The sequence below is a fragment of the Hymenobacter metallicola genome (genome assembly GCF_004745645.1).
GTDB classification, from domain to species: Bacteria; Bacteroidota; Bacteroidia; order Cytophagales; family Hymenobacteraceae; genus Hymenobacter; species Hymenobacter metallicola.
The window spans coordinates 862351-920021 of the sequence record NZ_SRMB01000001.1 but is presented as its reverse complement, the minus strand read 5'-3'; the positions used below and the strand labels follow the sequence as shown (position 1 = coordinate 920021).

Here is a 57671-nt window from a genome sequence, read left to right as displayed (position 1 = left end):
CCAACCCCACGCGGGCCGAACGGGCGCAGTATATCGGCCCGGCCCGGCAGGCGGGCTTTGCCGTCACGGGGTATTATTTCCACTCGACGGCCGCCGAAGCCTTTGCCCGCAATGTGCAGCGGCCCGCTGAGCGGCAGGTGCCGGAGGTCGGCATCCGGGCCACGCGCAACCGGCTGGAAATTCCGCGCTTCGCCGAAGGCTTTGATGCGCTGTATTCGGTGCGGCCGACGGCCAACCACACATTTGATATTAGCCCCTGGCAGGATGAAATTTGACGACCTCGACGCCCGCATGCGCGTGTTTGAAACGGCCCACGACCACTGCGCCCTGCCGGGGCTTTACCTGGTAGCCCGTTTGGACGGCCGCGGCTTTACGCGCCTGACCAAGGAACTGCACCCGTTCGAAGCGCCCTTTGATGAGCGGATGCGGGAGCTGATGACCCAGACAACCCGGCAGCTGCTAACCAGCGGCTTTCGGATCGTGTATGGCTATACCCAGAGCGACGAAATTTCTCTGCTGCTCCACCGGGAGGAAAACTCCTTTGGGCGCAAGCTGCGCAAATACACCTCCCTGCTGGCCGGGGAAGCTTCGGCCACGTTTTCGCTGCTGCTGGGAAGCCCCGGAATTTTTGACTGCCGGATTTCGCAGCTCCCGCGCGAAACCGACGTGCTCGACTATTTTCGGTGGCGGCAGGAAGATGCCGGCCGCAATTCCCTGAATGCCCACTGCTATTGGCTACTGCGCAAACAAGGCCGCTCGGTGGCCGAGGCTACGGCCCAAGTCAAAGGCCTTGGCGTGGCGGCCAAGCACGAGTTGCTCTTTGCCGCCGGTATCAACTTTAATGACTTGCCGAGCTGGCAAAAGCGCGGCATCGGCTTGTACTGGCAACAGTATAAAAAGACCGGCTTTAATCCCCGGCAGCAACAGGCCGTCGAAACGACCCGCCAGCAGCTGGTGGTCGATACGGAGTTGCCGTTGGGCGAGGAGTATACCGCTCTGCTGCAGTCCTTCCTCGAGCCAGCCCCATAGCCAGCGTACTCTAACACTCATTTTCTTTTTCACTTGCCATTTTGCGAGGCTTTGGCTTCCGATTCTTATACCATGAAAAAAGTACTCTTCATTGACCGCGACGGCACCATCCTGATTGAGCCCCCCACCGACTTTCAGGTGGATGCCCTGACGCGGGAGAAGTTTCAGTTTGTACCCGGGGCTATTACCGGGCTGGCCCGCATTGCCCGCGAATTGGATTACGAGCTGGTGCTGGTCAGCAATCAGGACGGGCTGGGCACGGCCAGCTTCCCGGAGGAGACGTTCTGGCCCGCCCACACGATGATGCTCGACGTGCTGCGCTCGGAAGGCGTGGAATTCGTGCGCGAGCATATCGACCGCAGCTTTCCCCACGACAACCTGCCCACCCGCAAGCCCGGCATCGGCATGCTGCAGCAGTATTTGGTGGAGGGGGCCTACGATCTTGAGCACTCCTTTGTCATCGGCGACCGGCTCACCGACGTGGAGCTGGCCCAGAACCTGGGCTGCCAGTCCATCCTGATTCGGGAAGAGGCCGACGCCCGCGCGGCCCTGACGACGACGAGCTGGGAAGCCATCTACCAGTTTTTGCGGCTGCCCGCGCGCACGGCCGTGGTGCAGCGCGACACGAACGAAACCAAGATTCGCATCGAGCTGAACCTGGACGGCGCCGGCCGGCCCGAGATGCACACCGGCCTGGGCTTTTTCGACCACATGCTCGACCAGCTCAGCAAGCACTCCGGCGTCGACCTGAAAATCCAGGTGCAGGGCGACTTGCACATCGACGAGCACCACACCATTGAAGACACCGCCATTGCCTTGGGGGAAGCCTTCAGCCAAGCCCTGGGAGACAAGCGCGGCCTCGCCCGGTACGGTTTCCTGCTGCCCATGGACGACGTGCTGGCCCAGGCCGCCATTGACTTTTCGGGCCGCCCCTGGATTGTGTGGGACGCCGAGTTCAAACGGGAGCGGGTAGGGGATATGCCCTGCGAAATGTTCTACCATTTCTTCAAGAGCTTCTCGGATGCGGCCCGGTGCAACCTCAACATTAAGTGCGAGGGGCAGAACGAACACCATAAGATAGAGGCCATCTTCAAAGCTGTAGCCAAGGCTATTAAAATGGCTTTGGTTCGGGATGCCGGCAAAATGGAAATTCCGAGCACCAAAGGAATTTTGTAGGCTTTATCCATTTGTTTTAACAAATGGATAAAGCCGGCTGAGTTTCTGTAGTTGGCTTTTCAAGGGTTGTAAATCAGCTACAAGCGGTCAAAAAGCAGAAAGCAAAGCCCTCTACAGAATGTATACAAATGAGTAAACAACACATATACTCAAATGGAAATTGCGGTAATTGATTACAAGGGCGGCAATGTGCAGTCAGTGCTGTATGCGCTGGAGCGCCTCGGGGTGCAGGCTACGCTCACGGCCGATGCGGAGGAAATCCGTCGGGCCGATAAGATTCTGTTTCCGGGTGAGGGAGAAGCCGCTTCGGCCATGCACGAGCTTCGCGCCCAGGGCCTGGATGAATTGTTGCCCACGCTGAAGCAGCCATTCCTGGGTATTTGTCTGGGCATGCAGCTGCTGGGCACGCACAGCGAAGAGAACGACGCGACCATGCTCGGCATTTTACCATTTGCCGTTAAGCGCTTCCCGGCCGCGGCCGACTACAAAGTCCCGCACATGGGCTGGAACAACCTGCAGCGGCTTCGCTCCCCGCTGTTTGCCGGCTTGCAGGAACAGGACTTCGTGTACTTTGTACACAGCTACTACGCGCCCGTAGGCGAGTACACTATTGCCGAGGCCGAATACCCAGCGCCCTTTAGCGCGGCCGTGCAGCACCAGAACTTCTACGCCGTGCAGTTTCATACCGAGAAGAGCGGCCCGGTGGGTACGCGCATTCTGGAAAACTTCCTCAAGCTTTAACTTTCCCATGGAGATAATCCCAGCTATTGACCTTATCAACGGCCAGTGCGTGCGCCTGACCGAGGGCGACTTCGCCCAGCAAACCACCTACGATGCGGACCCCCTGGCCGTGGCCCAGCGCTTTGAAGCGGCCGGGGTGCGCCGCCTGCACCTGGTGGATCTGGACGGAGCCCGGGCCCGCCAACCCGTGAACCTGCCCGTGCTGGAGCGCCTGGCCCGGCATACCACGCTGGTCATTGACTTTGGGGGCGGCCTGCAGAGCGAGGCCGCCGTACGCGCCGCCTTCGATGCCGGGGCCACCCAGATTACGGCCGGTAGCATAGCCGTGCGCGAGCCCGCTACGGTGCAGCAGTGGTTGCAAACCTTCGGGGCCGAGCGGATTCTGCTGGGGGCTGACTTTCGCGATAACCACATTTCTATTAACGCCTGGGCCGAGCAGTCGGAGCGAACCGTCGCCGAGTTTATTCAGGACTACCTGAGGCAGGGTGCCACCACCTTTGTGTGCACGGATGTAAGCAAGGATGGCAAGCTGCAAGGTCCCTCGCTGGCGACGTACCAAGAGTTGCGCCAGCAGCTACCCGCCGCCCAGCTTGTGGCCAGCGGAGGAGTCACCACCCTGGCCGATGTGGAGGCCTTGGCCGCTGTGGGGATGCACGGCGCTATCATCGGGAAGGCCATTTACGAAGGCACCATTACCCTGCAGGATCTGCGGGCCTTTCTTTAGTTCTCTCTCCCGTAAATAGTAGGAAGCAACGATGCTCACCAAACGAATTATTCCCTGCCTCGACGTCAAAGACGGGCGTACTGTAAAGGGGGTCCGCTTCGAGGGCCTGCGCGACGCCGGTGACCCGGTGGCCCTGGCGGCCCGCTACGCCCAGGAAGGAGCCGACGAACTGGTCTTTCTGGATATAACGGCCACCAACCAAAAGCGAACTACCCTGATTCACCTGGTCCGCGACGTGGCCCGGGAACTCGATATCCCCTTTACGGTGGGGGGAGGCATCGGCACGGTGGCCGATGTGGAAGTGCTGCTGCTCAATGGGGCCGATAAAGTCAGCATCAATTCGGCGGCCCTGCACCGGCCCGAGCTGATTGACGAGCTGGCCCGCCGCTTCGGTAGCCAGTGCATCGTCGTCGCAGCCGATGCGCGCTACACTGCGGAAAGCGGCTGGCAGATTTATACCCGCGCTGGCACCCATAACACCGAGCGCGACGCGGTGGCCTGGTGCCGGGAGGCGGCCGAGCGGGGCGCCGGCGAGTTGCTGCTCACCTCCATGAGCAACGACGGGACCAAGGATGGGTTTGCCCTGGACATTACCGGGGCCGTGGCCCGGGCCGTGTCGGTGCCGGTCGTCGCTTCCGGAGGCGCCGGGAAGATGGAGCATTTCACCCAGGTCTTTCAGCAGGCCCAGGCCCACGCGGGCTTAGCGGCCAGCATCTTTCACTTCGGGGAAATCGGCATTCGGGAGCTGAAAGAGCACCTGCAGGCCCAGGGCATTCCCATGCGGCTGTAAACGGCCCGGCAACGGGTGCGGCTCACCCTGCACTGCTGTCCGTAGGGAAACATTGATTCAGAATTCACGACTTCTTATGCAACTGGACTTTCAAAAAATGCCCGATGGGCTTATTCCCGCCGTGGTGCAGGACGCGGCCACCGGGCAAGTGCTCATGCTGGGCTACCTCAACGAAGAAGCTTGGGACCAGACCCAGGCCCAGGGGCGGGTTACGTTCTTTTCCCGTTCCAAAGGCCGGCTCTGGACCAAAGGCGAAACCTCCGGCAACTTTCTGCAAGTCGTTAGCCTGCACCCCGACTGCGACCACGACGCCGTCCTGATCCGGGCCCTGCCCGATGGTCCTACCTGCCACCGGGGTACCACGAGTTGCTTTGAGCAGCCGGAGCAGTCGGCTCTGCCGGCGGCGCCAGTGGGCTTTTTGGCTGAATTGGAGCGTCTGGTACAGCGGCGCTTTCAGCACCCCGAGGAAGATCCTAATTCGTATACTGCCTCGTTGTTTCGCAAAGGGTTGCCTAAAATAGCCCAGAAAGTAGGAGAGGAGGCCGTGGAGACAGTCATTGATGCCGTGTCGGGTAATCGTGCCGGTTTGCCCGGCGAAGCGGCCGACCTGCTGTATCATCTGCTGGTACTGCTTACCGCCTCCGGACTCAGCCTGGACGATGTTGTCAGCGTATTACGCCAGCGACACGCGACTATTTCCGCCGGTACTCGCCGGGAATAAGACCGGTCTGGCAGCATCCTCGTACTATCAAGTGGATACAGCCGGTCCAGCCGCTGCGGATGGATTCCGCGGCGGTTTTTTTATTGCTTAGCCGACCTTTTCTTTTGCATTCGTCTATGCCTTTTTTCATTCTGATAGCTGCTCAGGCCCTTGTAGTGGCGCAGGCCGCAGCTAGGGCGCAGAAAACCACGTTGCCTGTCCAGCGGTCGGCGTCTACGGATCTGCCTTGGGATGGGGTGGGGGAAGTGCGCCGGGCGCCGGGGTATAGCTTGCGGCAGGCGCAATGAGTGGACAAACCTTCGCCCTGCTTATTGGCCTGGTCTCGCAGCTGCTCTTTTCCAGCCGTATTGTGCTGCAATGGATACAGAGTGAACGGGCCCGCCGGGTTCTGGTGCCGGCGCTGTTCTGGAAGATCAGCCTGGTATCCTCTTTTTTGATGATTCTCTACGGCATGCTACGCCACGACCCCATTATTCTGGGGGCCCAGTTGCTGAGCTATGCTATCTACATCCGTAACCTGCAGCTGTTGGGGCAGTGGCAGACTCTTGGGCGCTGGTTCCGGGCGGCTGCCTACAGCTTTCCTTTGCTGATGATAGCCTGGTTTATCGTTGGTACTGCCCACTTTAGTTTAAGGGCCCTGCTGCACTCTGCCATTCCCGGGGGCTGGCTGGTGCTGGGGGCGGTAGGGCAGACGGTGTTTTTGCTCCGTTTTGTCTACCAGTGGGTTCATTCTGAGCGCCGGGGAGAGTCGGTCTTACCCTTAGGGTTTTGGGTGGTGAGCCTGCTGGGCTCCGGCCTGATTCTAATCTACGCCATGTTACGTCTCGATGCCGTGCTCATCATCGGCAATGTATTTGGCACGGTGGTGTACGGCCGTAATATTCTGCTCTTACGCCGGGAGCAAGAGCAGGGAGCAACTCTATAATACTTAAAAGAGATGCTTCCTGCTTAAATGCGTCGAAATACCTCGACTGGACACCCCGGCGGTGCCCAGTCTTTTACTTAACATAAAAATTATATAAGTAGTAAGTGTGTTGGTACTTGGAGATAGGAGCAGAGGCCGCCAACGTGTCAGCGACTCAACTGTTTTCTCACTTTTTCCAGCATAATGCTTACAATCTGCAAATCATCCACGTCCTGGATATTGAGCTGCGTATCGATTCCGGGCCCCTGGATGTGAATAAAGTAACCTTCTGATCCACCCGCGGCGCTTGTTGGTTGGCTGTTCTCTACAGGTATAGCCGTTCCCGTCGCTGCTGTCTGGGAAGTGGTCTGGCGGCTGGCTTTCTCATGCTGTGGTGCAACTGCCTCGTCTACATACGGAAGGAACACGTCTTGGGGGCCTCCAGAGACGGGTGTGGGCGTTTCTGGGAAAGGCGTGTCGTCCTCTTGCTCGAGCCCTTCGGTATCTAACCCAAACAGGCTTGATATAGCATCCCGGGTTTTGGCCGGTGCCGGGGCTGGTACAAACCCGGGGTCAATGCTATTACTACCCGGTAAGAGGCTACTGCTTGGTACAACGCCAGAGGCTGTAGTTGGTGCCCGGAATAAGTTCTGAGGGAGTTCAGTACTGGCCAACTCCCGCCGGGGGCCTTGCTGGGCTGCTAGTTGATCTATATCGGCAACTATGTTCCGTTCGTCCATCACCCCAACCATTCGTGCACCCTCTACAAAGGCTTTGGCAACCACTTGGGCATTGATTTCTTCTACACCAAACTCGCGGATTAGCATTACATCAAACATATGCACTGGTAATTCACGGTTGCGAAACTTCCGGCAGATCTGCGTGAAGAGAGGAGGATGCAGAAAAGCTTCCCGATGAAAAACTTTCTCTTCCTGTTTATCATAGGCATGCTTAATGCGGCGGAACAGATTGGTCGTCGTAAGGAGCTCACGCTTGCTTGTAACCAGTCCGAACTTTACTGCAGAGCCAATGATAGCCTTGAAAGAGCCACTGACTTTGCGGTTAAGCTTCCGGGCACATGTCTCAATTGCACACTTGCCTCCAGTATCATCAACTACTTCAGCTATTTCCCAAGCACTCATATAACTGGTGCGAGGATAATCAATGGTTTTAGGCATAAGAGCAGGACATAGGTGAGTAATAAGCAAGTATAAGAATAATAAGTATGTAAAAGTAGTATAAAGTACAAAAAAGCATAAATAAGTATTACTTTTATAGACTTTTTTGTACTTTATACTACTATTTAATGCTGATTAGTTTTAAATACAGCTTTACATAATCACCTTTAGAACAATAGTATAAAAATACCAATCATAAGAAGGGCGGGGGCAGACGGGTAGGGGGCGACAACTCCTTCTGAGCCTTCCATATATGCCCTACAACAACCGTTTAGCTTTCTGCCCCAAGCCCTAAACAACGACAAGCAAGTAGGGAGCAAATGACTTTAAAAGCATCATGATGACATTGCTCACAACTCGTCTCGTTTTACAAAAGGCTCAAAGCTAGAAACACAGAATTCAGCAGGAGAGGAGCTTACCCGTGTAGCTGTCGTAGTCAGCAATGACAAGAGCAGATGACAAGTATGCTGTCCTGCATAGACCTTGGCGGCCCGGCGGCTCTGGACTCACCGGCCGCAAGTTGGCATATTCATGCCGAGCTTTAAATGACACATTGCTCCAGCAGATCACGCATTAGTTGCTTACGAATTCTATCCCAGGGCCGGGCTTTCTGCTGATTGCCGACATCTACGCGGCCCAAGGCGAAACCTTCCAGGCCAAAGCCACGCTGAACTTCATCATCGAGAACAAATTCCCGGTGCCCGAAATCATTGAGGGAGCCAAGCAGCGCCTGGCAGCTTTGTCGGCGGCCGATGCGGGCCTTGATAATCCGCACAAGCCCTGGCTACAACTCCGGAAAAAGCTCGCCGATGGAGTAGAAATTGACTCTGCGGTAAGAGTAGTACTGGTAGCCGAGAGCTACTATATACATCAGCAAAGTTTAGGGCGAGCCAGTACGTCATTCGAAGTTGTCGCTGACGAAGGATTAGAAAAGAATAGAATAGAATCTCGTAGGCGGACGGGCTTATCTACAACCGTTTCTGCTGCTAACGAACAAATGCAGTTCCTTCAATAATAGGCTACCAAAACCTACGAGCAATACGGGAATACCTTACTGATTTTACCCATGCTGCTTTGTCTTATAATTTATATTATGTTAAGTAATGTTTTTAAAAATGCGCCCGGATGTGTTCCGGGCGCATTTCACTATCCCCTGCCATATACTGGCAGGGCCAAAACTATTTCTGCGCCTGCAGCTTCGCGTTCATCTTCTCCGCATCGGCTGTACGCCCCAAGCGAACATACACCTTCTGCAAGGACGAAATCACAGCCTTGTCATTCGGCTGCAACTGCAGGGCCTTCTCAAAGTAAGGCAGTGATTCCTGGAAGTACTTCTTGCCATCAGCTTCGAACTTCTTACCCGACTTCTGATACGTGGCCAAATCCATCTTGCTGGCTTTGGTAAACAGATCAGCCGCCTTGTTGTAGTTGTACACGCCTAGGTTGAACTGCGCGTCGAAATTGTTCGGATCAGCTTCCACGGCTTTCTTGTAAGCAGCCAAGGCTTTATCCGACTGCTTGCTCTGATCATACAACGACCCGAGTACGGCATACAAGTTGGCATTCGTTGGATCGGCCGCAATGGCTTTTTCCAGCTTGCCGATGGCTTCCTGGCCCCGGCCCGAGCTGAGGTACATGTTCAGCTCTTCCAGCATGAAGGCTTTATTATTAGGATATGCGGCCAGGGCCTGCTGCACGACTTTCATCGCCTCAGCCTCATTTTTTTCCTGGCGCGCAATCTGCAGCATCCGGCCGTACAAAGCTGGCGACTTGTAGTTCATTGCCAACAGCTTGTTATACGTGTCCTTGGCCGCCGGGAAATCCTGCTTGGCTTCGGCCGCGTAAGCAGCATACAGAAACGCCGTCGTGTCCTGGGGCCGGATTTGCTGAGCCATCCGATACGATTCCAGGGCCGCGTCGTAGTTCTTGCCGTTGTAGCTTTCTACCCCGGCATTCAGAGCCATACCGTACAAGTTATCAAGCTTGGCCACGGCTAACTTACCGAATTCGCCCGTTTTACCGTCGAGCTCAACGGCCTTGTTGTAAGATTCAAAGGCTACTTTGGTGCCTTCGCCAGCCTTGAGGTTCTTGCCATAAATGGGGCTAGCCGTCATCTGCTCGTAAATCTCGCCCCGGGTATACCAAGTTTTGGCCTTGCCGGAGGTTTTCTCGTTGACAATGGCTTTGTCAATATCAGCCTGCGCTTTGTCGAGCAAGCCACTGCGCTGGTTTAGAATGGCATTGGTGACGGCCGAGTTTTGGGCCGAGGCTGTGTGCAGCGCCGCCGCGGCTACAAGCGTCAGAAAAATCTTCTTCATGGGTTTGTGCTGAAGAATAAGGATGGATGAGTGGAAGGAATTGGAAAAGAAACCACCGGAGCAAACACTTGGTTCAGCTTGCCAATGGGAAAGAAAAAAGGCTTGCGTACTTTCCGGCTAGGCATCCAAAAACGAATACCGTGCCCGAAAGTACGCAAGCCTTTTGGAAACTTAGTTTGCGCTCAACGCATCCGGATCCGTCAGCGCGGCTACATCATCAGAGGCCAGCGAGGTTTCCAAAGACGCATCCCCTGCCGTATCCGGGCTGCCGTTGTCACCAGCGTCGCCGTCCAGTACCTCCGACTCCTTATCGTCGGAAGCCACCTTCGCTACCGACGAAATTTCGTCGCCAGCACTGATTTTCAGTAGACGCACGCCCTGCGTAGCCCGGCCAATGGTGCGCAAGTCGCTCATTCGCAGACGGATGGTGATGCCGGACTTGTTGATAATCATCAGATCATCCGAGTCCTGCACGTCCTTGATGGCCACCAGCGCCCCGGTTTTGTCGGTAATCTTCATGGCCCGGACGCCCTTCCCGCCCCGGTTGGTGACGCGGTACTCGTCCAGGGAGCTGCGCTTGCCGTAGCCGTTCTCCGACACGACGAGCAGTTCCTGCGACGTGGGGTCCGAAATGCAGACCATGCCCACTACCCGGTCGTTTTCATCGGCCAGGCTGATGCCCCGTACCCCAGCGGCGTTACGGCCCATGGAGCGAACCTTCTCCTCGGGGAAGCGCACCGCCCGCCCCGAACGCAGGGCCACGACAATCTCGCTGCTGCCCGTAGTGAGCTGCACGTCGAGCAGCCGGTCGCCCTCGTTGATGGTAATGGCGTTGATACCGGCCGTGCGGGGCCGTGAGTAAGCTTCCAGCGGAGTCTTTTTCACGGTACCCTGCTCGGTGCAGAACATCAGGAAAGTGTTTTCCAGGTAGTCCGGGTCGCGCAGACCACGCACGTTCAGCACGGAGCGTACCGAGTCTTCGCGGGGAATCTCGATGAGGTTCTGAATCGGCCGGCCTTTGGCGTTCTTCCCTCCTTCCGGCACTTCGTACACTTTCAGCCAGAACACGCGGCCCAGCTCGGTGAAGAAGAGCAGGTACTCGTGGGTGGTGGCCACAAACAGGTGCTCGGTAAAGTCGTCCTGCTTGGAAGCCGCGCCGCGGGCCCCTACGCCACCGCGCCCTTGGGTACGGTACTCGTCGAGGGCGGTGCGCTTGATATAGCCTTCGCGGGAGATGGTAATCACCATGCTCTCGTCGGCAATCATATCTTCCATCGAGAAGTCGCCGCCGGCGTACTCGATGGCCGTGCGGCGCTTATCGCCGTACCGCTCCCGGATGTCGATCAGCTCGTCCTTGATGATCTGGCGCTGCAGCACCTCGGAAGCCAGCACGGCTTTGAGGTGGTCAATCAGACGCATCAGCTCCTCGTATTCGGCCACGATCTTGTCGCGCTCCAAGCCGGTGAGGCGCTGCAGACGCATGTCCAGAATGGCGCGGGCCTGAATCTCGCTCAGGGCAAACCGCTCGATAAGCTGGGCCCGGGCCACGTCGCCGTCGCGGGAGGCGCGGATCAGGGCAATTACCTCATCGAGGTGGTCGAGGGCAATGAGCAGGCCTTCCAGGATGTGGGCGCGCTTCTGGGCTTCGGCCAGTTCGTAGCGGGTGCGGCGCACCACGACGTCGGCGCGGTGCTCGACGAAGTAGTGAATCAGCTCCTTGAGGTTGAGCGTCATCGGGCGGCCTTTGACCAAGCACACGTTGTTGACGCCGAACGAAGACTGCAGCTGGGTGTAGCGGTAGAGCTGGTTGAGCACCACGTTGGGCATGGCGTCGCGCTTCAGGTCGTAGACGATGCGCAGACCGTCGCGGTCGGACTCGTCGCGCAGGTCCGAGATGCCTTCGATCTTCTTCTCGTTGATCAACGCGGCCGTTTTCTCGATCATCGAAGCCTTGTTCACCATGTAGGGAATTTCGGTGATGATGATCTGCTCCTTGCCGCTGGGCAGGGTTTCGAAGTGGGCTTTGGCCCGCATCACGATGCGGCCCCGGCCGGTTTCGAAGGCCTGCTTTACCCCTTCGTAGCCGTAGATGGTACCACCGGTCGGGAAGTCGGGAGCCACAACGTGCTCCATCAGCTCGGCGATGGTAATCTCGGGGTTATCGAGGTAGGCAATGATGCCGCTGACGGTTTCGGTCAGGTTGTGAGGCGGCATGTTGGTGGCCATGCCCACGGCAATACCCGTCGTACCGTTGACCAGCAGATTGGGGAACTTCGAGGGCATCACGCTGGGCTCTTCCAGCGAGTCATCGAAGTTGGGCTGGAAATCAACGGTGTCCTTGTCCAGGTCGCCCAACATTTCGTCGGAGAGGCGCTTGAGGCGGGCTTCCGTGTAACGCATGGCCGCCGGCGAGTCGCCGTCGATAGAGCCGAAGTTCCCCTGCCCGTCGACGAGCGGGTAGCGCAGGCTCCAGTCCTGGGCCATACGCACCATCGTATCGTAGACCGAGGAGTCGCCGTGGGGGTGGTACTTACCGAGTACCTCTCCCACGATACGGGCACTTTTCTTATAGGCTTTGTTGTAGGATACGCCCAGCTCCGACATACCGTAGAGCACGCGGCGGTGCACGGGCTTCAGGCCGTCGCGCACGTCGGGCAGGGCCCGGGAGATGATGACCGACATCGAGTAATCGATGTAGGCGCCACGCATCTCGTCTTCAATGTTAATCGGAATGATCTTTTCGCCTTCCGCCATAGGGAAATCTAAGTCGGCCTAGGCCCCTGGAAAGCGGGGCTGTCGGCACCAGTGAATGAGTACTGCGAGAAGCCCGCAAGATACGAAAAAAGGCCCGTTTTGCCTAATCCAGCCTACTCTTTTGGCTTGCTCTTGTCGGCTTTGTGCTGACCAGCTTTGGGATTGTAGGTCTTGATTTTTTCCCCCACGGCGGGGTTCTGTTTTTTCCACAGCGGCTGGCCCCGGTAGCGGTTGCCGTTGTGGAAATGCACCTTGCGGGTGTGGCAGGATGCCATAGGACAGGTGCGGCAGGAAGCGGCCGTCAGAAACAGTAAAAGCGGCACCAAGAACCGCAGGGCAAACAGGCGAAATTTCATGGCGTAAAGGTAGACGTTACGCCGGGGTGTTCAAGGCCACTAGGTCCTCTCCTTCCCATTCGCGCAGAAACTGGGCCAGGAAGGTTTCCAGAAACTGGTGGCGCTCCTGGGCAATGCGCTGCGCGGCGGGCGTGTGCAGCCGCTCGCGCAGGTGCAGCAGCTTCTCGTAGAAGTGATTTAGCGTGGGCGCCGTGTTCTTTTTATAGCTCTCGAACGAGTCGTGCACGATGGGCGCCACGCTGGGGTCGTGCAGGGGCCGGCCCTTATGACCACCGTAGGCAAAAGCCCGGGCTACCCCGATGGCCCCAATGGCATCGAGGCGGTCGGCATCCTGCACCACCTCTCCTTCCGGCGTACTCATGGGCGTGGGCACGCCCAGGCCCTTAAAGGAAATCTCGCGAATAATGGTCTCCACCCGCTCAATAACAGCTTCCCCGACGTGCAGGCCCGTGAGCCAGGCCCGGGCGGCGCGCGGGCCGGCTTCCTCGTCGCCGGCGTGGAATTTCCAGTCGGCCACGTCGTGCAGCAGGGCGGCCAGTTCCGTGACCAGCTGGTCGGCAGCGGGCACGGTAGTCGCCAACGCCCGGCTGGTGTGCCACACCCGGCGGATATGCTCCCAATCGTGGCCCGAGCCCTCGCCCAGGAATTTGTCGCGGACGAAGTCGGCGGTTTGGGTAATGATCTGTTCGGCGCTAAGCGGAGGTACGGACATGGATTCGTTAGACAAGGATTCGGTCGCCGTGGCTGGGCGGCTGGGACGTAACGGTGAAAAGAAGTTCGTGCGCCGACTCGTTGCGCAACTGGTGCGGGGAAAGCGGCGGCACTTCCAGGCCCTGGTGGGCCTGCAAACGGTGAATAACCCCGTGTACTTCCAGCGTCGCCTCGCCCGAGAGCACGAAAAAGAACTGGTGGGCGCGCTGGTGGTAGTGCATTACCTCGGCCGCCCCGACGGGCATGCGCTCCTGAATAATGCTCAGGGCCGGCGTACGGACCAGGTGCCAGCCGTCGCAGCCGTCGCCCCAGGGGTAGTGCTCAGCATTCGAGGAGCTGACCGGAAAAAGCCCGGGCTGGGTCATGGCAAGGGAAGCTGGCGCAGTGAAAAATGAGGCGGCAAATTAGTGAGTTCAATCCAGCTGGCCCGGCGGGCTAGGTGGTCGCCGCGGAATTTTTAGCCTTGGTAGGTAGTTCTTGCGTATATTGCCTTCAAATGACGATTAAAAAACAAGCAAATGACAATGATGCGTAAAACTCCCGTGGCCACCATGGTTGATCTGATGGGCGGTGGCGCGGTCATTCCGCAGCTGGTCCACAACGAGCTGGATTTGCTGGCCGTGGCCCTGAAAGGGTTGTCGGTACAGGCCTTGCGGGCCCTGCAGCAGCGCCTGGGCTTCTCCAACAAGGAAATCAGCGTGGTGCTGGGCGTATCGGAAAGCACCCTGGCCCGGCGCGAGCAGGCCAAACGGGCCCTGACTCTGGACGAGGCCGAGAAAACCATTCAGCTCTCGGCCGTGCTGGCTAAAGGCTTGGAAGTGTTTGAGGACCAGGATGACTTTCACCACTGGCTGGAAACGGCCAACCCGGCCCTGGGCGGCGTGCGGCCCAAAGAGCTGCTTTCTTCGGCCATTGGCCGGGAGCAGGTGCGCGAAATCCTGGGCCGCATCGAGTACGGCATTTACTCCTAAAGTATTCCCGTTCCCGGGCAACCGGTGCTTTGGCGCTCCGCCCCCGTAGCGCAGGTACTTCCCTCCTGCTTTCCCCTGACTTTACTTTTTATGCGCCTGTATCGGCTCGGAAAACACCCCTACATTCAAGATACCACGGGCCAGGGCGGCTTGTATTACTCGGGCCGCTGGCACGAGAAAGGCACCCAGATTCTGTATACTTCCGAGCATTTGTCGCTGGCGAAGCTCGAAGTACTGGCCAACTCGCCTTCCCTGCCCCGCAACTACTTTGCCCTGACCCTGGAAGTGCCCGACGAAACGCCCCTAAAGCAAGTGGACCCGGACCAGCTACCGCCGAACTGGCAGCAACTCCCCTATCCGCTGGAGCTGGCCCAACTGACCCGGGCCTGGATGGAGGAAGCCGCCTTCTGGATCATGAAGGTACCTTCGGCCCACGCTCCTACCGAGTGGAACTACCTGCTCAACCCCCTGCACCCGGCCCACGGCCAGCTGCGGGTCGTCTCGTTGGAACCCCACCCGTTTGATAGTCGCCTAAAGCCGGATCTGGGTTCTACATAGCCCCTACAGTTGCCGCAGATACTGGGGCGGCACTTGGTCGGTAAGCCAGACTCCGTTGCCGGACTCGTAGAAGACAAACCCGGCCTGCTGCATGGCGGCGGCATCGATGGCCAGCAGGATGGGCTGCCCGCGCCGCTGCCCCACGCGCTGGGCGGTGTGCTCCTGGGCCGACAGATGCACGTGGTGGCGCTGCATTTTCTGCAGCCCCTGCTGGTGGATACCGGGCAAGGCCGCCGCCACGGTGCCATGAAAAAGTACCGCCGGCGGCGAGGCCGGCGGGAGTTGCAGATCTACCTCTACGCTGTGCCCCTGCTGGGCGCGAATCCGGGTACCGGTTTCGTCGAAGGCAAACCGCTGCTTGTCGTTGCCCGTCACTACCTGCTCTAGTTCGGCCCGGCTGATGGACACTCCCCGGCGGGCGGCCCCGGCCAGCAGCTCCTCCACCTGCACCCAGCCACCCTCGGCCAGCGTGAGCCCCAGGTCCTGGGGCTGGTGACGCAGGTGCAGGCTTAGAAATTTACTGAGACGGGTAAGCTGGTTTTTATCCATACAGGAAAGCTGAAAAGAACGAAAGTAGCAAAAACGGGGCAGCGCAAGCCCGTGCGCAAAGTAAGGCCTGCCCCGCAAACGGCAGCCCGGCTTTTGCCCAAGAAACAATTGGAAGCTGAAGTTATTTTCTATATTAGGAATCCGAACAGCCGTAGAAACGTTGTTTGGGCGGCCGATGCCTCCTTGTCAGGTATGATTCATTTTCCGGGCCGCTATTTGTTCATTGGACCCGCCGTGGTTCCTTATTTGTTTGCTGTATGGCTCACGAAGTTGCTAACCTGACCCTGGCCGAAGCCACCACCCACGCCCCATTCGTGGACTATGCCCGCTGCATCGATGCCAGCAGCCGCCCGTTCAACCACGTCGGCGACTGGCCCGAGGAGGGACAGGTCTACCCCGTGCGGGTGGTCGAGTCGCACCTGGAGGGCATGGCTCTGGTGCACATCCTGGGCTTTCAGGCCGAAGCGCCCTATTATAATGCCTATGCCCCCCACCGTTTCGAGCTGCTGCACACCGTGTGGCTAAACTAAGCAGGTGCCGGCGGCCCCGGCTTCACTTTATTTGCACTGCCAACAGGGCACTTCCCGCGGGAAGCGCCCTGTTTTTTTGCAGCCTATCCTACTCCCACCGGTAATGCACCGCCACGGCTCAGCTCATCACCGGCAGGGTGAAATGGAATACGCTGCCGCAGCCGGGCTGGCTTTCCACCCATAATTCGCCGCCCTGGGAGGTGATAAACTCCCGACTGATGCTCAGGCCCAGGCCCGAGCCACCCTTTAGTCCTTCTTTGGTTGGAATGTGGGCGAAGCGCTTGAAGATCCGCTCGTGGTATTCGGGCGCAATGCCGGGGCCGCAGTCCCGCACGCTCACCTGCACCAGCTCGCCGCGCTGCTCGGCGCTGATGTGGATTTGCTCCCCCGGGGGCGAGTAGCGAATGGCGTTGGCCATGAGGTTGATGACGACCCAGGTCGTTTTCTCCAGGTCGGCGCGCACGGCGGGCAGATCTTCGGGCAACTCGTAGTGCAGCTCCAGCTGCTTGTCTTCGAGCTGGGCCATGATGGTGTCGTCGGCGTAGTCCATGACCAGGGCCAGGGCCACGGGCTCGGGGTTGAGCTTGATGCCCACGCCCGCGTCGAGGCGGGAAACGTCAATCAATTCGCCCACCATACGCAGCAGACGCTGGGTTTCGAGGCGGATGCCGCCGGCAATGCGCTGCCGCTCGGCCGTGTCGGTACGCTCGTCCTGGAGCAGCTTCAGGCTGAGGTTGATGCTGGCCAGCGGGGTTTTGAGCTCGTGGGAGACGGTAGCCAGGAAGTTGGATTTGACCTGATCCAGCTTTTTGAAGTCGGAGATGTTGCGCAGGGACAGAATGTGGCCCACAAACTCAGTTTGGGCCGTCAGCTCGTTGTAGGACAAGATAGGATTGACCGACAAGCGGTAGTAGGCCTCTTCCCCGTGACGGGTGACGGTGTACTCCGGCGGCTCGGGCGAGTCGCGCGGGGGCGTGGTGGCTTCGGCATCCAGCAGCTTCTGCAGAAATTCGTTGTGCTGGGCCACGTCGGCGGCCAGCTGACCGATGAGGGCCTCGGCGGGCTGGCCCAGCAGCTCACTGGCCACGGGGTTCACCAGGATGATGCGCCGGTTCTGGTCGATGAGCAGCAGGCCTTCGTCGAGGCCCTGCACGATACTTTCCATGCGGTTGCGCTGCATCAGCAGCTCGGCCCGGCTGGCCGTGCGCAAGTCCTGCATCTGGCCCAGCACCCGGTTGAAGGCCTGGGCCACGTGGCCGACCTCATCCTGCCGCTCGATGGGCAGGCGGGCCCCGGTGCTGGGGTTGGCCAGCTCAATATCGGCGCTGAGGCGGCGCAGGGGCCGCACCACAATGCGGGGCAGCCGCAGCACCAGGCTCACGCCGAGCACGGTGCTCAGCACCAGAATCAGCAGCAGCGTGGTTTTGGCCGCCCGCACCGTCCGGGCCGCTTCCTCACCGTGCGCCCCCGAGGCCGCCAGGTTCATCGTCAGCAGGCGGTTGGTTTGGGCCTGCAGCTGGAGCAGTTCGGCCTGCCGGGCGGCCAGCGGTGCTTCGTTGTCGAGCAGGCGCTGGTAGTCGGCCAGGTTCTGGGTCAGGCTATCGACCAGTTCGGCCTCGCCGGGCTCGGTAATGTTGGCTCCTTCCCGGGTCAGAGCCCGGCGAAACTCCTCGAGGGCTGCGGGGCGGGCCGGCTGCTGGGTCAGGCCGCTCAGGGCCCAGAGCATCTGCCGGCCCAGCTCCACGGAGTGCAGATTGGCCCGGCGCACGTACTGGGCCCGGCGGTCCAGGCCGTGGAGCACGTTGTAGCTGTAGACGCCCACAATCAGCAGCAGCAGCAGCATGGTGAGCACACTCAGCCGGATTCGGTTTTTCAGGGTCATACGGGTTGAGCGTTAAAAGCTCAGGGCAAGGCTGGTCGTGACGTTGCCGTAGGTTTTGGTCGGCAAATTATCCGAATTGGTAAACAAACCCGTGCCTCCGCGCAGCACCCGGCCTTCTACCCGGGCCGTGAGGTGGCTGCTGGGCGCGTAATCCAGGTTGAGCGACGCGCCCCGCACTTCGGTGTTGGGGTCGGTGCCGGCGGGCAGGGCGGAGCTAATGATTACGCCGTGCTCGGCCGAATAGTACTCGGCCCGGCCGGCCAGGGCCCACTGCGGCAGGAACTGGTAGCGCACCACCACCGAGCCCGTGTGCCACAGGTCCTGGTCAGCGCGGTTTGCGCCCTGCTGGGTCCCGATATCAAACACCCCGGCCACGGAGAGCTGGTCGGTAGCCTGGTAGGTCAGGTAAAAATCGTGAAAAAAACGGCGACGGCGGGCCGTGTTCTGCGCCTGGTCGTTGCCGTAGTAAGTGCTGGAATTGAGCAGCAGCTTATCCGTGGGTTTCCACTGCAGCTGGGTACCCAGGCTTTTGGCCCGGTTCACGTCCCGGATCTGCTGCCAGCCATTGAGCACCAGCGCGGTGGCCGTGAACCGGGGCGACACTTCGTAGGTGAACCGGGCCCCGGTTTCGTAGTAGGGCGAGTTTTCGGCCATCAACGAGCGGGTCAGCGTCCAGTTGTCCTTGCTCAAAGCCGATTCAAATCCAATGTGGGAGCCGAAAATACCCACATCGAGCCAGGCCTTGGCCGTGGGCCGGAAGCCGGCGTAGGCCTCGTAGATGGTACGCAATACCGTGGGCTCGTTGGCATAGTTGGCCTCCACGTAGGTGCCCGTGTGCAGGGCAAAAGCCCCGCGCACCCGGGCTTCCTCGTAGCGCAGGCCCAGCACCGCATTGTTGAGGGCAAACTCGTTGGCGCGGTTGTGCGCGTACAGAAAGCCGGGCCGCTGCGGGGCCTTGCCAGTAAAGTCGTAGCCGTAGTAGCCGTCGGCAAAGCCGTAGAGCGTCAGGCCAGCCGGCAGCAGCGTGGCCGCCGCCGGGGTACTACGGGCCGAGTCTGGGGCCGTGGGCTGCTGGGCCAGCGCCGGAGCGCTTGCAAACAGGGCGGCAAGGAGAGGAAGGGCGAATTTCATGGGTGCAGAGGGCCGGCTGCGCCGCGCGAAAGGCAAGCGGGCAGGGCGGTGAAAAGATTCGAGAAAAGGCAAATCAGGCCTTAGAGGCCGTACTCCTGCAACTTGCGGTAGAGCGTAGTCAGGCCGATGCCGAGCTGGCGGGCGGCCTCGGTTTTGTTGCCTTCCACGTCGGCCAAGACTTCCCGGATGTGGCGGGCTTCGACGGCGCGCAGGCTCCGGTCGTGGGGGTCGTCGGTGGCCCGCAGGGCGGCGGGCAGGGTGTAGAATTCGGTGGGCAGCAGGCCGGCAGCCACCAGCTCGTTGTCGGGCGTGAGGATGGCGGCCCGCTCCAGCACGTTTTTCAGCTCCCGCACGTTGCCCGGCCAGTCGTAGGCCTGCAGCAGGCGCAGGCACTCGGCATCGAGGCCCGGCAGGCGCTTTTTGAGGCGGGCGGCGAAGTACTGCAGAAAGTGCTGGGCCAGCACGGGCACGTCGGCCGGGCGGGCTTTCAGCGGGGGCACGTCGATGGTAAAAACCGACAAGCGGTAGTACAGATCGGGGCGAAAACGGCTTTCCTGGGCTTCGAGCTTGAGGTTGCGGTTGGTAGCGGCCACGATGCGCACCTGCACGGCCGTGGGCGTGGTCGCGCCGAGCTTGGTAAAGGTCTGGGTTTCGAGTACCCGCAGAAACTTGGCCTGCACGTTAAGCTCCAGCTCCCCGATTTCATCCAGAAACAGCGTGCCCCCATTCGCCTCTTCCAGCAGGCCTTTCTTGTCGGTCAGGGCTCCGGTGAAGGCGCCCTTCTTGTAGCCGAACAACTCCGATTCGAGCAAGTCCTTGGGAAATGCCGAGCAGTTGACGGCCACAAAGGGCTTGAGCCGGCGCAGGCTAGCCTGGTGAATGGCCTGGGCGAATAGCTCCTTACCCGCCCCGGTGGGCCCTTCCAGCAGCACGGTGGAATCCGTCACGGCCACCTGCCGGGCCAGATTCTGGGCCGCCCGCAGCGCCGCCGACTCCCCGATCATGGTTTCGAAGCTGTGCTGGGCCCCGACTTTGCGCTCCAGCTCGGCCACCCGGCGCTGCAGGCGGGCCTTGTCGGCGGCCCGCTCCACGATGACCACGAGCTGGTCGTCGGAGTCGCCCTTGGTCAGGTAGTCGAAGGCGCCCTGCTTCATGGCCTGCACCCCATCGGGAATGGTACCAAAGGCGGTCATGAGCACGATTTCCGCCTCGGGGCAGCGGGCGCGCAGCTTCGGGATAAGCTCCACGCCGTGGGCATCGGGCAGCTTCACGTCGGAGAGAATCACCAGCACGTCCTCGGCGTGCTGCTGCAGGGTTTCCAGGCCCCGGCGGGCATCGGCGGCCTGCAGCACCGTGTAGCCTTCCAGCTCCAGCACCCGGCTCAGGAGCTGGCGCAGGCGGGTTTCGTCGTCGATGATGAGCAGGGTACCGGTGGGCATGGTTGGCAAGGAAGTAGGGCGAACTGGGTTGTTCGCGTGGCGGAACGACACCTGGTGAAACAACTTCAACGGCGCAGGACACACACGAACTACCCAGTTCGCGCTACTGCACCCGGCAAAAGTAGCAGCAATTTCAAGCGGCGCGGATTTCATCCTTTAGCATCTCCACAAACCGGTTGAATTCGGGCTCGGCTTCCACGTTCGGGTGCCAGGCCAGGCCCATACCGGCCAAATCGTACTGGTGGTCTTTGCTGATGGTGGCCCCGGGCAAAAGCTGCCCGGCGGCGTCCCGCTCGTAGCCCATCAGCCAGAGCGTGTCGGACAGGGCCGTGGTGGTAGCAATGTCGTGGGAGACGATGACCACGGTGTTGAGTTCATCCATCGTGGTGACTTCGAGGATGATTTTCTTCACTTCGTCAATCATGGCCACGTCGAGGCCGGAGAAGGGCTCGTCGAGCAGAATCAGGTGGTCGGAGCACAGCAGCTGCTGGGCAATGGCGGCCCGCTGCCGCTGCCCGCCCGAGAGCTGGGCGGGGTATTTCTTGCCGTGCTGCTCGAGCCGAAACCGCTCCAGATACGCGGCTACTTCGCGCTTGGCGGCTTCGGGCTCGTGCTTGCGGGCGGCGGCCAGCAGCAGGTTGTCGGCCAGGGTGCGGTGGTTGAACAAGGGGTAGCGCTGCTGCACCAGTCCCACGTCGCCGGCCTGCACGGGGCGCTGCTCCTCCCCGACCCGCACCGTGCCCGTGGCGGGCGGCGTGAGCCCGGCAATGATGCGGCAGAGCACCGACTTGCCGATGCCCGAGCGGCCGTAGAAGCCCACGACCTGCCCCTGGGTCATGTTGGGCCGCACCACGTTCAGCACCTGGGCACTGATGTCGCGCAGCACTATTTCCCCGTGGTAGCTCATCGACACGCCCTCCAGGGTCAGCACGGGTTCTTTGTGAAAGTAAGGAGTCATCTGATGAGATGGTGAACTTGTGAAATAATGAGTTTTCGATGGGCGGAAGCGGGAATGCACTTGTTGTATATTTCTCACTTTGTACAAAATACACAACCTGCCTTGTTGTAAATAATCAGCTATCTGTAAAATAGACAACAAATAATGCGGTAGGTGTTTGTAGGTTTTAGCAGCCGGCAGGGGCCTAGCTGGCCGCTGTCAGGGCCGAGTGGGGAAAGAACACCCGGCGCAGGAGCACGAAGACGTAGTCTTGCAGGGCGCCGGTAGCCAGAATGACCAGCTGAATGGCCAGCACCCCGTCGAGGTGGAGGTAGCGGTTTTGCTTGTAGAGCAGCAGCCCGATGCCGCCTTCCGACTGGTAGAGGGTTTCTACCAGCGTTATCATGGTCCAGATGATGGCGAAGTTCTGGCGCACGACTTCCAGCATCAGATCCAGCTTGCCCAGCACCACGACTTCCCAAAAGCTGCGCCACTCGCCCAGGCCCAGGGTGCGGGCGTGGTCCATTTCCTCCCGGGTAGTGGTCAGAATGACGCTGGTCATGCCCGTAACTAAGTACACGGTGGTGGCAAAGACCAGCACCGAGAGCTTCACCTGATGGCCGGTGCTCAGCAGCAGGGCCATGAAAAACGTGAGGCCGGTGAGCGTGAGGTAGCGCATCTTGGTGGCGGCGTAGGCAATGGGCCGGAAAAACGGCAGGGCCGTCAGGTAGGAAATGACCAAGGCCAGCACGGTTCCAATGGCCAGGGCCTGCAGGGCCGTGGTCATGCTGGCCCACAATTCCTGGATCAGGCCCTGGGCGGTGATTAAGTCGCCCAACGCCCGCAGTACCTGGCCCAGGCTGGGAAACAGCTGCAGGGGATAAAACACCCAGAGCAGCACCAGTACCAGCAGCTGGGCCCCCACCATGGTGGCAAACACCGGGCGGCTGGGCTGGGCATTGGGGGCAAATAGCTCTTTCATGAAGGTGAGGTGGTGAGTTTGCTGTTCAAGGGGCATCAAGGGCGCTGCGCGGAGCGCACCGGGTTGAAAAGAGGGAGCAATGATGGGGCACAGCCCGAAGAAGCCCCGCTCCGGGCGGGACTTCTTCTTTGCTATGCATCAGAATAAGGCACGCGGGATAAGTCCGCTAGGATAAGACACGAGCAGTGGAGCAGATGGGGATTCACCACCTCACTAATGCACCATTTAATTTCCCAGCACGATTTCCACGCGGCGGTTTTTGGCGCGGCCGTCGGGGGCGGTGTTGGGGGCCAGGGGCTCGGTGGCGCCGTGGGCGTAGATCTGGACCCGGCCCTCGGGGAAGGCGCTGGAGCTTTTGCGGCTCAGCCACTGCTGCACGGCCAGGGCCCGGTCTTCCGAGAGCTGCTGGTTGCGCTGCGGGTCGCCCTGGTTGTCGGTGTGGCCGTGGACGGCCACTTTGAGGCGACCGGCCACTACCAGGTCGTCGAAGAGCTGGTTCAGATCCCGCTCGGCGGCCGGCGTGAAGGTGCTCTTGCCGGTTTCAAACTCGATGTTCCAGGCCCGCTTGCTCACGCTGCGGCGGATTTCATCGTCGGCGGCAAACTGCTGCTTGTCGGCCGGGGCAATGGCCTTGCCCTTGTACTGGGCCTGCAATTTCTTGAGCAAGGTCAGGTCCAGCATCTGGTCCAGGGGCACGTAGCTGGGCAGTTCCTTGGGGTAGAGCTTGCTTTGCACGTCGCCGAAGGTTTTGTACACCGAGGCGTAGATGTTGGTACCACCTTCTTCGAGGCCAAACAAGGCCAGGTTGTCACTGAAGTTAAAGACCTTGCTTCCCCCCAGCTCCACGACTTCCCCGGTGCGGTCGGCTTCCGATACTCCTTTATAATAGCGCAGCCAGTAGGCCCCGGGCTTGTCCTTGTCGCCGTACACCTCCGCGCTGATATCGGCGGCGCGACTCAGGGCCTCGGGGTGCGACTTCACCTGGTCGCCGGCCACGGCCAGGGCCGTCATGATGCCTTCCACTTCCTTGGGGTGCGCCTCGTACCAAAGCTTGGTGGTGACCATGATGTTGGGCATCTGGTTGGAGTAATCCTTGGTCGAGACGATGTTCACCAGGCCGCCTTTCTGCTTGGCAATGTTCACGTCGCCGGGCGTCCAGGTGGCTACGGCGTCGGCCACGACGTCTACTTTCACGCCGGTGTCCTTGCCTTTCACCACCTTGGTACGCTGCTCGGGCTTGCCGGCAATGTACTTTTCGGCGGCCACCAGAAAGTCGGAGGCGGCCATGAAGTTCACCGCTTCCGGGTCGTAGGTGGTTTCGTCGGGGTTTACTTTCAGGCCGTTGTCGGCGCACCACTTCAGGGCAATGTTCTGGTCACCGTCGCGCAGGTAGCAGGCAATGGTTTTGCCCAGGGCCGCCTTGGGGGTATCGAGCCACTCCTTGGGGCCCATCAGCTTATCCTCCCCGTACGACTTGCCGCAGCTATAGGGCAGAATCTGCAGGCCCGTGCCGGCTTTTTCCAGCTGGGCCTGCACCGCCGAGAAGGCCGGCAGTCCGTCGCCCATGATGCTGACGATAAGCCCGGGCGTGTCGGGGTTGTTCTGCATGTCCAGGGCGTTTTTCACCAGGTCGGCCTGCATCTTGGCCACGTCGTCCTGGCGCACGATCTGCAGGTTGATGCCGTTGGCGGCCATGCTGGAGCCTTCCGTGGTGCGGGGGCCGCCGTTGGCCAGCATGCCCGCCATCTGCGAGTTCCAGGCCATTACTTCCCAGGTCACGGCGGCGCCCTTCTCGGTAGGCGCGCTGCCCGGCAGCGGGGCCAGGGGCACGGCAATGTTGGTGCGGCTGCCGCTGGTTTGGGTGGGCAGCTCAATGGAGTTCAGCAGCACCGACTCGGTAGCGGCCTTTTTAAAGACGACCCCGCTGCCGATAAGCTTGTTGATGCCGAAGTAGAGGAGCGCCACAATCAGGGCGCCAATCACGATTTTACCGCGCGTTGTCATTGTAGTAGTTGGTTGTTAGTTGTCAGTTGGTTGGTTGGTCAGTCGGCCGATTCCCCTCGTTTTTTAAGGGAGGGGGAATCGGCTGGGGGGGTTAGCCCAGGAGGCAGTGCACTGCCGTGGCAAGCAGGGCGTTAATCAAGCAGATTAGAATAGGCATCGTTGGTGGCTTTAGCGGTGGCAGTGGTGCTCAGGGTGCTGGGCTTTTCGTTGAGCAGGGTGTTGAAGTCGCCCTTCTGGTACTTCTCCAGCAGGCGCTGGCCCTTCTCGCTCATTACCCCGTTCTGGATGTCCATTTCCTTCACAAACTCCTGGCTGTAGCGCATGGCCTGCTTGATCTGGCCCAGCTGCTGGGCCATGTCCTGGGCCACGCGGTCGGTGGCCATGTCGAAGAAGTACTTCTTGTCCGGGTCGCCGCGCAGAATGTTCATGGCGGCCCGCATGCCCGAGCTGGTACGTTTCACCAGCTCGTACTCGTCCTTGAGCAGGTTGACCTTGAACTTGGAGTTGTCGATCTGGCGCAGGGCGGCCTTCAGAATCTGGCGCATGACCAGCGTCACGTTGGCCGTGGTGGTCAGCATGGGCTGCAAACGGGAGTTGTAGTCTTCCAGCTGGGCGGCCCGCGAAGCGTAGGATTCGGCGAAGTCCTTTTCGCCCTTGCGGGCGGCCGAGTCGGCCAGGCGCAGGTATTCCTGAAGCTGCTGCTGGTTGCCGTCCATCTTGCGCTTCACCAGCTGGTGGGCACCTTCGATGTGGCCCACTTCGGCCTCCATGTTCTGGGCTTCCTTCTCGGTGTTGCGGATGTAGTCCTGCATAATGCCGATGGGGTCCGTCTCGACGAAGATGCCGGCCGCGGTGCGGAAGATGCGCTGCCCGGCGTACCAGAGCCCGGCCTTGACGCGCTTGCTGGTAACGACCAGAAACAGGACAAACAACGCCCCGAGCCCAATACCGAGCTTAACTGTGTCGAAGACGATGTCGACCAGGTAGGGCACGATCTGGCCCCAGAAGTAGACGCCAGCCCCGGCAGCGGCGGCCAGAAACACCCAGCCCGCCGCCTTTTCCGGCTTTTGCCATTTGGGTAAGTCAGTGGATGATTCGGAAGGCAGGTATGTGTTCATATGGGTAAAGTTTAGTGTGTAGCGAAGGAACTGCCAGATAGTAGGCCAGGCGCGGGCACTTAGCGGGCCCCCACTAGAAAGGACTGGGCCGCCTGGCGGTGCGCCTGCAGTTCGGCCGCCGCCGTGGCGTTGGCCAGCTCGTAGGAAGCCAGTGAGGCCTGGGCTTTCTGCCGCTCGGCAACGAGCTGCTGCTGGGTAGCCTGCAACTGCTGGCTTTTGGCTTCCAGCTGTTTGGTCAGGTCGGCCAGGTCGGCCTGCAGCTGCTGCTCCTGCCCGGCCAGCTGCACCAGGGTGCTAGCCGGGGCATTGGGAATCTTGATTTCGCCCAGCTTCTCCTGGTGGCGCTCCAGCACCTTGTTGCGGTCTGCTTGCAACTTTTGGGTAAATTGATCCGCTGAGCTCAGCAGCGTGGCGGCATCGAGGCCCGTGACGGCGGCAAAGGCGTGGAAGGCCGTTTGGTAGAGCACCGGCCCAGCCAGGCCGCTGGCCCCCATGCTCTTTACCATTTTGGTATAGGCCACGAAATCCTTGCCGTCGCCGGCCAGCAGCGAGGCAATGTGGTCGAGGTGGCGCTGCTCGGGCTGAGTTACGCTGGGCTGATGCAGGGCGAAGGAGCCCGGCCCCGGCGCCACCGGGAGCTGCTGCGGAACCGGGGAGCCCGGTAGTGGGGTCGGGCCTTTACTGGCCTTACCCGGGGCGCTGGGGTCGTCGCCCTCCACAAAGAAGTCTTTGGCGGCTTTGGCGAGGTTGTCGAAAAGGTCCATGGGGCGGAGATAGTAGGTGATGGGTGATATGGGCCTCTTGCCAAGACCAGTGCCGCGCCCGGCCCCGTTTTTACAAACTATTCGTAACCTTCTGTATTTCAGCGATTAATAATTGCACGCTCTTTCATAGACTGCGGCAAGTCAGCTCCTACCCTTTCGTTTTGGGAGGGTAGGTTTTCCATATCAGTATGCTCTTCGGTGAGGCATGAGAGCAAGAACTTGCCGGGGCAACGCGGCCGGAGGGCTCCGTTGGCGGGTAGCGCATGCCCGGATGGCTGGTACGAGGCCGCCAACCGGGCACGCCCGGCACACGTTTCCGGACTCTGGCGGCGCGGGCGCCCAACAGCGGGGCGGCGGGCTTTGCTGGCATCTTCCGTTCTTTGCGCTTCCACTCCTTCCCTCCTTTTTCCTGTTGCACGTATGCTTACCACTCGATTTACAACGGCTGCCCTGGTGGCGCTGGGCCTGGTTGCGGGCGCCTGCTCCTCCGAAACCGACAAGGTGCAGCCCGCTTCCCTACCCGAACACCTCACGCTGGGCAATCCCAGCGGGGCCGTGGCGGATGAAAAGCAGCCCACGAATTATCTGCTGTCCAAGCCCCAGTATGCCGTTTCGTACCACCGCGACCGGGGCATTCCGAATTGGGTAAGCTGGCATCTGAGTCCGGAATGGCTGGGCTCGGCGGCCCGCCAGGACGACTTTGGCCCCGATGCCACACTGCCCGCCGGCTGGTATCAGGTCAGCAGCAGCAGCTACACCGGCTCGGGCTTCGACCGGGGCCACAACTGCCCCTCGGCCGACCGCACCAAGACCGTGGCCGACAACTCGGCCACGTTTCTGATGACCAACATGGTACCGCAGGCGCCCAACAACAACCAGCGCACCTGGGCCACGCTGGAAAACTACTGCCGCACGCTGGTCGACCAGGGCAATGAGCTCTACGTCGTGATGGGCAGCTACGGCAAGGGCGGCACCGGCTCCAACGGCTACAAGGAAACCCTGGACAACGGCCGCGTGACGGTACCCAAACGCATCTGGAAGGTGGTGGTGGTTTTGCCCCCGGGCAACGACGACGCGGCCCGCGTCGGCAGCAGCACCCGCGTCATTGCCGTGGATACGCCCAACGAGAATGGGCTGGACACCGACTGGGCCACCTACCGCGCGTCCGTGGATGCCATTGAACAGGCGACTGGCTACGACCTGCTGTCTCAGGTGCCGGCGGCCGTGCAGGCGCCCCTGGAAGCCCGCGTTGATACGGGCCCCACCCGCTAAGGCCGCTTAGTTAGGGGTTATCAGGCCGGTCCTGACCGGGTTCCGCAAGCGGGCCGGGTCAGGACCGGCCTTTTTTTCACCCCTTTCCATTGCCATATCCCCCTGCTGTCCTAGCATCCGAAAATCTTCTCATCGGCCGTGTGGAATTAACAGCCCGGTAGCATCCTGCTGTTGTACCGTGCTTCTATATTCTGCCTAGCCTATGCGTCTTTTTCTACTACTCGCGCTTCTTATCCTACTTATACTGCCCGCCACCGGCCAGCAGCGCCTGGCCCAGGCCCGGCAGCGGAGCTACCTGACTAAGGTATTCCGGTTGACGGAGGCCCAGGCCCGGTTTCTCTACGAACACCACCTGCAAGCCGCCCGCCCCGACTTTTTCACCCAGCCGGTCGATTCGTTTCCGGCCGATACAGAGGACGAGCTGGCTCTAAACCGCTCTTTGCCGCTGGGCTACTACCTGGTGGCGCACACCGAGGGGCCGCAGCTGGTGTACTGGCTGCGCTGCGAAACCGACCGGGACGTAGCCGTGCTCGACAACCAGGTAGACCTTACCCTGGTGGTGCGCGACTCGCTGGGCCAGCTCCTCGACGACGCCCAGGTACGCCTGGGCCGCCGCCCGGTGCCCTTCGATGCCGCTACCCGCACCTACCGCGTAGTCAAGGGTGGCCGCGGCGGGCTGGCCGCCGTAACCCACGCCGGGCGCACCACCTTTCACGCGGTGCAGCAGCAATTTCCCTACTCCCGGGGCTATGAGCAGCAGGCCTGGGGCCGGAAAGTGCTGGGCATCGGGCGGCGTATCGTATTCGGCTTTCCCCTGGGCTATCTGACGACGCCCGTCTGGAACCTGGGCCGCGACCTGAAGCAGGCGTCCTACGTGACGACCGGCCCGGTGGGCCTGCTCCGGTCGGCCTTTAGCGCCGAGGTACGCCAGGAGCGCCAGGACCAGCGCCGGAGCGGCCGGGAAAACGCACAGCAAAGGCGCTGGGAGAGTTTCGTCGCCCTGAGTAAACCCAAATACCGACCCACCGGCGACACGCTCCGCCTCAAGGTGCGCCTGCTGCGGCGCCCCGGCGGCCGGCCCGGCCGCCAGCCCCTGACCTTGTGGCTGGGGGGCGGCCACGGGCAGCCCGAGAAGAAAATAACCCGGCTGCGCCCCGTGCGCCCCGGTTCCTACCAGTACAGCCTGCCCCTGACCGACACCCTGGGGCTGAAGGCAGATACCCGCGTGGGCTTTCGGCTGGCAAACCGCCGCGGGCACACCCTGGCCGCGAGCACCTTTCGACTGGAAGACTACGAGCTGAAACGGGCGCGCTATACGCTGCGGGCCGCCGAGAAAGAGCCGCGGCACGGCCAGCCCCAGGCGGTGTTTCTGCGGGGCACCGACAGCAATGAACTTAACCTGCTCGACGCACGCGTGCGGCTCAGCGTAACGCCCAGCGCGCCGCTGGGGGCCTTTACCCAACGCCGGGTTTTCTTGCCCGATACGCTCTGGACGCACACTCAGGCCCTGGATGCCACGGGCGAAACCCGCCTGAATCTGCCCCCGCGCCTTTTCCCGGCGGCCGATTTCAGCTACCAGGTAAAAGCCGCCTTTTTGACGGCCGACAACGAACGGCACACCGAAACCCTGACCCTGCCCTACCGCCTCGACCCGGGCAGGCTGCACCTGGAACTGGTCGGCGACTCGGTGCGGCTGAGCTACCAGCACCTGGGCCAGTCGGTGCCCCACCCGGCCACGCTTACCCTAACCAAGAACCCGGACGGGGACGAGCTGTCTGCGGAGCCCGTTGGGCTGCCGCGCACCGTGGCCGTGCACCCAGAAGCCAGTTCCTATGAAGTATCAGATGCCGAGCACCGCTGGGCCGACCTGGAACTGACGGCCGAGAACAGCGGCCTGGCCCTGCGCTCCGACCGGACACCCGACTCGATTTTCCTGGCCGTAGAAAACCCGCGCCGGCTCCGCTTCTGGTACTATGTGTATCGGGGCAATACGCTGGTTTACCGCGGCTACGGCCCACGCTGGCAGCTGGCCACCGCCGCCCCCGACCGGCAAACCTGGTCGGTGTCGCTGCACTATTTCTGGGGCTCGCAACTGCGTACTGCCGAATATACCGTGGCTGTGCCCCAGCACCAGCTCGTGGTTCGCACCGAGCAGCCGGCCGTAGCCTACCCGGGCCAGAAAATCCGGCTCCAGTTCACCGTCACCGATGGCGGCGGCCGGCCCGTGCCCAACGCCGACCTGACGGCGCTGGCCTACACCAGCACGTTTGGGCAGGCCCAGCCCGCGCAAAATCTGCCCAGCTTTGCGCGGCCCGTGGTCGGGCGCGTCTCGCGGCGGCGGTTCGCGCTGCGCAACAACTTTGAAAACGCCCCTGAAAACCCGGCCGAGCAGCTGCTAGCCTGGCCGCAGTGGCGCCACCAGCTGGGCCTCGACTCGCTGCAGTTCTACCGGTTTCTGTATCCTGAGTCGGGCGCGTTCTACGAATACCGGCCCGCCCCGGGCGGTCTGACCCAGGTGGCGCCCTTCGTGGTCGACTCGGGGCGGGTGCAGGCGCCGGTGGCCGTGTACGTGGATGGCGTGCCGGTGTACGTGCACCAGCTCAACCAGGAGGAACCCTACGCCTTGGTCGCCGAGCCGGGCCGGCACACGCTCAGCATCCGCACCGTGAACCGCCTGGTAACCCTGCACGACGTGCACCTGCGCCACCTGCACAAGCTCACGCTCAGCATCGATGTCAACCAGCCCTGCCAGGAGCTAACGGTAGAGCCCCGCCCAATCTCGCTCACCCCGGCCGAAGAACGGACCCTGACCCGTTCCGTCCTGGTGCTCGACGGGTATACCGGCCCTGGCAGCAGCCTGCGCCAGGGCAACGTGCTGCGGCCCCTCACCCCGGGTTCTACCGGTGTCTACAGCGTGAGCGGCCCGTTCCGCCCCGACTCGGTGCTGCTGCGCCGGGCCGACGGGCTACGCAGCCGCTTCCTGTTTGAGCCCCTGTTTCGCTACGACGTGGCCCCGGGGCTGCTGAAGATGCGCTGCTTTGAGCCCCTGCGCCTGTATTTGAGCCACGCCCCCCAGCAGACGGGAATACCCCTGCAGGATTTTGCCCTCACCGAGGCGGCCTTCACGGCCCGTTATCGGCTCAACAGCCCGCTCTGGACCAACCCAGCGCCCGGCCCGCGCTACGCCTTCCATACCCCGGCCACCACGCCCCCGGGCCGGGGCCGGCTGGAAGTACGCTTGCCCCAGCCCCTGGCTGGCGACGAGCTGCCCAAGCCCACCTTCCTGCTCCTGACCCAACCCGGCAAGCCGGCTTTTCAGCGCCTACAGCCCGGCACCGCCTTGCTGCACGACCTAGCCCCGGGCCCGTACCGCGTGGCCGTTCTGCTGGCCGACAGCACGAGCCTGGCTCCGGCGGAGAATATTCTGGTCGAGGCCAACGGCGTCACCTATGTGCAGCTGCGGCGGGCGGACCGGCAACCCGGCGCAAGCCTGCGCCGGCGCATTGCACAGTTGCTACCCACCTACGTAGACAAAGGCCCTGCTACCCCAACCGCCGAGCTGGAACGGGCCCGCCGCACCGTCACGGTGGTGCAGCATACCACCCCGCAGCCGGGCTGGCGCACCATTTATGGTCAGGTGACGGACCGCAGCAGCGGGGAAGGCCTGCCCGGGGTGACGGTGCTGCTGAAAGGCTCCTCCATTGGGGTTTCCACCAATTCCGACGGTACCTACTCCCTGCAAGTGCCCGAAGAAAACACCGTACTGGTCTTTAGCTCCATTGGTTACGTCCAGGTCGAAAGGCCCACCAGTAGCAGTGAACTCAACGTAGGCATGGCCGCCGATGCGAAGCAGCTCTCCGAAGTGGTCGTCGTAGGCTACGGCGCGCAAGCCCGCCGCTCCGTTACCGGGGCTGTTTCCACCGTTACGGGACGGGTGGCCGGGGTACAGATTACGGGAACACCGGGCAGTTCGGCCAGCATCCGCATCCGGGGGGTAGCCTCCCTGCCGGCGGCCGAGCAGCCGTTGCTTATTCTCGACGGGCTGCCCTTCAACGGCCGCCTGGAAGATCTGGCCCCGGCCGATATTGCCGCAGTGAATCTGCTGAAGGGCGCTGCCGCTACGGCGGCCTACGGGGCCCGGGCGGCCAACGGCGTGCTGTTTATCACGACCAAAGCCAGCCAGGCCGGCAACGACCCCGCCGGCCGTGACCCGCGCCTGGCCCTGCGCCGCAACTTCCGCGACTACGCCTGGTGGCGGCCCACGCTCGTCACCGATGCCCAGGGCCGGGCCAGCACCGAGGTAACGCTGCCCGACGACGTGACCGGCTGGGATACCTTCGTGCTGGGCTCCGACGACCAGGGTCGGGTCGGCAGTGCCACTGGCTTGCTGCGTTCCTTCAAAGCGCTGCTGGCCGAGCTGGCGGTGCCGCGCTTTCTGGTGGAGGGCGACCGGGCCCAGGTGCTGGGCAAAACGCTCAACTACCGCCCCGATACGGCCCAGGTTACCACCAGCTTCCGGGTAGACGGTCAGCCCGGGCGCCAACTGGCCCGCCAGGTCATTACCGCCACCCAGGATACGCTGACCATGACGGCCCCCTCGGGCCGGGATTCGGTGCTGGTCAGCTTTAGTTTGCAGCAGGCTAGCGGCTACGCCGACGGGGAACAACGCCCGATTCCGGTGCTGCCGGCCGGCACGCGCGAGAACATTGGCACCTTCGCCATGCTGACTAGTGCCGACACCACCCTGACGTTGCCCTTCGACCCCACGCTGGGCCCCGTGACGGTGCGCCTGGAAAGCGACGCGCTGCCCGTGCTGCTGTCCGAAATTCAGCACCTGCAGGCCTACGCCTACCTCTGCAACGAGCAGGCTGCTTCCAAGCTCAAGGCCCTGCTGCTGGAACAGCAGATTCGGGCCAGGCAGCACCAGCCATTCAAAGGTGAGCGCAGCATCAACTTCCTGATCCGCAAGCTACTGAACGGTCGCCGCCAGCCCGAAGGACTCTGGGGCACCTGGGCTAGTTCGGAAGTCAGTCCCTGGGCCACTACCCACGTGCTGGAAGCTTTGCTAGCCGCCGAAAAAGCCGGCTACCAAGTGCGCTTCGACCGGGAAAAGGTTCAGGAATACTTGCTGCGGGAGCTCGACCACAGCCTGGCCGCCAGGCCCCAGGAGCTACGCCAGCAGAAGCGTTGGCACTTTCAGGCGACCGACGACCAGATTCGGCTGCTGCACGTGCTGCACCGGCTGGGCGTGCCAACCGACTACCGCACCTACGTAACCCGCCTGGAGCGCGCCCACCAGGGCCGCCAGCCCCTGGACCGCTACCTGGCCCTCACCGAGCTTCGCCAGCAGCTGGGCCTGCCCTACCAGCTCGACACGCTGCGCCGCTACCGCCTCGCCACCCAGCTCGGCGGTGTGTTTTACGCTGATACCCTGCGCCCAGGCTCCTTTTACCGCTACGTGCTGCGCCCCCAGGTGGGCTCCACGCTGCTGGCCTACCGCCTGCTGCGCACCCAGGGTGGCCACGCGGCCGAGCTAACCCGACTGCGCAGCTACCTGCTCACGCTGCGCCGCACCGACCACTGGCACAGCACCTACGAAGCGGCCCAGATTCTGGAAACCATCGGCCCGGACCTGCTGGCGGCGGGCCAGCCGGCCCTGGCGGCCAAGGTGCAGCTCAGCGGCAGCAGCCAGGAAATCGGGCAGTTTCCGCGGGAACTGACGCTGCCGGCCGGCACGGGTCCCCTCGTGCTGCGCAAACTGGGCCAGCTGCCCGTTTACGCCACGGCCTACCAGACGCGCTGGAACCCGGCCCCGGCCGCGGCGGCCGCCCCATTCACGGTGAAGACCGCGCTGGCCGGTCAATCGGGGCAGCGGGTGAGCCTGCGGGCCGGGCAGCCGGCCGAGCTGGTCGTGACCGTAGAGGCCAAAGCCGAAGCGCGCTACGTGCTGCTGGAAGTACCCATTCCGGCCGGCTGCTCCTACGGGGAGCACAAGCCCGGCAATTCCTTTGAGGTGCACCGGGAATACCTGCGCCACCAGGCCGGCATTTTTATCGACCGGCTGCCCATCGGGGTGCACACGTTCCGGGTGGCTTTGCAACCGCGCTTCCGGGGCCGCTACCTGCTGAACCCGGCCAAGGCGGAAATGATGTACTTCCCCACCAACTTTGGCCGCAGCGCCAGCAAGCAAGTGCGGGTCGAGTAAGAACTAAGCCAGCAAATACTATATAGGAAGCCCGGCGGCAAACCGGCACCACGCATTTCGTGGCCCGGTTTTGCCGCCGTACTTTTACAGTCGGGGTTCCGCGGCCAGGCGCCTGAGCTGGTCGGCATTTGTTCCGGAATCCGCTTTTTCGCATGCCCTACCTGCTCATCGACGACCTGCACATAGAGGTCGTCCGCAAGAATATTCGTAGCCTGCGCCTGACCGTGTATGCCCCCGACGGCCGGGTGCGGGTGGCTGCCCCGCTGCGCACGGCCGACGCGGCCATTCAGGCCTTCGTGACCACCCGCCGGGCCTGGATTCGCAAGCACCAGGAGCAGTTTGCGGCCCGCGAGCAGCCGGCCGCGCTGGAGTATGTAACCGGCGAAGTCCACCCGTACCAGGGGCGGGCCTACCAGTTGCGCGTCGCAGCTGGGGGACCCGCGGCCGGGCGGGTGCAGCTCCGGGAAGAAGGCTTTCTGGACCTCTGGATTGCCGAGGCCAGCACCCGGGAGCAGCGCGAAAAGGCCCTCAATACCTGGTACCGGGCCCGTCTGAAAGAGCAGCTTCCGGCCCTGGCGGCCCGCTGGGAACCGGTGGTCGGCGCCCAGGCCAACGTGTGGGCCGTCAAGCAGATGCGCACCCGCTGGGGCACCTGCAGCATCCGGGCCAAGCGGATCTGGCTGAATCTGGAGCTCATCAAGCAGCCGGTGCACTGCCTGGAATACGTGGTGGTCCACGAGCTGGTACACCTGCACGAGCGGCTGCACAACCAGCGGTTCTGGGGGCTGATGGACCAGTTTATGCCCGACTGGCGCACGGCCAAGCAGGCCCTGCGCTCGGTGCACCTAAAGCCCTGCGGCTAAGCAACCGGTAACGCGGAAAGCGCCGCTTCGCGTTACAAGCATTCCTCGATACCTTACGGCCTTTCTACTGCTTATCCTAACCCGCCGATGCTGCTCACCATCTCGACTACCCACCAGCCGGCCACCGACCTGGGCTATCTGCTGCACAAGAACCCGGCCCGCCTGCAAACCATTGCCATTGCCTACGGCCAGGCCCATATTTTCTACCCCGAAGCCACCCCCGAGCGGTGCACGGCCGCCCTGCTGCTCGACGTAGACCCCATTAGTCTGGTGCGCAACCACCGGGGGCCGGCGGGGGAAGGCTTTGCCCTGGAGCAGTATGTCAACGACCGGCCCTACGCGGCGTCCTCGTTTCTGAGCACGGCCTTGTCGAAGGCCTTCAACACGGCCCTGAACGGCACCTGCAAGGACCGCCCCGAACTGCCCGAGGTGCTTTTGCCCCTGGAAGCCACCGTGGCGGTGGTACCCGCGGCCAATGCCGAGCAGCTGCGCCGGCTGTTTGCCCCCCTGGGCTACGAAATCGACACCGAAGCCCACCCACTCGACCCTACAGTACCGGCCTGGGGCGAGAGCCGCTACTTCACGCTGCGCCTGCGCCACACGGCCCTGCGCCTGCGCGACCTGCTCAGCCACCTCTACGTCCTCATCCCGGTACTCGACAACGACAAGCACTACTGGGTACATGAAGCCGAGGCCGAGAAGCTGCTGCACCGGGGCGCGGCCTGGTTGCCCCAGCACCCCGACCGGGAGTTCATCACCCGCCGCTACCTGCGTAATCTGGCCGAGTTTGTGAACCCCACGCTCGAACGCCTGCTCGAAGGCGACGAGCCGGAAGCAGGGCCCCTGGTGCTGGCCGAAGCCACCGATGCCGACGCGGCCGACGGCCCGACCTTTACCCGCGACACGCCCGCGCCCGACCGCCCCACGCCCAGCCTGCACGACCAGCGCCTGGACCGCGTGGCGGAAGAAATTCGCCGCCTCGGGGCCAAGCGGGTGCTGGACCTGGGCTGCGGGGAAGGCAAGCTGCTGCGCCGCCTGCTGCAGCTGCCGCAGGTAGAGCACGTACTGGGCCTGGATGTGTCGGTGCGGGAGCTGCAGCGGGCCCAGCAACGCCTGCACGTGGCCGAGATGCCCCCCCGCCAGCGCGAGCGGCTCACCCTTACCCAGGGCTCCTTGCTCTACCACGACCCGCGCCTGGCCGGCTACGACGCGGCCGCCGTGGTCGAAGTCATCGAGCACCTGGATGAAAGCCGCCTGGCCGCTTTCGAGCAGGTGGTCTTTGCCCGCGCCCAGCCCGGCGCCGTGCTGGTCACGACCCCCAACGCCGACTACAACCAGCGCTACGAAACGCTGTCGGCCGGGGAGTTTCGCCACCACGACCACCGCTTCGAGTGGACGCGGGCCCAATTTCAGGCCTGGGCCGAGGGCGTGGCCGGGCGCCACGCGTACCGGGTGCGCCTCGAGCCATTAGGAGCAGAACTGGAGGACTATGGCGCGCCCTCGCAGCTGGCCGTCTTTGAGCGGTAAGATGGCCGCGCGACACGAGGAGTTGCCTAACCGCCTGATTCGACCGGTTTCCTGGCGGGCCTTGTCCGCGGGGCCGGCGGGCAACGCTGCCTTACCAGTAAAGCCCTACCCGAGGAAGCGGGTACTGATGCGCTGGAAAACGCGTGGGCTCACGGGCACTCCCCAGCCTACTTACCCAGGCTAGGCTGGCTCATTTAGTTCCTGCATGATTTCGGCAAAGAGCCTGGTTGAGTTTAACCGGGCTTCCTGCGCGTACATGGTGGAGGCCGTCATGAGCTCATCGGCTTGGGTTTCGGCCAGGAAGGCTTGCAGCTGCTTTTTGACGGTTTCTTTGCTGCCCACAAACGAGTATTTCAGCATCTGGTGCACCGCCGGATGATGCAGCAGTTCTGCTAACTCCTCGGTCATTTCCGTGGGCGGCTGCAGGGCGTCTTTGGCCCCGGTCAGTACCCCGACAAACATCCTGATTAGGGTCGTAAACAGTTGCTGCGCCTCGGCATCGGTATCGGCCACGTAGGCATTGATGGCGACAATGGCATAGGGCTGCTGCAGCACGGCCGAAGGCTTGAACTCGTTGCGGTATATGGCAAGCGCGTGGTGGAGGTGAGTGGAGGCAAAGTGGCTGGCAAAGGCGTAGGGCAAGCCCAGCTTGGCCGCCAAGTGCGCACTGTCGGGGCTGGAGCCTAAGATATACAAAGGGACGCCGGTGCCCTCGGCAAGGGGTGCCCTGACCGCGGCGGCTTTGTTTTTCACCGAAAAGTACGCCTGAATTTTGTCCACTTCCCGGGGAAAGGACTGAGCGGCCTGCATAAAGTCCGACCGGATGGCCTGCGCCGTTTGCGTATCGGTGCCTGGCGCTCGGCCCAGGCCTAAATCGATGCGGCCCGGGTACAAATGCGCCAATGTGCCAAACTGCTCGGCAACAATCAGGGGCGAATGATTGGGCAGCATAATCCCTCCGGACCCTACCCGGATCCTCGTCGTATTTTCGGCTACGTACCCAATCAGGATGGCGGTGGCGCTGCTGCCGATGTTATCCGAGTTATGATGCTCGGCCAGCCAGTAGCGGTTGTAGTGGTGCCGCTCGGCTTCCTTGGCCAGGGCCAGCGAATTGTGCAGGGTCTGCTGTATCGTGTTGCCTTGCGAGACGATGGCAAGCTCTAGAAGGGAATAAGCGACAGGTTGCTTAGCCGGGCGGTCGATACCGTTGACAGACGTAGACATTGCTTCGGGTTTGATTGTAGGGAAAAATTTGAGTTGCCCCCTGGTGGCCAGCAGTGCCCACTGCGGCCGGGAGGCTGGGTTCGGGCCAGCCGCACTGGTACGGCTGGCTAACGCCGTCGGCAGGCGCCGGGTGGCTTACTGAACTTTGAGCAGCTGCAGGTAGCTATCCAACTCCTGCAGTTTGGCCGGATTGATGGCCAGGTACATGTTGCGGCCCTCTTTGCGCGCCTCGACCAGCCCGGCTTCCACGAGCACCTTGAGGTGCTGGGACATGGAAGGCTGGCTGATGGGCACACTGGCAAACAGGTCCGCGCAGCCTATCTGTGAGCCCCGGGCAATTTCCTGCAGGATGCGCAGCCGGTGCGGGTCGCTCAGGGATTTGGCCAGTTTGACGAGGGACTTGGTATCCACGGCGTTTCACACTTTTTAATTTATGCGCATGCGCTAATGTGTGCTCAACTGCCTTGGCCCCGAAAATGTTCTGACTAGCGAGGCTCAGGGTTACCTGAGCCGGCCGGTGGGCACCTGGTATCCTCTCCGCTGCTACGCTGCTACTGACGACCCTGACGCCCAAGGCAAGTTGCCGTATCCCTCTGGTAGCCCTGGGAGACTGGTTTATCTTATATTTAGAATAATGCCAGGATAATTAGAATAGAAGATCAATAACCCAGCAGTACAAAAAGGATTATAGCCAGACGGCTGCAGGCAAACTGTTCGGGCTTGCGTACTTTTGTTGTTCACCATTCTCTGCTCCCGCTGCCTATGAAGTTTTTGCTGACGCTGGTACTCTCTGTATGCTGGCTGCAGCTCTGGGCGCAGGAGGCCGAAACGCCCCGCGAGGTCTACACCGACGTTCGGGCCCATATTCAGCTGACCTACCCGTCGACCTGGCAGCGGCACCGGAATGACGACCGGACGGAACTCAGCTTCTTTACCGAGGGCCGGCGGGCCGTCGTAAAAGTCACCCTTCGCAAGCTCCCTACCGCCGGCCGCCGACTGGCTTCCCTGGCGAGCCGGCAGGATTCGCTCTGGCGCAGCCTGTTGCGCCTTTCCCGGGCTCAGGTGGTGCAGCTTTCCCAGCGCGAAGCCGAGGGCTACGAGGAGGTGCGCTACCACTACACCTACGCCCCCGACGCGCAGTCGGCCGACCGAACCCGGGTGCTGGGCCGCCTGCTGTGGCGGGGCGGCTACGCGTTCAGCCTGGAATACCGGGCCGGGGTGGAACAGGATGAGCGTTTTCTGACTGATGGCGAGCAGCTGGTCGACTCCTTTGCCTTCACCAACAAAGTAGCGCCTAGCCCGGCCTCACCCGCGCCCAGCCGCCCAGCCGCCAACCAGCCCTGCGACAATAAAATGTACGGCATTGCGGCCCTGCGCGTCCGCGACGACCTGTGGGAAGACGACTGCCGCACGATACACGAGTTTTCGGCCAGCAACCTGAGTGCCCCGCCCCGGATTCACCGCAATGCCCTGCCCTTCCAGTCGTATGCCCTGGCCAAGGGCTTCGACAACTGCCTGTATTCGGTTACCAAAGCGCCCACCGACGCGCCCGAGTACGTGTACCGCTACAATCCGGCCACCCGCCGGGGCGAATACACCACCTGGCAGCTGCCGGCCCAGGGCCCCGAAACCGTCTGGATTTCGGCCGCCACCGACGAGCAGGGCAACCTGTACTTCAGCACCTCCGACGCCGGCCAGCTGGTCAAGGTGGAACCCGCCACCGGAGCCGTCACGGTGGTCTGGAGCTCGGACCCGATTCGCAAGGCGTCCTACTATTCCAAGATTGGCTTTGCCGGCGCCGGCACCCACGGCAATTTCTGTCTCGACGAAAACAACACGCTCTACCAGGTCTACAGTACCGACGGGTCCTTGCTGCGCATCAACCTGCAAACCGGGGAACCGGGTCCGGAGCTGATTCCGCTGGAAGGCCTGCCCACCCGCGGGGGCTACAGCGACCTGCTGCTGCAAAATGATGAGCAAGGCCGCCGCCGCCTCTACCTGGCCGGTCCCAAGGCCCTCTACCAAGTGAATCTGGAGCAGCGGCAGGTGAAGCAGGTGCGCCGCGGCACCTACACCGATCTGGCCGGCTGCAACCTGTTTCGGGCGCCGGCCGCTGGTCCAGCGCCCGTACCCGCCGGGGCAGCCCCGGCCCTGGCAGCCCCGGCCGCTACCTGGCGGGGCCGGGTGCTCAATGGCATTACGTTCCAGCCCCTGCCCCAGGCCAAGCTGCGCCTGAGCAGCCCCGGGGCCAGTGATGTTGCGGTTCCGATTTCCGCCCAGGGCACCTTTTCCGTGGCGGCCGAGTCGGGCCGCTCCTATGCCGCCCACATCCAGCTGGCCGGCTACGTGGCCGTCGACAGCACCTACACGCCCCAGCCGGGTCCCTACGTGCAGGATGTGCTGCTCTACCCGCTGGCCGTGGGCGCCACGCTGCCCCTCGACAACGTGCAGTTTACCCAGGGCCAGGCCGTGCTGCTCCCCTCTTCCTTCCCGGCTCTGGACCAGCTGACGGCTTTGCTGACCAAAAACCCCACGATGACCATTGAGCTGCGCGGGCACACCGACAACCAGGGCGACCCGCAGAAAAACGTGGTACTGAGCCAGGAACGGGTAGCCGCCGTCAAGGCCTACCTGGTAGAGCACGGCATCGGGGCGCCGCGCATCACCGGTATCGGGCTGGGGGGCGCCGAGCCCCGGGCCAGCAACGCCCGCGAGGCCACCCGCAAGCTCAACCGCCGGGTCGAGTTCCGGGTCACGAGCGTGCATTGAATGCCACGCGGCAAGCGCTGACGTATATACTTAGGGGTACAGAAGCGCAGTGACGGAGTTTAGAACGACGATTTCTGCAAAGTGCACGTACCGGTTTCCTCCTTGTTGCTAAGGGAGCAACACTATTCCGCTTCGCTATTGGTTTAGTACCCGCCACAAAAACTCTTGCAACCGAGCCAGTTCATTGGCTTGCTTCAGGTCCACGACGACCAACCTGTCAGCTACATTAGCGGCTTGCAACCGCGCTATTTCCGCCTGGAAAGGCTGGTCGTCGAGCCAGTAAAAGGGCAAAGTCAAGTCGATGGCTTCCGTTTTTAGGGCGTCCCAGGTTGTCGCCCGAACCGAGCTGGCCAGCAAGCCGAGGGTTTCGGCATCCAAGAAATGCGCAAGGTACTTCAGAGCAGAGGCACTGTTCCCCTTACAGTGGGTGGTTAACCAATAACAGGTGAAATTGGCAGTTATAAACCGCACGAACCCCTCTACTCCCGGCGCAGCCCGCGTGTGCTTAGCCGTAACCAAAACTCCGTCAATATCCAGGTAAAGATTTGTCATACCCGACACTTAGTTAAGAGACCAAATGTGTAATTATGAACGCTGCCCTGCTACTTTCGCGACTCCGCAATCAGGACGATACATTTCCGGATATTCTCATACACTGAGTGCACAAAAGCCCAATCGGGCTGCCCTGGCTCATACATGGGATACTCGGTAGGCTCCTCGGTCAGTGTTCCGGTTTGTTTGTCCTTTAGCACAATGGCGCTCTGCTTGCGGCTATACAGCTCCGTTACCGTTTGCACCTGCAAGCCCGCCTTACCCTGCTTCACGTTGATGACCGGGAAATTCACGATAAAATCAGCCTTCGACTGCTCGGCCTGCTCTTTATATGCGTTGGGAGATGATTCGAGCGTAGCCGTCGACACCAGCACCAGCCGGGGTTTAATTTTATAGGGTCTATACAACCGATGCGCGATGTACTCGCGGGCCACGTAGGCCACGTAGTTTCGCAACGTCAGGCTGTCTATAAATGCCAGCTCATTCTCGAACATCTTTCGGGTATAAAACGGCTGCTGGGTATATTGCTCCAAATTGGCCTCCTTCTGCTGCCGCTTGGCTTCCGACGCTCCAGCTCGGTTGGTAAGAAATTGGCTATTCCGGGCCTGATACGCCGACCGACACTCCTTGTCGACCACCACTTTATAAGGGGACAGCACTAGGACCCGTAGGGTGTCGAGCGGTTGTGCTGTGGCTCCAACTACAAGAAACAGGGATACAATTGCGGTTGCTATTGCTTTTCTCAGCACGGTAAACGCTGCTTAACTACACGACTCTGGTCATATTCGGCTAAAGATACACTTCCCCATGCCCGCTACCACCCTCAAGCTCCCCGAACTCTCCCTGGTCTTGCTCGTCGGCACTTCCGGGGCGGGAAAATCCACCTTTGCCCGGCGCTTGTTCCAGGCCACCGAAATCGTGTCGTCGGACCAGTGCCGGGCCCTGGTGGCCGACGACGAAAACGACCAGGCCGCCACCCCCGATGCCTTTGCCCTGCTCCACTACCTGGTGGGCGTGCGCCTCAAGCGCGGCCTGCTGACAGTTATTGATGCCACCAACGTGCAGCCCGAGGCCCGCAAGACGCTCGTGCAGCTGGCCCGCGACTACCACGTGCTGCCCGCGGCCATCATCCTCGACGTGCCCGACCGAATAGCCGAAGACCGCAACCGCAACCGGGCCGAGCGCCAGCACATGGGCCGCCACGTGGTGCCCCAGCAGCGCCAGCAGCTGCGCCGAAGCCTCAAAACGCTCAAGGCCGAGGGTTTCCGCCACATCTACCACCTGCACGGCCCCGAGGAAATCGACGCGGTGCAGGCCATTGTGCGCGACCCGCTCCACAACAACCGCAAAGCCGAAACCGGCCCCTTCGACATCATCGGCGACGTGCACGGCTGCTACGCCGAGCTAGTCCAGCTGCTTTCTAACCTGGGCTACCGCATTGAAACTGAACCCACGCAGGACGTGCGCGACCTGGGCCTGCGCGTGACGGCACCCGCCGGGAGGCGGGCTGTGTTTCTGGGCGACCTAGTAGACCGGGGCCCGGCCTCGCCGCAGGTCCTGCGCCTGGTGATGAGCATGGTGCGGGGCGGGCAGGCGTTGTGCGTGCCCGGCAACCACGACATCAAGCTGCTGCGCTACCTCAACGGTAAGCAGGTGAATGAGCAGCACGGCTTCGCCGCAACCGTGGCCCAGCTGGCCCCTGAGTCGGACACGTTCAAGAACCAGGTGCGGCAGTTTCTCGACGGACTGGTGAGCCACTACGTGCTGGACGGGGGCAAGCTGGTGGTAGCCCACGCCGGCCTGCGCGAAGACATGCAGGGCCGGGGCTCGGGGGCCGTGCGGGCCTTTGCCCTGTTTGGCGAAACCACCGGGGAAATCGACGAGTTTGGCCTGCCCGTGCGCTACAACTGGGCGTCGGAGTACCGGGGCCGGGCCATGGTGGTCTACGGCCACACGCCCGTGCCCGAGGCCGAGTGGCTCAACAACACCATCGACATTGATACGGGCTGCGTGTTTGGCGGCCGGCTCACGGCCCTGCGCTACCCCGAGCGGGAGTTGGTGAGCGTGCCCGCCGCCACGGTATACTGCGAGCCGGCCCGCCCCCTGGACTACCTGCGCCGCCTGGCCGCCGCCACTACCCAGCAACCCGACGAAACCACTCCCTTAACGGCCCAGCAGCAGCACGACGAGCTGCTCGACATTCGGGACGTGACGGGCAAGCAAATCGTCAAGACCCGGCTGCTGCCCTCGGTCACGATTCGGGAGGAAAACGCCACGGCGGCCCTGGAGGTCATGTCGCGCTTTGCCCTGAACCCGAAGTGGCTGCTCTATCTGCCGCCCACGATGAGCCCGTCGGAAACCTCGGCCCTGCCCGATCTGCTGGAGCACCCGGCCGAAGCCTTCGACTACTTCCGCCGCCAGGGCCTGGAGCGGGTGGTGTGCGAGGAAAAGCACATGGGCAGCCGCGTGGTCGTGGTATTGGCCCAAGACGAGGCTGCCGCCCGCCGCCGCTTTGGCGTGGTGGGCGAAGGGGCGGGCAAGGTATACACCCGCACGGGCCGCAACTTCTTCAACGACCCGCACCTGGAAGCCGCCTTCCTGACCCGCCTGCAAGCCGCCCTGACCACGGCCGGATTCTGGGAACGGTTCCAGACCGACTGGCTTTGCCTCGACGCCGAGCTGCTGCCCTGGTCGGCCAAGGCCCAGGAGCTGATCAAAAACCAGTACGCGGCCGTAGCCGCCGCGGCCACGGCCGCCCTGCCCGAAGCCGCCGCCGTGCTGACGCAGGCCGCCAGCCGGGGCCTCGACGGGGTGGAAGCTCTGCTGGCCCGCACCACGGCCCGGCTCAGCGCGGCCCAGCACTACGCCGAAGCGTACCGCCGCTACTGCTGGCCCGTGGAAAGCCTCGACGACTTACGCCTGGCCCCCTTTCACCTGCTAGCCACCGAGGGCCGCACCTACTTCGACAAAGACCACGCCTGGCACATGGAAACCCTGCGCGCCCTCAGCCAGGCCGACGAAGGCTTGCTGCGCGCTACGCCCTACCGCGTGGTGCACCTGCAGGATATTGCCGACGTGGAAGCCGCCACCCAGTGGTGGCTCGACCTCACGGCCCGGGGCGGGGAAGGCATGGTGGTCAAGCCCTACGAGTTTATTCCCGGCGGGCGGAAGAATCTGGTGCAGCCGGCCCTCAAGTGCCGGGGCCGGGAGTACCTGCGCATCATCTACGGGCCCGACTACCTGCTGCCCGGCAACCTGGAGCGCCTGCGCGAGCGGAACGTAAAAGCCAAGCGCAACCTGGCCTTACGGGAATTTGCCTTGGGCGTGGAAGGCCTGGAGCGGTTTGTGGCCGGGGCCCCGCTGCGCGAGGTGCACCAATGCGTGTTCGGAGTACTGGCCCTGGAAAGCGAGGCCATCGACCCACGGCTGTAGCTAGCTTGCCACAGCTACCACTACGTGACGCTTGAGGCGGGCCCGCCCCAGCGGGGACGATGGCGCCAGCAGGTTGAACAGTGGCGCCCGATGCGCATTCAATTCCGGCCTTACTTCACCTGCATAGCCTGTTCCAGCTCCCGGAAGGGAATTATGGTTTTCACCCCGTAGTCGGCCACGGGCCAGGATTGTACCACGGTATCGACGGGTAGCTGCAGGGCCTGCACGGCCTGGTAGAGACCCGCCTGCCGGGCACTGGGCTTGCGAGGGCCGCCCTGCTGCTTAATCCAGACCAGGTCGTCCTCGAACAGGACCTTTTCGCTGGGAAAATAGTAGATCAGGTAATCGTTGGTGTGGGCCGACTGCTTACCGATGCAGTGAATCTGCATGGTAAACTGGCCGTCGGTAATAGTCTTGCTGGTCGTGACTTCCTCAAACACCATCGGCCGGGGGCGGCGCTGCAGGCTGTCGGGCTGTAGGGTGTGGGGCGCCTGGGTCAGGTAGCGGGCGTAGGCCGCCGTGCCCGGTCCGCCCAGGATAGTGGCGCCCCGGGCCACAAAAGCCCGCAGGCCGCCGAGGTAGTGCGGGTGGTAGTGGCCAAACACGAAGTACTTGATGGGCTTAGTCGGGGCAATTTTGCGGGCCTCCCGCACAATATACTCCCCGTTCTCGCTGCTCAGCGGCGCTTCGGCCACCACCAGAAAGTCGCGAAACTCCACGATGAGTACCCTATCGTCGGTGTGCTGGAGGTTGAGCAAATACAGATTGGGCCGGAAGTGCTCCACGGTGCTCACGGGCAGCACGGGCTTGGCGGCCGCCACCTCGTACACAGCCGGCCGCGCCAACAGCGCCGGGGCCGCCGCTACCACCGTCAGGCTGCGCACTGTTACGGTATCGTGCACCTGGCCGTTGATTTTGGCCACCGCTACAGTGCGGGCATAGCGCAGCGGACCGGCGCGGGTATAGTCCTGGTAAGCAAAGGTGGTCAGTACGTCGCCAAACAGTTCGTCGTGGCTCAGCACCGTGACGTGCGCCACCACGTGGTCGGCCTTGCGGATCAGCACGGTCACCAGGGCGTTGGGCAGCTGGGTACGGTAAGAGACCAAGCCGGCCGGCGCCTGGGCCTGGGCCGCCACCTTCTGCTCCCGCAGATACCCCAGCAGCAGCACCGGCGAGTAGCGGGCCGATGCGACAAGCTGCGCGGCCAGCCGCTCGGGCGTGGCGGCGGCCAGCTGGTTTTCCCCATAGTCCTGCACCAGCACTTCGCCGCCTCCAACCTGGGTGCGGGAGTAGTAGGTTTTCGGGCCCTGGGTCAGGGTGTCCAGGCGCAGGTAGCGCTGGGCGCTGAGCCAGGCCGTGCCCTTCTTTTCATAGGCCGTAGTCTGCCACGGATACTGGCTATGTTCCAGCTCATTGGCCAGCTCGCGGTAGGAAAAGGCGGCGTACCCGTCCTTGAGGCCGGCGCCCTGCTGTTGCCAGCATTTTTCCAGGTGGTCGGTGGGCCGGGCGGCCCGTAGGGGCAGCGGCAGCACGAGCAGGCTTACGCAGAGAAACACCAGAAACTTCATTCGGATAGATCGGATAAAATAGCAGTGAGCAAAACCGGGCCGGCTGCAACCGGCGGGGTAAGTTGCACAAAAGTGCTGTTCTATTTGCCGCTACCCTGCCGCTTGCGAGGTAGCGCCGGCCCGACAGCACTTCAGGCCGCCCACGAACTACTTCGCAAGCGGCCTGAAGGTCTTGAACACTACTAAAGAGAACCGTCAGCGGACGGGTGCGGTTACCTCAGTCCCAGCTTAAATGTCACTGTTGACGCAGGTATTGCCCCCCACGGTGGCCCCGGCGCCATTGGTGGCCGTTACGGCCGCCTTCACGCTGGAGGCACTCAGCACCGACAAGGTGTAGGGCGGAGTGAAGGCCGTTTTGCCGTTGCCGCCGGTGTTGCCGGTCGTGTTGGTGAAGATATTACCGGCCGGCACCTGCACCGCCGTCGAGTTGTTGGCCATCAGGTCGATGGGGCGGTTCATGTTCTCAAACACATTGTTTTGAATCAGCAGGTTGGCCTCGAAGCCGGCCATGACGCCGGAGGTGCTGGCTGAGCTGCTGAACAGGTTGTTGACCACGTGCACTTTGCCAAACCGCACGCGCGGCATGCGGGCCACGCAGCCCTGGGCCCACCAGCAGCGGGCAAAGGTGATATTGAGCTTGCCCCGGTCGCCGGTAGACGTGTCCGAGGAACCAATCAGGTTAGAGAAGCGGTGGTCATCGGAGCCGCCGGGGCCATCGGGCCGGGGCGCCTTCAGGTAGGCAAACTTGGTCCAGGATACGGTGATGAAGTCGGCGGTATTCTTGAAGTCGAGGTTGCCGTCCACCCCGTCGCGAAATTCGCAGTGGTCGACCCAGACGCGGGTGCAGGCGTCGATGGTGACGTTGTCCCAGCCATCCACGTCGTAGGCGCCGGGCCCTTCAAAGATGAGGTTGCGAATCACCAGGTTGGAGCAGCGCTTGATATTGAGGATGCCCGAGCCATCCTTGGTCTGGTCGGCCGAAACGAGCCGGGCCCCGGCCGAGCCGAAGAGGGTTTTGCTGTTCTGATCCTGGAAGGAAATCCGGCCGCCGGCGGGAATGGTAATCGTGCCGTTGACCTGCACCACTTTCACCGTGGCATTGGTAATGGCGGCCTTAAGCTGGTCGTAGGTCGTCACGATGGTGGGCGTGGCGGTGCTGCCGCCCTTGGTGCCGCCGTTCTGGGCAGCCCAGCCTTCGGCAGTACAGGTAGCTTCCACGTTGGCCGTCGAGGCCGTAGTCAGGTCCTCGGCATCCGTAGCCGGGTTGGGGCTGCTCGTGTCGCAGCCGACGAGCAGTCCGGACACGGACAGCAGGGCGGACGCCAGAAAGGTGTTCGTTTTCATGGGGGAATTTTGGTGGTTGGTAGAAGCCCGCCACGGTCGTGGCAGGTACTCAGCGCGGCGCAATAGGCTATTTCACACGGGCTGGCCTGGGAAGCGGTACGGGTGGCGCCGTCCGGCCGGAAAGCAGAGCCGTAGTATCCGCCTCCCACCCAACTACCTGTGAAATATGGCATTAACGTACGCCTTTACCCTCATTCCAAATCCTCACATCCCCATATAAATCAATGCAAACGTTGCCGGGAACGTTGTCAGCACCCCCTCTCCGCCAGCATAGCAGGCGCCGACTAGCGGAAGCTTGGCGGAACCGACAAATAACGCTGCGCACGAAGCGTAGAATAAGGCGCCGCCAAAACGGCAGCTCGCCGCGTTCTTCCGGAGCAGGACGCGGCGAGCTGCTGTTTCGGCGGTTTGCTTTCCCCTGATAGAGTTAGAAGTACTTTTCCAACTGCTCCCAAATGTGTTCCGGGATGCCTTCGATGTAGACCACTTCGCTCACGGGCTGCATGCCGGGCACGGCCTGCTCCATTACGGCCGGCAGCGGCGACCGAAGCGGATACTCCTGATACGCCCGGGTCCAGTCGTGGCCGTTGTGACCAGGAAAACCGTCGCGGCGGGGGTCGAAACCGACCGAGCCAGCGGTATAGAAGTCCGCCAGGTATTTGGCCTCCAGATCGTGGATAAACTCCCACCAGGCACCCTCGTAGGCGGCCCGGGCGCGGGCCTCTTTGGCCGAGCCGTACTGCTTGTAGAAACGGGCTCCGGCCATCCAGTAGATCATCAGGGCGGTGGCCTTTTCCGTGCGGGGGTTGGCTATGAGCCAGCGCAGAATGTCTTTCGAGTTGTCGTAGCTCCACTCGTGAGCCAGCACGTGCCACTCAGAAGTCGGCACTGTTTCCAGCCACTCAATTAGCAGCTTAAACTCCAGCGCATCCAGCTCTTCTTCATCGAGGTAGTCTTCTTCGGGCTCTTCGTCGGTCATGATTAGGCAAGTATGATAAGGCAATCAAAAGGTACTGGGCTAGACTTTATTTGCCCATACTCTTATCCCGCGCCCCCTTGAACTCCGAACCAGCCTTCCACTGCGGGAAAGTAGACTCCCCGGCCAGGCGCTGGCCCACGCGGAAGTAGAGCTCGGCGTCCTGGGCGATGCCCGACAGGTCCCAGCTGGGGTCCAGCTGGTCGGCGGGCTTGTGGTACATGTTGGTGGTATAGTTCTGGCGCTGGCGGGCAATGGCTTCTTTGCCGCCGGTGCGGCTCTCGAAGCCCCCGCTGGCGTAGAGGGAAGGTACCCCCACGTGGGCGAAGTTGAAGTGGTCGGAGCGGTAGAACATGCCAGTTTCGGGAGTTTGGTCGGGCAGCACGTAGCGGTCCTGCTCCCGGGCCGCGGCCCGGGCATAGTCTTCCAGCTCCGACTGCCCGTAGCCGATAACCGTGAGGTCCTTCATCGGGCCGTAGGGCCAGAGCATGTCCATGTTCAGGTCGGCCACGGTTTTGTTCAGCGGAAACGGCGGGTGCTGGGCGTAGTAGGCCGAGCCCAGCAGCCCCTGCTCCTCACCCGTCACGGCCAAAAACACGATGCTGCGCTGGGGCCGCTGCGGGGCCTGCTCGAAGGCCTCGGCAATGCTGAGCAGGGCCGCCAGGCCGGTGCCGTCGTCCACGGCCCCGTTGTAGATGGAGTCGCCGGCAATGGCCTTGCCCACCCCAAAATGGTCCCAGTGGGCCGAGTAGATGATGTATTCGTCGGCGCGGGTAGTACCGGGCAGCACGGCCAGCACATTCTTACTGGTTTGGCGGCGCAGCTTGTTTTGGATGCCCGCCGTGAGCGTAAGCCCGCCCAGGGCCCGGGGCTTGAAGCCTTTCTGGTTGGCGGCGGCATAGAGTTGGTCGTAATTCTGGCCGGCGGCGGCGAAGAGCTTCTTGGCCGCGTCCAGGGTCAGCCAGCCTTCTAGGGCGCACTTATCGGCTCCTTTGTTGGCGGTTTGGGCGCGCAGCTTGGGACTAACTGCCCCGCTGAGCACCACGCTCCAGGGGTAGGCGGCCGGCTGGGTATCGTGCACAATCAGCACGGCGGCGGCCCCGTGGCGGGCGGCTTCCTCGTACTTGTAGGTCCAGCGGCCGTAGTAGGTCATGGCCTTGCCCTTGAACAAGGTCGTGTCGGTGCCCGCGTTGCCGGGGTCGTTGACGAGCACCACTACCGTTTTGCCTTTCACGTCGAGGCCCGCGTAGTCGTTCCAGCCGTACTCGGGGGCCACCACCCCGTAGCCGGCAAACACCAGCGGGGAGTTGGCTACCGTCACCTGGGGCTGTTCGCGCTGGGTGAAAGCCACAAAGTCGGTTTTGTACTGGAAGCTCAGGCTCTGGCCCTTCCCCTTGATTTGCAATGCCGCGGAAGGGGTACCGGTAATTTCGACCAGGGGCACGGCCTGAAAGTAGGAGCCGCCCGGCCCCGGCTGCAGGCCGATGTGGCGAAACTGGTCGGCCAGGTAGTTGGTAATTCGCTCCTCGCCCACCGTAAACGGCTTGCGGCCCAGCATATGGTCGGCGGAAACGGCTTCGAGGTAGCGCCCAATGCCGGTGGCCGTGATGCCCTCGTGCTTTTCGGCCGCGGCGGCCGGGCGCACGGTTTCGGCCGGGGCGGGTGGCGCCGGAGCCGTCGTGGAGGTGGCGGGGCGGGTGTGGCAGCCGGCCAGGAGCAGGCCCAGCAGCAGGGCCGGCGTGAAGGGCCGCAGCAAGGCGGCTGAGAGCTGAACGTAAGGCATAAAGCGAAGATACGGGTGAGCATTTCCCGCTAGCAGCCAGATAGCCCAAGCGGGCCGGCGCGGCGGACCGGAAATGTAAGATAAAGTAAGCCGGGGCGGGCCCGTTAGTCCACGTCGTCACACGCCGACTCTACTTGCACAAACAGCTGGTCGAACTGCCGGTAGAGCGTTTCGGTCGGCTCGGGACGGGCTGTTTTCTGGTTCGCGCAGTTGAACCAGCCGTAGGTAAGTAAGTCAATCTTGGCGTAGGTCAGCCAGTTGGCATCGGCGGCCCGGTCGAGGTAGCGGGCCATGTATTGCTCGGGACTGGCGTTCTGGGTTTTGTGGTTTTCGATGAAGCGGTGCCAGTCGCGCCGGGTGAGGCTGTCGTTGTGCGTGGCCAGCCCCTGCACCAGCGGCAGGCAGTCGGGCGAGCCGGTGAGCAGCACCTCGGGCTGGGTAAAGGCCTGCATGGCCAGGCGAGTAATTTGATACTCTTGCTCCAGTTCCCGCAGCCGCGCCTGCTTGAGCTGCTGCCACACGGGCCGGGGCACCACGGCCAGATTCTCCAGGTACCGATGGGCCCGGTGGTAGTGGTCATCCAGGGAGTCCAGGCTCATCTTGGCCAGGGTGGCGGGCTGGTGGGGCAGCGGATTATAGTAGTTCAGCCAGACGTCGTTATACAACACGTGCCAGGTGCCCGCAAGCTGGGCCTGGCTAAAGCTGCCCGGCCGGTAGCGCCCGGTGTAGCGGCACACATCCGACTCCCAGACGTAGGCCGCCAAGGAATCGGAGGTTGCGCTGGCAGGAGCAGCCGGAGACGCTACAGGCGCCGCGGCCGGCGGGGCATCCTGCCGCTGGAGGGAAGTATCAGCAGGATCGGGGGAGCAGGCCGCCAGCAAGCCGAGTAGCCAATACCCGGCGGCGCGGTAAGACGAATAGAGCACGTAACGAGTCGTTGAACCAGGCAATAGAACCGAAGCAGTCGGCCAAATATAGCGGACCGGGCTCTTCAGCAAGTCCGGGGGTTCGGCGGGTTTGCGTTACTTTTAACTTCTGGTTGGCCGCTCGTCGAATTGCCTCTGCTCATGCACTCCCGTATTCAGAACTCTTTTGCCCAGCTCGAAGCCCGGCACGGCATCCGCATCCTCTATGCCTGTGAGGCGGGCAGCCGCGCCTGGGGCTTCCCCTCGCCTACTTCCGACTACGACGTGCGCTTTATCTACTGCCACCCCGCGGCCTGGTACCTGGGCCTCGACGAGGAAGCGGACACGCTGAACTTTGCGGTAGACGAGCTCCTGGACCTGGGCGGCTGGGAGCTGCGCAAGACGCTCAAGCTGCTGCGCGGCTCCAATGCTACCCTGTTCGAGTGGCTGCAGTCCCCGATTGTGTACCACGAAGCGCTGGACTTCCGGGCCCGCCTCACCCCGCTGCTGCCCCGCACCTTCAACCACCGCGCCGCCCTGCACCACTACCTCGGGCTGGTGCGCCGCGGCCTCGAATCAGACCTTACCGCGGACTCAATTCGCCTCAAGCGCCTCTTCTACGCCCTGCGCTCCGCCCTGGCCGCCCGCTGGATTCGCACGCGCCCCACGGTGCCGCCCATGGAGTTTGGGGAGCTGCGGGAAGTGCTGCCCCCCGAACTCCGGGCCGAGGTGGAGGAGCTGCTGCAACGCAAGGCCCGGGCCGATGAGAAAACCACGGGGAGCGTCTCGGCGGTACTGCGGGAGTTTGTGCAGCAGGAATATACCGCCGCCAGCGCCAGCCGCGCCTCCCTGCCCGTGCCGCGCGGCCCCGAGCCGACGGCCGAGCTAAACGGCCTGTTTCGACAGTGGCTCCAAGCCGCATTCCCCGGGTGAACAAGCAGCCCGATTTTCCAGCTCCCACTTCCTTGCCGTGCCCCTTTTGCCCGTGATGGATATTACCTACTTGCGCGAGCATCAGCTCATTATCTTCGAAGCCGTGAGTGGCAGCCGGGCCTACGGCACCGACTTGCCCCACTCCGACACCGACCTGAAGGGCGTGTTCATTTTGCCGGAGCGCGACTTCTACGGCCTCGACTACGTGCCCCAAGTGGCGAATGCGTCCAACGATGAGGTGTTTTATGAGCTGCGCCGCTTTGTGGAGCTGCTGCTCAAAAACAACCCGACAGCCCTGGAAATTCTGGGCTCCCCGCCCGACTGCATCCGCTACCAGCACCCGCTGTTTGCCGCTTTCCGGCCCGAAAACTTTCTGTCCCGGCTCTGCCGCCAGACCTTCGCCGAGTATGCCGTAGCCCAGATTCGTAAGGCCAAAGGCCTGAACAAGAAAATCAACAACCCCGAGCCCCCGGCCCGCAAGTCGGTGCTGGACTTCTGCTACGTGACGGTGGGCGCCGGGGCCGTGCCGGTAGACAAGTGGCTGGAGCGCACCGGCGTGGGGGCCGCCCAGTGTGGCCTGGCCAACGTGCCCCACCTGACCGACCTCTACGCCCTGTTTGTGGACCCCGACCCGGCCGGCCCGCTGGGCTACCGCGGCCTGCTGCGCGACGAGGCCACCTCCAACGACGTGCAACTGTCGGCTGTGCCCAAGGGCGAAGTGCCCGCGGCCTACCTTTCCTTTAACCGCAACGGCTACTCCACCTACTGCCGGGTCTACAAAGAATACTGGGACTGGGTGGCCCGCCGCAACGTGGAACGCTACGAAAATACGGTGCAGCACGGCAAAAACTACGACGCCAAAAACATGCTGCACGTGTTTCGGCTGCTGCGCACGGCCCTGGAAATTGCCACGACCGGCCAGCTGCACGTGCGCCGCCCCGACCGGGAGTTCCTGCTCCAGATCCGGCGCGGCACGTTTGAGTACGACTACCTCGTGGCCGAAGCCGAGGCCCTGGTCGAGCAGGTGGATGCGGCCTTCGCCACCTCCCCCCTGCCCGATGCCCCCAACCCGGCAGCGGCTACGGAACTGCTGCGCCGGGTGCGGAAGCAGTTTTATGCCTCCGCGCCGGGCAGCTCCATGGGTTAGAAGCGGCTCCGGTGCCCGCCGGCTTTCTGGCTGAGCTTGGGCAAGCGGAACCAACTGCTTTTGCGGTGGCGCTTACTGCCTTTATAGACTTTATAATTGGGCCGGTGCACGTACATGCGGCCTTTGGCTTTGGCTCGGGCATACGAGCTGGGCCGGGCGGCGGACACTTCACTGGTCAGAAACAGGAACAGGACGCCAAACAACAACAGCACTTTATTCATCACAAGAGAAGGTTGGTGTAGCATAAGAACTGTGTGAGAGGGGTAAATATTGTTCTGCCCAGAGTACCACCCGCTTCCAGGGGAAGCAGGGCCGGCTGACGCAGTTTTGCCGGGGCTTCCACGGGCTGGTTTTGGCAGCATTGCCCGCCGGCGTGTATATTCGTTGCTTATCGTCTTTGCTGCTCTATGTCTGCCCCGCTCGCTCCACCCGATTCGTTAGCCGCTCAACTGCAGCAGGAGCAGAAACGCCGTGAGCAGGCCGAAGCCCGGGTAGCCGCCCTGGAACAACAACTGGCCGAGGCCCAGGCCACCGCCCAGCGCAACCACGTGCTGCTGGCCTCGCTGGCGCAAAACATGCGCATGGGCTTTATGCTCGTCGACGACCAGGGCATGGTGGAGCTGGTCAACCAGCGCTACTGCGAGCTGTTTGGCGTCGAGAACATCCCCACGCCGGTGTCGGGCATGGCCGTAGCGGCCCGCATTCAGCACAATTTTCAGGACCCGCAGGGGTATCTGAAGCGCGCGGGCCAGGTACGGGCCAACGGGGAGTCGGTGCTGAACGAGGAAATACCCCTGGCCGACGGCCGCGTGCTGGAGCGCGACTACCTGGTGCTCGACAGCGTGATGGCCGGCCGTCTGGTGTGCTACCGCGACGTGACCGAACGCTACCAGCGCGAAGCCCAGCTGCGCACCGTTTCCCTGATTGCCGAGCAAAACCCGAACCCGGTGCTGCGGCTGGCCCTCGATGGCGAGCTGATTTATGCCAACCCCGCGGCGGCCCCCCTGGTAGCAGAGCTGCACACCACCCCGGCGCTGCGGGCCCAGCTGCTGGAGCTGGTGACCACCGCCCTGACCACTGCCAACAGTCAGCAGCAGGAAATCAGCGTGGGCAGCCAGTGCTTCCTGCTGCAGGTGACGCCCGTGCCCGAGCAGCCCTACGCCACGCTCTACCTCGTCGACATTACGGCCCGGCGCCAGGCCGAGCAGCAGCTGGCCGAGCAGCGCGAATTTTACGAGGTGATTTTGCGGGAGCTACCCGTGGGCGTATCCGTCTTTGATGCCCAGCACCGCTACCTCTTTGCCAACCCGGCCGTGCTGCCCAATGAGGCGGCCCGGCAGTGGCTGATTGGCAAAACCAACGCGGAGGTCACGGCCTACCGCCAGCGGCCGGCCGAACTGGCCGAGCAGCGCGAGCAGATGTTCCAGTGGGCTATAGCCAACCGGCGCGACATGCAGTGGGAAGAAACCGTGCAGGACCCTTCGGGGACGGCCCACGTGCTACGCCGCTTCCACCCGATTTTCAACCCCGATGGCAGCCTGCGCCTGCTGGTCGCCTACGGCCTCGACATTACGGCCCGGCGCCAGGCCGAGCAGCAGCTGGCCGAGCAGCGCGAGTTCTACGAGGCGATTCTGGATGAGCTGCCCGTGGGCGTGGCCGTCTTTGATGCCCAGCACCGCTACCTCTTTGCCAACCCGGGGACTATCAGCGACGACGCCACCCGGCAGTGGATGATCGGCAAAACCAACTTTGAGGCCATGGCCTACCGGCAGCGGCCCCGCGCCATGGCCGAGCTGCGCCAGCACATGTTCGAGCGGGCCGTGCAGGAGCGCCGCGACGTGGAGTGGGAAGAAACCATCGAGGACCAGGGCAATTCGCATCATTTGCTGCGCCGCTTCCGCCCCGTCTTCAACGCCGACGGCAGCTTGCGCATGATGGTCTCGCACGGGCTCGACGTGACCGAGCGCTACCGGGCCGAGCAGCAACTGGCCGAGCAGCGCGAGTTCTACGAAACCATTCTCAACGAGCTGCCCGCCGATATCGGGGTGTTTGACACCCAGCACCGCTACCTGTTTGTGAATCCGGTGGGCATTAAAAACCCGGAGGTCCGGGCCTGGATTATCGGCAAGGACCACTTCGAATACTGTGCCTACCGGCAGCGGCCCATCGAGCTGGCCGAGCAGCGCAAGCAGATGTTCGACGAGGTGATTGAACAGCGCCGCCAGGTTTCGCACGAAGAAACCGTGCAGACGCCCGAAGGCCCCCGGCACTTGCTGCGCATGATGCAGCCCGTCTTCAACCCCGACGGCTCGGTGCGCCTGATTGTGGCCTACGGCCTCGATATTACCGAACGCCACCGGGCCGAGCAGCAGATCATTGAGCAGCAAGAGTTTATCCGGCAGATTGTAGATACCTCGCCCAACTTCCTCTACGTGACCAACCCGGCCGGCATGCCTACGTTCACCAACGTGAGCTTTGCCGACGCGCTGCTGCGCAGCCACCACGAGCAAACCGACCTCACGGCCGATACGCCCGAGGCGGCCGAGCTGCGGCAGCTCGCCACCTGGAACGACGTGGTAATTGCCACCCGCGACGAAGTATCCGGGGAGATGCCCTTTACCCTGGCCACGGGCGAGGTGCGGCAGCTGCAAGTGGTAAAACGCCCGCTGCTGCGCCCCAACGGGGTGCTGGAGGTGCTAACCGTGTGCACCGATATTACCGAGCTGAAGCGGGCCAAGCGCGAGGCCGAAGCCGCCGCCACGGCCCGGGAAAACTTTTTGGCCAACATGAGCCACGAAATCCGCACGCCCATGAACGGGGTGCTGGGCATGGCCGGCCTGCTTACCCGCACGCCCCTGAGCGCCCAGCAACAGGAGTACGTGTCCATTATCCGCAACTCGGGCAACCACCTGCTGGGCCTGCTCAACGATATCCTGGACGTGGCCAAAATCACGTCGGGCAAGCTGGAGCTGGAACAGATTCCCTTCGACGTAAACCAAACCCTGCAGGCGGTGGGCCAGACCCTGAGTTTTCAGGCCACGGCCAAGGGCCTGAGCTTTACCATCAACCCCGTGGTGGCGGCCCAGCCCTTCGTGCTGAGCGACTCCCAGCGCCTGAGTCAGGTGCTGCTGAATCTGCTCAGCAACAGCCTCAAGTTTACGGAACGCGGCGGCATCACGCTGACGGCCCGCCTGCTCGACGAAACCGACGATACGCTCACCATCAACTTCCTGGTGGCCGACACCGGCCTGGGCGTCGCCGTCGATAAGCAGGAAAGCATCTTCTCGACCTTTACCCAGGCCTACGCCGATACCAGCCGCCGCTTTGGGGGCTCGGGCCTGGGCTTGTCCATCAGCAGCAGCTTGGTAGCGCAGTTGGGGGGCCACCTGCTCATGAGCAGCGAGCCGGGCCAGGGCACCTGCTTTGGCTTCACGCTAACCTTTGTCAAGGCTTCGGCCCAGGCCGTGCGCGAGGCCAACCCCCAGGAAAACGAGCAGGATCTGGCCCAGGCCGTGCAGGATATCCGCGGGCTGCGGGTGCTGCTGGTCGAAGACCACGACGTGAACCGGCAGCTGGCCCAGCTGGTGCTGGAAAGCTACGACGTGGCCGTGGAAACGGCCTCGGACGGCGCCTCGGCCCTGGCCTTGTTTGAGCACCACCTCTACGACGTGATTCTGATGGATATTCAGATGCCGGGCATGAACGGCCTGGAAGCCACGGCCCGCATCCGCCAGCACCCCGACGAATCCCGGGCCCAGACGCCCATCATTGCCCTGACGGCCAACGCCTTTCTGGCCGACAATGAGAAGTATCTGGCGGCCGGGATGAACGACTGCCTGGCCAAGCCCTTCGAAGCCACCGAGCTGGTGCGCAAGATTCTGGCCCTGCACCGTTCGGATCCGCGGCCCGCTCCGGCCCTGTTTGCCCTCGACGATTTACAGCGTACGGCCCGGGGCAATCCGGCTTTTGTGCTGCGCATTCTCCAGTCGTTTCTGACCCACACCCCGGCCATGGTGGCCCAGCTGCAGGAAGCCGCCGCCGCCGCCGACTGGCCCCACGCCGCGGCCCTGGCCCACCGCATCAAACCCTCGCTGAAGCTGCTCATGACCCAAGAGCTGCTGCCGATGATAGCCACCCTGGAAGAGCCCAGCGCCAGCGCCGAAGACCGGGCTCAGGCGGCCCAGCACCTCAACCAGCTGCTGCCCCAGCTGCTCTGGCAGGTGCAGCACTATGTGTCGAACAACCAGCCCACACCGGCCTAGCGCTAGTAGCCGAAACAAGGTAAAAGCCCCGCATTCTCACGGAAAGAATGCGGGGCTTTTTCGGGCCAAAAGTTCGGCGGATACTGCGGGCCGACACTTAGCTAAGGGTTCCTAAGTGCTCGGAGCCGGGCAGCAGATACTTGTTGGGAGTGTTTTCGGAACCGGCGGTGCGCACCAGCTCGCTGACGCGCTGCACGGCCAGCATAAACCGGTCGTACTCAAAAGGCTTTACCAGATAATCGGCCACGCGCAGCTCGAAGGCTTCCCAGGCAAAATTCTCGTGGGCGGTGGTCAGCACCACCTGGGGCGGCTCGGGCAGCAGGCGCAGCATATCTAGGCCGTTAAGCTCAGGCATCTCCACGTCCAGAAACAGCACGTCGACCTGCCGGCCGTTGCTGAAAAACTCCAGCCCTTCCACGCTGCCCGATAGGGAAGCTACCAGCTGCAGTGAGCCGCTCATTTCCACGTAATGCTCCAGGGTCAGCCGGTTGATTTCCTCATCATCCAGAATGGCACAGGTCAACAGCGGAAGCTCAGAAGAGGAGGATGGAAGCATAAAAAAGCAGCGACAAAGGCCGCCCGCGGCCGGGTGGCAAACGGGACTTACCGCCCATAGCGGGAGAATACTAAGTTAGGGTAGCC

47 protein-coding genes (1 of these 47 running past the window's edge) are annotated in these 57671 nt (G+C 62.4%); 21 read left to right on the top strand and 26 right to left on the bottom strand.

Annotated elements, in window-relative coordinates; all coding sequences use genetic code 11:
- From E5K02_RS03860 to E5K02_RS03825, 8 genes are all read left to right on the top strand, one after another.
- A protein-coding gene (locus tag E5K02_RS03860) for an ATP-binding protein (protein WP_135392251.1) crosses the window boundary here: on the top strand, window positions 1–275 show its 3' portion. Its footprint begins 175 nt before the window's first position; only the last 275 of its 450 coding nucleotides appear in the window; the start codon falls outside the window, past its left edge; it ends in the stop codon at window positions 273–275.
- Complete coding sequence (locus E5K02_RS03855; RefSeq protein WP_135392249.1) at window positions 265–1029, top strand: tRNA(His) guanylyltransferase Thg1 family protein; 765 nt, start codon at window positions 265–267, stop codon at window positions 1027–1029. Before E5K02_RS03860 ends, E5K02_RS03855 begins: the two co-directional genes overlap by 11 nt.
- Before the next feature lie 72 nt (window positions 1030–1101).
- Window positions 1102–2205, top strand: a complete 1104-nt coding sequence (hisB, locus tag E5K02_RS03850; protein ID WP_135392247.1) for a bifunctional histidinol-phosphatase/imidazoleglycerol-phosphate dehydratase HisB — start codon at window positions 1102–1104, stop codon at window positions 2203–2205.
- Window positions 2206–2358: 153 nt separating this feature from the next.
- Complete coding sequence (gene hisH / locus E5K02_RS03845) at window positions 2359–2946, top strand: imidazole glycerol phosphate synthase subunit HisH (RefSeq protein WP_135392245.1); 588 nt, start codon at window positions 2359–2361, stop codon at window positions 2944–2946.
- Between the two features lie 7 nt (window positions 2947–2953).
- The gene (hisA, locus tag E5K02_RS03840; RefSeq protein WP_135392243.1) at window positions 2954–3670 is read left to right on the top strand and encodes a 1-(5-phosphoribosyl)-5-[(5-phosphoribosylamino)methylideneamino]imidazole-4-carboxamide isomerase; all 717 of its coding nucleotides are present in this window, start codon (window positions 2954–2956) and stop codon (window positions 3668–3670) included.
- 31 nt (window positions 3671–3701) lie between these two features.
- Window positions 3702–4460 (top strand): imidazole glycerol phosphate synthase subunit HisF, encoded by a 759-nt coding sequence (gene hisF, locus E5K02_RS03835; RefSeq protein WP_135392242.1) that lies wholly within the window; start codon window positions 3702–3704, stop codon window positions 4458–4460.
- 76 nt (window positions 4461–4536) lie between these two features.
- On the top strand, window positions 4537–5181 hold the full coding sequence (hisIE, locus tag E5K02_RS03830) for a bifunctional phosphoribosyl-AMP cyclohydrolase/phosphoribosyl-ATP diphosphatase HisIE (RefSeq protein WP_135392240.1): 645 nt from the start codon (window positions 4537–4539) through the stop codon (window positions 5179–5181).
- Between the two features lie 283 nt (window positions 5182–5464).
- Complete coding sequence (locus E5K02_RS03825; protein ID WP_135392238.1) at window positions 5465–6106, top strand: lipid-A-disaccharide synthase N-terminal domain-containing protein; 642 nt, start codon at window positions 5465–5467, stop codon at window positions 6104–6106.
- Window positions 6107–6252: 146 nt separating this feature from the next.
- Here E5K02_RS03825 and E5K02_RS03820 read toward each other — a convergent pair whose 3' ends face one another.
- Window positions 6253–7263, bottom strand: a complete 1011-nt coding sequence (locus tag E5K02_RS03820) for a hypothetical protein (protein ID WP_135392237.1) — start codon at window positions 7261–7263, stop codon at window positions 6253–6255.
- A gap of 577 nt (window positions 7264–7840) precedes the next feature.
- Between E5K02_RS03820 and E5K02_RS03815 the strand changes: the two genes are divergently transcribed.
- Window positions 7841–8278 carry a hypothetical protein gene (locus E5K02_RS03815; protein WP_135392236.1) on the top strand — a complete coding sequence of 146 codons (438 nt, stop codon included), beginning with the start codon at window positions 7841–7843 and terminating at the stop codon, window positions 8276–8278.
- Window positions 8279–8441: 163 nt separating this feature from the next.
- On the opposite strand, the gene E5K02_RS03810 is transcribed toward E5K02_RS03815, so the two are convergent.
- The 5 genes from E5K02_RS03810 to E5K02_RS03790 all read right to left on the bottom strand — a co-directional run bounded on the left by E5K02_RS03810 (window position 8442) and on the right by E5K02_RS03790 (window position 13767).
- Window positions 8442–9581, bottom strand: coding sequence for a tetratricopeptide repeat protein (locus tag E5K02_RS03810; protein WP_135392234.1), 1140 nt, complete (start codon window positions 9579–9581; stop codon window positions 8442–8444).
- Between the two features lie 171 nt (window positions 9582–9752).
- Entirely contained in the window at window positions 9753–12335 is a 2583-nt protein-coding gene (gene gyrA, locus E5K02_RS03805; protein WP_135392232.1) for a DNA gyrase subunit A, read from the bottom strand.
- A gap of 113 nt (window positions 12336–12448) precedes the next feature.
- Window positions 12449–12691, bottom strand: a complete 243-nt coding sequence (locus E5K02_RS03800; protein ID WP_135392230.1) for a hypothetical protein — start codon at window positions 12689–12691, stop codon at window positions 12449–12451.
- 16 nt (window positions 12692–12707) lie between these two features.
- The gene (locus E5K02_RS03795) at window positions 12708–13403 is read right to left on the bottom strand and encodes an HD domain-containing protein (RefSeq protein ID WP_135392228.1); all 696 of its coding nucleotides are present in this window, start codon (window positions 13401–13403) and stop codon (window positions 12708–12710) included.
- A 7-nt stretch (window positions 13404–13410) separates the two neighbouring features.
- Window positions 13411–13767 (bottom strand): cupin domain-containing protein, encoded by a 357-nt coding sequence (locus E5K02_RS03790; protein WP_135392227.1) that lies wholly within the window; start codon window positions 13765–13767, stop codon window positions 13411–13413.
- A gap of 159 nt (window positions 13768–13926) precedes the next feature.
- On the opposite strand from E5K02_RS03790, the gene parS reads away from it, so the two are divergent.
- The gene (gene parS, locus E5K02_RS03785) at window positions 13927–14373 is read left to right on the top strand and encodes a type II RES/Xre toxin-antitoxin system antitoxin (RefSeq protein WP_240737141.1); all 447 of its coding nucleotides are present in this window, start codon (window positions 13927–13929) and stop codon (window positions 14371–14373) included.
- A 90-nt stretch (window positions 14374–14463) separates the two neighbouring features.
- Window positions 14464–14931: an RES family NAD+ phosphorylase gene (locus E5K02_RS03780; RefSeq protein WP_135392224.1), complete on the top strand. Its 468-nt coding sequence runs from the start codon at window positions 14464–14466 to the stop codon at window positions 14929–14931.
- Between the two features lie 3 nt (window positions 14932–14934).
- Here the strand turns inward: E5K02_RS03780 and E5K02_RS03775 are convergent, their stop codons facing one another.
- On the bottom strand, window positions 14935–15480 hold the full coding sequence (locus E5K02_RS03775; RefSeq protein WP_135392222.1) for an RNA 2'-phosphotransferase: 546 nt from the start codon (window positions 15478–15480) through the stop codon (window positions 14935–14937).
- Window positions 15481–15737: 257 nt separating this feature from the next.
- On the opposite strand from E5K02_RS03775, the gene E5K02_RS03770 reads away from it, so the two are divergent.
- Window positions 15738–16010, top strand: a complete 273-nt coding sequence (locus E5K02_RS03770; RefSeq protein ID WP_135392219.1) for a hypothetical protein — start codon at window positions 15738–15740, stop codon at window positions 16008–16010.
- A 118-nt stretch (window positions 16011–16128) separates the two neighbouring features.
- On the opposite strand, the gene E5K02_RS03765 is transcribed toward E5K02_RS03770, so the two are convergent.
- The 8 genes from E5K02_RS03765 to E5K02_RS03730 all read right to left on the bottom strand — a co-directional run bounded on the left by E5K02_RS03765 (window position 16129) and on the right by E5K02_RS03730 (window position 26267).
- Window positions 16129–17892, bottom strand: a complete 1764-nt coding sequence (locus E5K02_RS03765) for a HAMP domain-containing sensor histidine kinase (protein WP_135392217.1) — start codon at window positions 17890–17892, stop codon at window positions 16129–16131.
- 12 nt (window positions 17893–17904) lie between these two features.
- Window positions 17905–19023 carry a porin gene (locus E5K02_RS03760; RefSeq protein WP_135392215.1) on the bottom strand — a complete coding sequence of 373 codons (1119 nt, stop codon included), beginning with the start codon at window positions 19021–19023 and terminating at the stop codon, window positions 17905–17907.
- A gap of 80 nt (window positions 19024–19103) precedes the next feature.
- Window positions 19104–20462, bottom strand: a complete 1359-nt coding sequence (locus tag E5K02_RS03755; RefSeq protein WP_135392213.1) for a sigma-54-dependent transcriptional regulator — start codon at window positions 20460–20462, stop codon at window positions 19104–19106.
- Window positions 20463–20595: 133 nt separating this feature from the next.
- Complete coding sequence (locus E5K02_RS03750) at window positions 20596–21420, bottom strand: ATP-binding cassette domain-containing protein (protein WP_135392211.1); 825 nt, start codon at window positions 21418–21420, stop codon at window positions 20596–20598.
- 184 nt (window positions 21421–21604) lie between these two features.
- On the bottom strand, window positions 21605–22381 hold the full coding sequence (locus E5K02_RS03745) for an ABC transporter permease (protein WP_135392209.1): 777 nt from the start codon (window positions 22379–22381) through the stop codon (window positions 21605–21607).
- Window positions 22382–22606: 225 nt separating this feature from the next.
- Window positions 22607–24385 (bottom strand): OmpA family protein, encoded by a 1779-nt coding sequence (locus tag E5K02_RS03740; protein ID WP_135392207.1) that lies wholly within the window; start codon window positions 24383–24385, stop codon window positions 22607–22609.
- Window positions 24386–24516: 131 nt separating this feature from the next.
- Window positions 24517–25503 carry a PspA/IM30 family protein gene (locus E5K02_RS03735; protein WP_135392205.1) on the bottom strand — a complete coding sequence of 329 codons (987 nt, stop codon included), beginning with the start codon at window positions 25501–25503 and terminating at the stop codon, window positions 24517–24519.
- Between the two features lie 59 nt (window positions 25504–25562).
- Window positions 25563–26267, bottom strand: coding sequence for a hypothetical protein (locus tag E5K02_RS03730; RefSeq protein ID WP_135392203.1), 705 nt, complete (start codon window positions 26265–26267; stop codon window positions 25563–25565).
- 420 nt (window positions 26268–26687) lie between these two features.
- Here E5K02_RS03730 and E5K02_RS03725 point away from each other — a divergent pair, with 420 nt between their 5' ends.
- From E5K02_RS03725 to E5K02_RS03710, 4 genes are all read left to right on the top strand, one after another.
- Window positions 26688–27539 carry a DNA/RNA non-specific endonuclease gene (locus tag E5K02_RS03725; protein WP_135392201.1) on the top strand — a complete coding sequence of 284 codons (852 nt, stop codon included), beginning with the start codon at window positions 26688–26690 and terminating at the stop codon, window positions 27537–27539.
- 202 nt (window positions 27540–27741) lie between these two features.
- Window positions 27742–33744 carry a carboxypeptidase-like regulatory domain-containing protein gene (locus tag E5K02_RS03720; protein ID WP_135392199.1) on the top strand — a complete coding sequence of 2001 codons (6003 nt, stop codon included), beginning with the start codon at window positions 27742–27744 and terminating at the stop codon, window positions 33742–33744.
- 152 nt (window positions 33745–33896) lie between these two features.
- A complete protein-coding gene (locus E5K02_RS03715) occupies window positions 33897–34607 on the top strand; it encodes a M48 family metallopeptidase (RefSeq protein WP_135392197.1) in 711 nt (236 codons plus the stop codon).
- A gap of 87 nt (window positions 34608–34694) precedes the next feature.
- Complete coding sequence (locus E5K02_RS03710; RefSeq protein WP_135392195.1) at window positions 34695–36134, top strand: 3' terminal RNA ribose 2'-O-methyltransferase Hen1; 1440 nt, start codon at window positions 34695–34697, stop codon at window positions 36132–36134.
- Window positions 36135–36314: 180 nt separating this feature from the next.
- Here the strand turns inward: E5K02_RS03710 and E5K02_RS03705 are convergent, their stop codons facing one another.
- Both E5K02_RS03705 and E5K02_RS03700 read right to left on the bottom strand, forming a co-directional pair.
- Window positions 36315–37358: an LLM class flavin-dependent oxidoreductase gene (locus E5K02_RS03705; RefSeq protein WP_135392193.1), complete on the bottom strand. Its 1044-nt coding sequence runs from the start codon at window positions 37356–37358 to the stop codon at window positions 36315–36317.
- A 135-nt stretch (window positions 37359–37493) separates the two neighbouring features.
- On the bottom strand, window positions 37494–37769 hold the full coding sequence (locus E5K02_RS03700; protein ID WP_135392191.1) for an ArsR/SmtB family transcription factor: 276 nt from the start codon (window positions 37767–37769) through the stop codon (window positions 37494–37496).
- Between the two features lie 351 nt (window positions 37770–38120).
- Between E5K02_RS03700 and E5K02_RS03695 the strand changes: the two genes are divergently transcribed.
- Window positions 38121–40127 carry an OmpA family protein gene (locus tag E5K02_RS03695; RefSeq protein WP_135392189.1) on the top strand — a complete coding sequence of 669 codons (2007 nt, stop codon included), beginning with the start codon at window positions 38121–38123 and terminating at the stop codon, window positions 40125–40127.
- Window positions 40128–40262: 135 nt separating this feature from the next.
- Here E5K02_RS03695 and E5K02_RS03690 read toward each other — a convergent pair whose 3' ends face one another.
- Both E5K02_RS03690 and E5K02_RS03685 read right to left on the bottom strand, forming a co-directional pair.
- The gene (locus E5K02_RS03690; protein ID WP_135392187.1) at window positions 40263–40679 is read right to left on the bottom strand and encodes a hypothetical protein; all 417 of its coding nucleotides are present in this window, start codon (window positions 40677–40679) and stop codon (window positions 40263–40265) included.
- Between the two features lie 50 nt (window positions 40680–40729).
- A complete protein-coding gene (locus E5K02_RS03685) occupies window positions 40730–41338 on the bottom strand; it encodes a hypothetical protein (RefSeq protein ID WP_135392185.1) in 609 nt (202 codons plus the stop codon).
- 148 nt (window positions 41339–41486) lie between these two features.
- Here E5K02_RS03685 and E5K02_RS03680 point away from each other — a divergent pair, with 148 nt between their 5' ends.
- Entirely contained in the window at window positions 41487–44111 is a 2625-nt protein-coding gene (locus tag E5K02_RS03680) for a polynucleotide kinase-phosphatase (protein ID WP_135392183.1), read from the top strand.
- Window positions 44112–44221: 110 nt separating this feature from the next.
- Here E5K02_RS03680 and E5K02_RS03675 read toward each other — a convergent pair whose 3' ends face one another.
- From E5K02_RS03675 to E5K02_RS03655, 5 genes are all read right to left on the bottom strand, one after another.
- A complete protein-coding gene (locus E5K02_RS03675; protein WP_135392181.1) occupies window positions 44222–45679 on the bottom strand; it encodes an MBL fold metallo-hydrolase in 1458 nt (485 codons plus the stop codon).
- A 228-nt stretch (window positions 45680–45907) separates the two neighbouring features.
- Window positions 45908–47023 carry a pectate lyase family protein gene (locus E5K02_RS03670; protein ID WP_135392179.1) on the bottom strand — a complete coding sequence of 372 codons (1116 nt, stop codon included), beginning with the start codon at window positions 47021–47023 and terminating at the stop codon, window positions 45908–45910.
- A gap of 427 nt (window positions 47024–47450) precedes the next feature.
- Complete coding sequence (locus E5K02_RS03665; RefSeq protein ID WP_135392177.1) at window positions 47451–48002, bottom strand: DUF4274 domain-containing protein; 552 nt, start codon at window positions 48000–48002, stop codon at window positions 47451–47453.
- Between the two features lie 46 nt (window positions 48003–48048).
- Window positions 48049–49782, bottom strand: a complete 1734-nt coding sequence (locus E5K02_RS03660; protein WP_135392175.1) for a M28 family metallopeptidase — start codon at window positions 49780–49782, stop codon at window positions 48049–48051.
- 104 nt (window positions 49783–49886) lie between these two features.
- Window positions 49887–50708 (bottom strand): hypothetical protein, encoded by an 822-nt coding sequence (locus E5K02_RS03655; protein ID WP_135392173.1) that lies wholly within the window; start codon window positions 50706–50708, stop codon window positions 49887–49889.
- 141 nt (window positions 50709–50849) lie between these two features.
- On the opposite strand from E5K02_RS03655, the gene E5K02_RS03650 reads away from it, so the two are divergent.
- Both E5K02_RS03650 and E5K02_RS03645 read left to right on the top strand, forming a co-directional pair.
- Window positions 50850–51620, top strand: a complete 771-nt coding sequence (locus E5K02_RS03650) for a nucleotidyltransferase domain-containing protein (RefSeq protein WP_135392171.1) — start codon at window positions 50850–50852, stop codon at window positions 51618–51620.
- Between the two features lie 37 nt (window positions 51621–51657).
- Entirely contained in the window at window positions 51658–52767 is a 1110-nt protein-coding gene (locus E5K02_RS03645) for a DNA polymerase beta superfamily protein (RefSeq protein WP_240737139.1), read from the top strand.
- Here the strand turns inward: E5K02_RS03645 and E5K02_RS03640 are convergent.
- A complete protein-coding gene (locus E5K02_RS03640) occupies window positions 52764–52988 on the bottom strand; it encodes a hypothetical protein (RefSeq protein ID WP_135392169.1) in 225 nt (74 codons plus the stop codon). The genes E5K02_RS03645 and E5K02_RS03640 overlap by 4 nt on opposite strands.
- A gap of 186 nt (window positions 52989–53174) precedes the next feature.
- On the opposite strand from E5K02_RS03640, the gene E5K02_RS03635 reads away from it, so the two are divergent.
- A complete protein-coding gene (locus E5K02_RS03635; RefSeq protein ID WP_135392167.1) occupies window positions 53175–57029 on the top strand; it encodes a PAS domain-containing protein in 3855 nt (1284 codons plus the stop codon).
- A 97-nt stretch (window positions 57030–57126) separates the two neighbouring features.
- Here the strand turns inward: E5K02_RS03635 and E5K02_RS03630 are convergent, their stop codons facing one another.
- On the bottom strand, window positions 57127–57585 hold the full coding sequence (locus tag E5K02_RS03630; protein WP_135392165.1) for a LytR/AlgR family response regulator transcription factor: 459 nt from the start codon (window positions 57583–57585) through the stop codon (window positions 57127–57129).
- Between the last annotated feature and the right edge of the window lie 86 nt (window positions 57586–57671).

Coding starts and splice junctions, on each gene's coding strand:
- E5K02_RS03855 (WP_135392249.1), top strand. CDS start 265: ATGAAATTTGACGACCTCGACGCCCGCATGCGCGTGTTTGAAACGGCC.
- hisB (WP_135392247.1), top strand. CDS start 1,102: ATGAAAAAAGTACTCTTCATTGACCGCGACGGCACCATCCTGATTGAG.
- hisH (WP_135392245.1), top strand. CDS start 2,359: ATGGAAATTGCGGTAATTGATTACAAGGGCGGCAATGTGCAGTCAGTG.
- hisA (WP_135392243.1), top strand. CDS start 2,954: ATGGAGATAATCCCAGCTATTGACCTTATCAACGGCCAGTGCGTGCGC.
- hisF (WP_135392242.1), top strand. CDS start 3,702: ATGCTCACCAAACGAATTATTCCCTGCCTCGACGTCAAAGACGGGCGT.
- hisIE (WP_135392240.1), top strand. CDS start 4,537: ATGCAACTGGACTTTCAAAAAATGCCCGATGGGCTTATTCCCGCCGTG.
- E5K02_RS03825 (WP_135392238.1), top strand. CDS start 5,465: ATGAGTGGACAAACCTTCGCCCTGCTTATTGGCCTGGTCTCGCAGCTG.
- E5K02_RS03820 (WP_135392237.1), bottom strand. CDS start 7,263: ATGCCTAAAACCATTGATTATCCTCGCACCAGTTATATGAGTGCTTGG.
- E5K02_RS03810 (WP_135392234.1), bottom strand. CDS start 9,581: ATGAAGAAGATTTTTCTGACGCTTGTAGCCGCGGCGGCGCTGCACACA.
- gyrA (WP_135392232.1), bottom strand. CDS start 12,335: ATGGCGGAAGGCGAAAAGATCATTCCGATTAACATTGAAGACGAGATG.
- E5K02_RS03800 (WP_135392230.1), bottom strand. CDS start 12,691: ATGAAATTTCGCCTGTTTGCCCTGCGGTTCTTGGTGCCGCTTTTACTG.
- E5K02_RS03795 (WP_135392228.1), bottom strand. CDS start 13,403: ATGTCCGTACCTCCGCTTAGCGCCGAACAGATCATTACCCAAACCGCC.
- E5K02_RS03790 (WP_135392227.1), bottom strand. CDS start 13,767: ATGACCCAGCCCGGGCTTTTTCCGGTCAGCTCCTCGAATGCTGAGCAC.
- parS (WP_240737141.1), top strand. CDS start 13,927: ATGATGCGTAAAACTCCCGTGGCCACCATGGTTGATCTGATGGGCGGT.
- E5K02_RS03780 (WP_135392224.1), top strand. CDS start 14,464: ATGCGCCTGTATCGGCTCGGAAAACACCCCTACATTCAAGATACCACG.
- E5K02_RS03775 (WP_135392222.1), bottom strand. CDS start 15,480: ATGGATAAAAACCAGCTTACCCGTCTCAGTAAATTTCTAAGCCTGCAC.
- E5K02_RS03770 (WP_135392219.1), top strand. CDS start 15,738: ATGGCTCACGAAGTTGCTAACCTGACCCTGGCCGAAGCCACCACCCAC.
- E5K02_RS03765 (WP_135392217.1), bottom strand. CDS start 17,892: ATGACCCTGAAAAACCGAATCCGGCTGAGTGTGCTCACCATGCTGCTG.
- E5K02_RS03760 (WP_135392215.1), bottom strand. CDS start 19,023: ATGAAATTCGCCCTTCCTCTCCTTGCCGCCCTGTTTGCAAGCGCTCCG.
- E5K02_RS03755 (WP_135392213.1), bottom strand. CDS start 20,462: ATGCCCACCGGTACCCTGCTCATCATCGACGACGAAACCCGCCTGCGC.
- E5K02_RS03750 (WP_135392211.1), bottom strand. CDS start 21,420: ATGACTCCTTACTTTCACAAAGAACCCGTGCTGACCCTGGAGGGCGTG.
- E5K02_RS03745 (WP_135392209.1), bottom strand. CDS start 22,381: ATGAAAGAGCTATTTGCCCCCAATGCCCAGCCCAGCCGCCCGGTGTTT.
- E5K02_RS03740 (WP_135392207.1), bottom strand. CDS start 24,385: ATGACAACGCGCGGTAAAATCGTGATTGGCGCCCTGATTGTGGCGCTC.
- E5K02_RS03735 (WP_135392205.1), bottom strand. CDS start 25,503: ATGAACACATACCTGCCTTCCGAATCATCCACTGACTTACCCAAATGG.
- E5K02_RS03730 (WP_135392203.1), bottom strand. CDS start 26,267: ATGGACCTTTTCGACAACCTCGCCAAAGCCGCCAAAGACTTCTTTGTG.
- E5K02_RS03725 (WP_135392201.1), top strand. CDS start 26,688: ATGCTTACCACTCGATTTACAACGGCTGCCCTGGTGGCGCTGGGCCTG.
- E5K02_RS03720 (WP_135392199.1), top strand. CDS start 27,742: ATGCGTCTTTTTCTACTACTCGCGCTTCTTATCCTACTTATACTGCCC.
- E5K02_RS03715 (WP_135392197.1), top strand. CDS start 33,897: ATGCCCTACCTGCTCATCGACGACCTGCACATAGAGGTCGTCCGCAAG.
- E5K02_RS03710 (WP_135392195.1), top strand. CDS start 34,695: ATGCTGCTCACCATCTCGACTACCCACCAGCCGGCCACCGACCTGGGC.
- E5K02_RS03705 (WP_135392193.1), bottom strand. CDS start 37,358: ATGTCTACGTCTGTCAACGGTATCGACCGCCCGGCTAAGCAACCTGTC.
- E5K02_RS03695 (WP_135392189.1), top strand. CDS start 38,121: ATGAAGTTTTTGCTGACGCTGGTACTCTCTGTATGCTGGCTGCAGCTC.
- E5K02_RS03690 (WP_135392187.1), bottom strand. CDS start 40,679: ATGACAAATCTTTACCTGGATATTGACGGAGTTTTGGTTACGGCTAAG.
- E5K02_RS03680 (WP_135392183.1), top strand. CDS start 41,487: ATGCCCGCTACCACCCTCAAGCTCCCCGAACTCTCCCTGGTCTTGCTC.
- E5K02_RS03675 (WP_135392181.1), bottom strand. CDS start 45,679: ATGAAGTTTCTGGTGTTTCTCTGCGTAAGCCTGCTCGTGCTGCCGCTG.
- E5K02_RS03670 (WP_135392179.1), bottom strand. CDS start 47,023: ATGAAAACGAACACCTTTCTGGCGTCCGCCCTGCTGTCCGTGTCCGGA.
- E5K02_RS03665 (WP_135392177.1), bottom strand. CDS start 48,002: ATGACCGACGAAGAGCCCGAAGAAGACTACCTCGATGAAGAAGAGCTG.
- E5K02_RS03660 (WP_135392175.1), bottom strand. CDS start 49,782: ATGCCTTACGTTCAGCTCTCAGCCGCCTTGCTGCGGCCCTTCACGCCG.
- E5K02_RS03650 (WP_135392171.1), top strand. CDS start 50,850: ATGCACTCCCGTATTCAGAACTCTTTTGCCCAGCTCGAAGCCCGGCAC.
- E5K02_RS03640 (WP_135392169.1), bottom strand. CDS start 52,988: ATGAATAAAGTGCTGTTGTTGTTTGGCGTCCTGTTCCTGTTTCTGACC.
- E5K02_RS03635 (WP_135392167.1), top strand. CDS start 53,175: ATGTCTGCCCCGCTCGCTCCACCCGATTCGTTAGCCGCTCAACTGCAG.
- E5K02_RS03630 (WP_135392165.1), bottom strand. CDS start 57,585: ATGCTTCCATCCTCCTCTTCTGAGCTTCCGCTGTTGACCTGTGCCATT.